At 24.3% G+C, this 57,671-nt stretch carries 45 protein-coding genes, 1 other RNA gene and 8 pseudogenes (2 of these 54 cut by a window edge); 19 read left to right on the top strand and 35 right to left on the bottom strand.

Annotation, left to right across the window (positions count from 1 at the left end; genetic code table 4):
* The 3 genes from SPIRDC1_RS08015 to SPIRDC1_RS08025 form a co-directional block, all read left to right on the top strand.
* On the top strand, nucleotides 1-1,182 hold the final stretch of the coding sequence (locus SPIRDC1_RS08015; protein WP_174481331.1) for an NHL repeat-containing protein. The gene continues 1,536 nt to the left of window position 1, outside the view; the window shows 1,182 of its 2,718 coding nt (coding positions 1,537-2,718); its start codon lies off the left edge, out of view; the stop codon is at nucleotides 1,180-1,182.
* 18 nt (nucleotides 1,183-1,200) lie between these two features.
* Nucleotides 1,201-1,983 carry a hypothetical protein gene (locus SPIRDC1_RS08020; RefSeq protein ID WP_174481332.1) on the top strand — a complete coding sequence of 261 codons (783 nt, stop codon included), beginning with the start codon at nucleotides 1,201-1,203 and terminating at the stop codon, nucleotides 1,981-1,983.
* Between the two features lie 81 nt (nucleotides 1,984-2,064).
* Complete coding sequence (locus SPIRDC1_RS08025; RefSeq protein WP_174481333.1) at nucleotides 2,065-2,259, top strand: hypothetical protein; 195 nt, start codon at nucleotides 2,065-2,067, stop codon at nucleotides 2,257-2,259.
* A gap of 111 nt (nucleotides 2,260-2,370) precedes the next feature.
* On the opposite strand, the gene SPIRDC1_RS08030 is transcribed toward SPIRDC1_RS08025, so the two are convergent.
* Both SPIRDC1_RS08030 and SPIRDC1_RS08035 read right to left on the bottom strand, forming a co-directional pair.
* A complete protein-coding gene (locus tag SPIRDC1_RS08030) occupies nucleotides 2,371-3,609 on the bottom strand; it encodes an IS256 family transposase (RefSeq protein ID WP_174480498.1) in 1,239 nt (412 codons plus the stop codon).
* A gap of 113 nt (nucleotides 3,610-3,722) precedes the next feature.
* Nucleotides 3,723-4,856, bottom strand: a complete 1,134-nt coding sequence (locus SPIRDC1_RS08035; protein ID WP_174481334.1) for a hypothetical protein — start codon at nucleotides 4,854-4,856, stop codon at nucleotides 3,723-3,725.
* A gap of 684 nt (nucleotides 4,857-5,540) precedes the next feature.
* Between SPIRDC1_RS08035 and SPIRDC1_RS08040 the strand changes: the two genes are divergently transcribed.
* The 6 genes and pseudogenes from SPIRDC1_RS08040 to SPIRDC1_RS10650 form a co-directional block, all read left to right on the top strand.
* Nucleotides 5,541-5,828, top strand: a complete 288-nt coding sequence (locus SPIRDC1_RS08040; RefSeq protein ID WP_174480277.1) for a hypothetical protein — start codon at nucleotides 5,541-5,543, stop codon at nucleotides 5,826-5,828.
* A gap of 251 nt (nucleotides 5,829-6,079) precedes the next feature.
* Nucleotides 6,080-7,285 (top strand): Mbov_0396 family ICE element transmembrane protein, encoded by a 1,206-nt coding sequence (locus tag SPIRDC1_RS08045; protein WP_174481335.1) that lies wholly within the window; start codon nucleotides 6,080-6,082, stop codon nucleotides 7,283-7,285.
* 1,470 nt (nucleotides 7,286-8,755) lie between these two features.
* Nucleotides 8,756-9,100 (top strand): annotated as a pseudogene (locus SPIRDC1_RS10555) (helicase HerA domain-containing protein); the annotation flags it as partial.
* A gap of 456 nt (nucleotides 9,101-9,556) precedes the next feature.
* A partial coding sequence (locus tag SPIRDC1_RS10080) for an IS256 family transposase (RefSeq protein ID WP_233215017.1) occupies nucleotides 9,557-10,188 on the top strand: 632 nt, incomplete at its 3' end.
* 1 nt (nucleotide 10,189) lies between these two features.
* A pseudogene (locus SPIRDC1_RS10560) lies at nucleotides 10,190-10,582 on the top strand (IS256 family transposase); the annotation flags it as partial.
* Between the two features lie 93 nt (nucleotides 10,583-10,675).
* A pseudogene (locus SPIRDC1_RS10650) lies at nucleotides 10,676-10,847 on the top strand (IS256 family transposase); the annotation flags it as partial.
* A 147-nt stretch (nucleotides 10,848-10,994) separates the two neighbouring features.
* On the opposite strand, the gene SPIRDC1_RS08060 reads toward SPIRDC1_RS10650, so the two are convergent.
* From SPIRDC1_RS08060 to SPIRDC1_RS08175, 24 genes and pseudogenes are all read right to left on the bottom strand, one after another.
* Nucleotides 10,995-11,180, bottom strand: a complete 186-nt coding sequence (locus tag SPIRDC1_RS08060; RefSeq protein WP_174481338.1) for a hypothetical protein — start codon at nucleotides 11,178-11,180, stop codon at nucleotides 10,995-10,997.
* Between the two features lie 70 nt (nucleotides 11,181-11,250).
* Nucleotides 11,251-11,412, bottom strand: coding sequence for an ankyrin repeat domain-containing protein (locus tag SPIRDC1_RS08065; RefSeq protein WP_174481339.1), 162 nt, complete (start codon nucleotides 11,410-11,412; stop codon nucleotides 11,251-11,253).
* 117 nt (nucleotides 11,413-11,529) lie between these two features.
* Nucleotides 11,530-13,764, bottom strand: coding sequence for a PolC-type DNA polymerase III family protein (locus SPIRDC1_RS08070; protein ID WP_174481340.1), 2,235 nt, complete (start codon nucleotides 13,762-13,764; stop codon nucleotides 11,530-11,532).
* Nucleotides 13,765-13,986: 222 nt separating this feature from the next.
* The gene (locus tag SPIRDC1_RS08075; RefSeq protein ID WP_174481341.1) at nucleotides 13,987-15,606 is read right to left on the bottom strand and encodes a lysine--tRNA ligase; all 1,620 of its coding nucleotides are present in this window, start codon (nucleotides 15,604-15,606) and stop codon (nucleotides 13,987-13,989) included.
* Between the two features lie 240 nt (nucleotides 15,607-15,846).
* Nucleotides 15,847-16,374 (bottom strand): annotated as a pseudogene (locus tag SPIRDC1_RS10085) (GNAT family N-acetyltransferase).
* A gap of 65 nt (nucleotides 16,375-16,439) precedes the next feature.
* On the bottom strand, nucleotides 16,440-17,453 hold the full coding sequence (locus tag SPIRDC1_RS08090; protein WP_199188877.1) for an ABC transporter ATP-binding protein: 1,014 nt from the start codon (nucleotides 17,451-17,453) through the stop codon (nucleotides 16,440-16,442).
* 96 nt (nucleotides 17,454-17,549) lie between these two features.
* Entirely contained in the window at nucleotides 17,550-20,777 is a 3,228-nt protein-coding gene (locus SPIRDC1_RS08095; protein WP_174481344.1) for an ABC transporter permease, read from the bottom strand.
* 133 nt (nucleotides 20,778-20,910) lie between these two features.
* Nucleotides 20,911-21,492, bottom strand: coding sequence for a hypoxanthine phosphoribosyltransferase (hpt, locus tag SPIRDC1_RS08100; protein WP_174481345.1), 582 nt, complete (start codon nucleotides 21,490-21,492; stop codon nucleotides 20,911-20,913).
* Nucleotides 21,493-21,615: 123 nt separating this feature from the next.
* Nucleotides 21,616-23,625: an ATP-dependent zinc metalloprotease FtsH gene (gene ftsH, locus SPIRDC1_RS08105; RefSeq protein ID WP_304625649.1), complete on the bottom strand. Its 2,010-nt coding sequence runs from the start codon at nucleotides 23,623-23,625 to the stop codon at nucleotides 21,616-21,618.
* A 37-nt stretch (nucleotides 23,626-23,662) separates the two neighbouring features.
* Complete coding sequence (tilS, locus tag SPIRDC1_RS08110; RefSeq protein WP_174481346.1) at nucleotides 23,663-24,952, bottom strand: tRNA lysidine(34) synthetase TilS; 1,290 nt, start codon at nucleotides 24,950-24,952, stop codon at nucleotides 23,663-23,665.
* A 32-nt stretch (nucleotides 24,953-24,984) separates the two neighbouring features.
* The gene (locus tag SPIRDC1_RS08115) at nucleotides 24,985-25,713 is read right to left on the bottom strand and encodes a tRNA1(Val) (adenine(37)-N6)-methyltransferase (protein WP_174481347.1); all 729 of its coding nucleotides are present in this window, start codon (nucleotides 25,711-25,713) and stop codon (nucleotides 24,985-24,987) included.
* 3 nt (nucleotides 25,714-25,716) lie between these two features.
* Complete coding sequence (locus SPIRDC1_RS08120; protein ID WP_174481348.1) at nucleotides 25,717-26,682, bottom strand: DNA polymerase III delta subunit-related protein; 966 nt, start codon at nucleotides 26,680-26,682, stop codon at nucleotides 25,717-25,719.
* Nucleotides 26,669-27,343 (bottom strand): dTMP kinase, encoded by a 675-nt coding sequence (gene tmk / locus SPIRDC1_RS08125; RefSeq protein ID WP_174481349.1) that lies wholly within the window; start codon nucleotides 27,341-27,343, stop codon nucleotides 26,669-26,671. The genes SPIRDC1_RS08120 and tmk overlap by 14 nt, the downstream gene beginning before the upstream one ends.
* A 38-nt stretch (nucleotides 27,344-27,381) precedes the next feature.
* On the bottom strand, nucleotides 27,382-27,645 hold the full coding sequence (locus SPIRDC1_RS08130; RefSeq protein WP_174481350.1) for a YbaB/EbfC family nucleoid-associated protein: 264 nt from the start codon (nucleotides 27,643-27,645) through the stop codon (nucleotides 27,382-27,384).
* Between the two features lie 24 nt (nucleotides 27,646-27,669).
* A complete protein-coding gene (gene dnaX / locus SPIRDC1_RS08135; protein ID WP_174481351.1) occupies nucleotides 27,670-29,436 on the bottom strand; it encodes a DNA polymerase III subunit gamma/tau in 1,767 nt (588 codons plus the stop codon).
* Nucleotides 29,437-29,494: 58 nt separating this feature from the next.
* The gene (locus SPIRDC1_RS08140) at nucleotides 29,495-29,947 is read right to left on the bottom strand and encodes a nucleoside deaminase (RefSeq protein ID WP_174481352.1); all 453 of its coding nucleotides are present in this window, start codon (nucleotides 29,945-29,947) and stop codon (nucleotides 29,495-29,497) included.
* A 24-nt stretch (nucleotides 29,948-29,971) separates the two neighbouring features.
* An RNA gene (gene ffs / locus SPIRDC1_RS08145) (signal recognition particle sRNA small type) lies at nucleotides 29,972-30,066 on the bottom strand.
* A gap of 15 nt (nucleotides 30,067-30,081) precedes the next feature.
* On the bottom strand, nucleotides 30,082-30,678 hold the full coding sequence (gene serS / locus SPIRDC1_RS10090; RefSeq protein WP_368668569.1) for a serine--tRNA ligase: 597 nt from the start codon (nucleotides 30,676-30,678) through the stop codon (nucleotides 30,082-30,084).
* Nucleotides 30,679-30,692: 14 nt separating this feature from the next.
* Nucleotides 30,693-31,370, bottom strand: a complete 678-nt coding sequence (locus tag SPIRDC1_RS10095; protein WP_233215015.1) for a serine--tRNA ligase — start codon at nucleotides 31,368-31,370, stop codon at nucleotides 30,693-30,695.
* Nucleotides 31,371-31,386: 16 nt separating this feature from the next.
* Entirely contained in the window at nucleotides 31,387-33,876 is a 2,490-nt protein-coding gene (gyrA, locus tag SPIRDC1_RS08155; protein WP_174481353.1) for a DNA gyrase subunit A, read from the bottom strand.
* Nucleotides 33,877-33,907: 31 nt separating this feature from the next.
* Nucleotides 33,908-34,239, bottom strand: a pseudogene (locus tag SPIRDC1_RS10100) (DNA topoisomerase IV subunit B); the annotation flags it as partial.
* Between the two features lies 1 nt (nucleotide 34,240).
* Nucleotides 34,241-34,893 (bottom strand): annotated as a pseudogene (locus tag SPIRDC1_RS08165) (toprim domain-containing protein); the annotation flags it as partial.
* A 2-nt stretch (nucleotides 34,894-34,895) separates the two neighbouring features.
* Nucleotides 34,896-35,153: pseudogene (locus tag SPIRDC1_RS08170) on the bottom strand (transposase); the annotation flags it as partial.
* A gap of 144 nt (nucleotides 35,154-35,297) precedes the next feature.
* Nucleotides 35,298-36,293, bottom strand: a complete 996-nt coding sequence (locus tag SPIRDC1_RS08175; RefSeq protein ID WP_174481354.1) for an IS3 family transposase — start codon at nucleotides 36,291-36,293, stop codon at nucleotides 35,298-35,300.
* A gap of 521 nt (nucleotides 36,294-36,814) precedes the next feature.
* Here SPIRDC1_RS08175 and SPIRDC1_RS08180 point away from each other — a divergent pair.
* Nucleotides 36,815-38,428 (top strand): MATE family efflux transporter, encoded by a 1,614-nt coding sequence (locus SPIRDC1_RS08180; protein WP_174481355.1) that lies wholly within the window; start codon nucleotides 36,815-36,817, stop codon nucleotides 38,426-38,428.
* A 181-nt stretch (nucleotides 38,429-38,609) separates the two neighbouring features.
* Here the strand turns inward: SPIRDC1_RS08180 and SPIRDC1_RS08185 are convergent, their stop codons facing one another.
* Entirely contained in the window at nucleotides 38,610-38,891 is a 282-nt protein-coding gene (locus SPIRDC1_RS08185; protein WP_174481356.1) for an HU family DNA-binding protein, read from the bottom strand.
* A gap of 255 nt (nucleotides 38,892-39,146) precedes the next feature.
* Between SPIRDC1_RS08185 and SPIRDC1_RS08190 the strand changes: the two genes are divergently transcribed.
* The 7 genes from SPIRDC1_RS08190 (at nucleotide 39,147) to SPIRDC1_RS08220 (ending at nucleotide 46,218) form a co-directional block, all read left to right on the top strand.
* Nucleotides 39,147-40,082, top strand: coding sequence for a spiralin repeat-containing protein (locus tag SPIRDC1_RS08190; protein WP_174481357.1), 936 nt, complete (start codon nucleotides 39,147-39,149; stop codon nucleotides 40,080-40,082).
* Between the two features lie 186 nt (nucleotides 40,083-40,268).
* Nucleotides 40,269-40,688, top strand: coding sequence for a 30S ribosomal protein S12 (gene rpsL, locus SPIRDC1_RS08195; protein WP_174481358.1), 420 nt, complete (start codon nucleotides 40,269-40,271; stop codon nucleotides 40,686-40,688).
* 14 nt (nucleotides 40,689-40,702) lie between these two features.
* The gene (gene rpsG, locus SPIRDC1_RS08200; protein ID WP_174481359.1) at nucleotides 40,703-41,170 is read left to right on the top strand and encodes a 30S ribosomal protein S7; all 468 of its coding nucleotides are present in this window, start codon (nucleotides 40,703-40,705) and stop codon (nucleotides 41,168-41,170) included.
* A gap of 15 nt (nucleotides 41,171-41,185) precedes the next feature.
* Nucleotides 41,186-43,288, top strand: a complete 2,103-nt coding sequence (fusA, locus tag SPIRDC1_RS08205) for an elongation factor G (RefSeq protein WP_174481360.1) — start codon at nucleotides 41,186-41,188, stop codon at nucleotides 43,286-43,288.
* A gap of 103 nt (nucleotides 43,289-43,391) precedes the next feature.
* Entirely contained in the window at nucleotides 43,392-44,648 is a 1,257-nt protein-coding gene (tuf, locus tag SPIRDC1_RS08210) for an elongation factor Tu (protein WP_174481361.1), read from the top strand.
* A gap of 102 nt (nucleotides 44,649-44,750) precedes the next feature.
* Nucleotides 44,751-45,398, top strand: coding sequence for a nitroreductase family protein (locus tag SPIRDC1_RS08215; RefSeq protein WP_174481362.1), 648 nt, complete (start codon nucleotides 44,751-44,753; stop codon nucleotides 45,396-45,398).
* A complete protein-coding gene (locus SPIRDC1_RS08220; protein ID WP_174481363.1) occupies nucleotides 45,373-46,218 on the top strand; it encodes a hypothetical protein in 846 nt (281 codons plus the stop codon). Before SPIRDC1_RS08215 ends, SPIRDC1_RS08220 begins: the two co-directional genes overlap by 26 nt.
* 56 nt (nucleotides 46,219-46,274) lie before the next feature.
* On the opposite strand, the gene SPIRDC1_RS08225 is transcribed toward SPIRDC1_RS08220, so the two are convergent.
* Nucleotides 46,275-46,916, bottom strand: coding sequence for a PGDYG domain-containing protein (locus SPIRDC1_RS08225; RefSeq protein WP_174481364.1), 642 nt, complete (start codon nucleotides 46,914-46,916; stop codon nucleotides 46,275-46,277).
* Nucleotides 46,917-47,387: 471 nt separating this feature from the next.
* Entirely contained in the window at nucleotides 47,388-48,548 is a 1,161-nt protein-coding gene (locus SPIRDC1_RS08230) for an Mbov_0401 family ICE element transposase-like protein (RefSeq protein WP_174481365.1), read from the bottom strand.
* Between the two features lie 63 nt (nucleotides 48,549-48,611).
* Here SPIRDC1_RS08230 and SPIRDC1_RS08235 point away from each other — a divergent pair, with 63 nt between their 5' ends.
* Nucleotides 48,612-50,318, top strand: a complete 1,707-nt coding sequence (locus SPIRDC1_RS08235) for a terminase large subunit domain-containing protein (protein ID WP_174481366.1) — start codon at nucleotides 48,612-48,614, stop codon at nucleotides 50,316-50,318.
* Nucleotides 50,319-50,468: 150 nt separating this feature from the next.
* Nucleotides 50,469-50,750: a hypothetical protein gene (locus tag SPIRDC1_RS08240; protein WP_174481367.1), complete on the top strand. Its 282-nt coding sequence runs from the start codon at nucleotides 50,469-50,471 to the stop codon at nucleotides 50,748-50,750.
* A gap of 91 nt (nucleotides 50,751-50,841) precedes the next feature.
* Here the strand turns inward: SPIRDC1_RS08240 and SPIRDC1_RS08245 are convergent.
* From SPIRDC1_RS08245 to SPIRDC1_RS08265, 6 genes and pseudogenes are all read right to left on the bottom strand, one after another.
* Nucleotides 50,842-52,080: pseudogene (locus SPIRDC1_RS08245) on the bottom strand (IS256 family transposase).
* An 83-nt stretch (nucleotides 52,081-52,163) separates the two neighbouring features.
* Nucleotides 52,164-54,170, bottom strand: a complete 2,007-nt coding sequence (locus SPIRDC1_RS08250) for a hypothetical protein (protein ID WP_174481368.1) — start codon at nucleotides 54,168-54,170, stop codon at nucleotides 52,164-52,166.
* A complete protein-coding gene (locus SPIRDC1_RS08255) occupies nucleotides 54,112-54,867 on the bottom strand; it encodes a hypothetical protein (protein ID WP_174481369.1) in 756 nt (251 codons plus the stop codon). Before SPIRDC1_RS08255 ends, SPIRDC1_RS08250 begins: the two co-directional genes overlap by 59 nt.
* A gap of 49 nt (nucleotides 54,868-54,916) precedes the next feature.
* Nucleotides 54,917-55,234 (bottom strand): hypothetical protein, encoded by a 318-nt coding sequence (locus tag SPIRDC1_RS08260; protein WP_174481370.1) that lies wholly within the window; start codon nucleotides 55,232-55,234, stop codon nucleotides 54,917-54,919.
* Between the two features lie 18 nt (nucleotides 55,235-55,252).
* Entirely contained in the window at nucleotides 55,253-55,375 is a 123-nt protein-coding gene (locus tag SPIRDC1_RS10370) for a hypothetical protein (protein ID WP_255495889.1), read from the bottom strand.
* A 4-nt stretch (nucleotides 55,376-55,379) separates the two neighbouring features.
* Nucleotides 55,380-57,671, bottom strand: the 3' portion of a protein-coding gene (locus SPIRDC1_RS08265) for a hypothetical protein (protein WP_174481371.1). The gene runs 48 nt beyond the window's last position; the window shows 2,292 of its 2,340 coding nt (coding positions 49-2,340); its start codon lies off the right edge, out of view; its stop codon occupies nucleotides 55,380-55,382.

Raw genomic sequence — 57,671 nt, forward strand, 5'->3', positions numbered from 1 at the left:
GGTTCTAAACAAGTTGTTTCTAAAAATTTATCAATAAAAACTGATGGTATATATCATTTACATTTAGAAGATACAGTAGGAAATATATACGATAGTTATTTAGAACTTGGTGAAAGTAATTGAAAATTAAAAGGTACTTTTAATGATAGTGAATTAGATAAACTTAAGGCAAAACTTAATGTTACTGTCAATTTAACTGACCCTAGTCAAAAATCAAAAGCATTGGGTTGATTACATCAATATGAAAATTTTGTAGAAAATAAATTTAATGAAACTATAAAAACTAATGGTAAGGGTTTTGATAGTGAAATTAAAAATCAAATTTCTTCTTATACATCATTTTTAAAATCTTTGACATATGATATTGCTAATGAACCAAAATTTGATGATGGTCTTGATAAAGATTTATTAGTAAAAACAATAACTGATAAAGCTAAGGAAATTTTAAATAAAGGTTTAGATGTATTACCTAAAAATTTAAATGTAAATACTTCAAACGTAGTAAATAAATCAACTTTGGAACACTATACAAATTGAATTAATAACTATCAATATTTTATTAACAAAAACAAAGATAAATGAATAAATGAAATTGAAAAAATAGCTTCTCGTGGTTTTGCAACTGATGAGCAAGAAAATAAAATCAAAGCACAAATTAGTCAATTTTTAAATAATGATAATATTAAAAATTACTTAAAAAATATTGTTTGAGAAGACAATAAATTATTAAAAGCTACAAGTAATGATTATAAACAATATATTGAAATAGAAAAATTGCAAAGTGATACTATCAATTGAGTAAATACCAATATGAAAGCCATAAACATAGCATATCAACAAGCTATTAAAAATGCTGAAAGTGGATTGAATTTACATGGATATAGTATTGATGAAATTTTAAATGGTAAGCAAAAACCTCAAACAAAAAATGAAATTGATAATTTTGCAGCTGGTCAAAGTTATCATGACTGATTACAAAGTCAAGCAAACATTAAATTTCATGGTTGACAATTAACTATTGGTCTTAGTATTGGTATATCATTAGCAGTAATTTTTGGTTTTGTTGGTCTTATTTGATATTGAAAAAGTGATAAAAAAAGAAAACCATATGAAGTAAAAGGTAAAAAATCAGATAAACAAGAAACTATGAAAAAAATAAAATCAGACAAAAAATCAAATTAAATAAAGGTTTTTGAATAAATGAATAAACAAGAATTAGGTAAACATATTGATAATTTTGTAAAGTTAAATCCTAAGAAAAATAAATATCTAAAAATTAATCAAGAATTAAATAAATCATTTTTTGTTATTAAAAGTAATTTTAAAGCAAATATAAAAAATATTTTTGCTTCAAATTATGATGATATTTTTTATAGTAAAAATTCAAAATTATTAGGTAAAAAATGAATAGAGATTCTTTTATCAAGTAAAAATATTACAGAATATAATAAATTAATTCGTGATGTTTTTTCTTATTGCAAAACATCAAAATTGGGTAAAAAAATTTTTAAAGATTTATTTTTTTGATTTGATAAAAATACTCAAAATTCAATTATTGAAGTTAGTGAAGTACATTTTGATGATCAAATCAAAAAGCAATTAGAAAAAATACGTAAATTTTTAGATGAAGAAGAATGAAGTATTTATTTTTTTGAAATACAGAAATTAATGCATGAACAAATAATTAAATTTTTATTGTGAGAAAACAAACCTTTGAAATTTAATCATTATGGTAATTTATTATTTAGAAAAATGATTTTTCATTTAACACAAGAAAGAGTTGATAAATATTTAAATTTTGTTCAAAAAGTAAATATTTATCGTAATACTATATCTAAAGCTTCTCCTATAAATAAAGTAACTAATGATAATTGAAATAAAATTAATAATTTTTCAAAACAAAGTTTAGCTAAAGAACTTTATTATGAACTAATTGAGTTTATAGATGTAATTAACTTGCTTTTGAATGAAAAAAGTAAATAAACATATTTTTACTTGTACTTTATTTTTAAAGTTTTAAAATATTACTAAACATTATATTAATGTTATTTAGGAGGAAATACTATGTATGCTGCTGGACAAGTTGTTGTTAATGCCAGTCAGGCTGGTTTTAGCAATGATAAAAATAAACAAAATAAAATAGTAAATGAACCAAATTTTCAAAAAGTTAATGAAGAATATGAAAAGATAAATATAAAAAATAAAAACAGTAAATCAGAAATAAGTGATAACAAAAGTAAAAAATGTAATATATTGTAAGTATTAATAAAAAGATGATTACCAAAAATAATCATCTTTTTATTAATTAAGAAGAAATTTTAAAAATTGCGAGGCTTTTTAGTAATCTGTGTTTCTTTGTTTTACAAAGTACTAGTTCAGATTAATTCTGTCTTCAAATTTTATCATAAAATGAGCAATTGCTGTATTTCAATTTTGAATAGGCAATGTTCATTTTTTTGTGATATTTTCAATTGCTAAGTAAAAAATTTTAAAAACTGCCATATCATTAGGAAAAACTTTTTTATTTCTAATAACTTTTCGTAATTGGCTATTAACAGATTCAATAGCATTTGTAGTATAAATTACCCTTTTAATTTCTGCTGGATAACTAATAAAAACCATTAAATTTTCTCAATTTTTATATCAAGATTTAGCAATTTGTGGATATTGTTTATTTCATTTACTTTCAAATGATTCTAAAGCTTGCATTGCTTGTTCTTCACTACATGCTGTATAAATTGGCTTTAAATCGATAACTAGAGACTTTCGATGTTTGTATGAAACATATTTTAAGCTATTTCTAATTTGATGAACTATGCATAATTGATGTTCAGTTTTAGGATAAACTGATTGTATTGCCTCTGACATGCCTGTTAAATTATCACTACAAGCAATAAGAATATCATTTAAGCCTCGATTTTTCATTTCTGTAAAATTATTTAATCAGAATTTAGCACCTTCATTTTCACTAATTCATAAACCTAAAACATCTTTTTTACCTTCTAAATCAACTCCTAAAGCTATATAAACTGATTTGTTAATAATACGTTTATCCTGACGTACTTTAACTACGATACAATCAAAATAAATGATTGGATAAACACTATCTAATGGACGATTTTGCCATGCTTTGACATCATCAATGACATCATCAGTAATTTGACTAATTACGCTTTCGCTAATATCTGCGCCATGATATAACTCTTGCAACTGCATTCTAATATCTGATAAAGTCATACCTTTTGCATATAGTGAAAGAACTTGTTGATCAAAACCATCAAATCTTCTCTGTCTTTTTGTGATTATTACTGGTTCAAAATTACTATTACGATCTCTTGGTACATCAATTTCAATTTTACCTTGTTGAGTTATTAATTTTTTTGATGTTGTACCATTACGAACATTGTCATTATTACTGCGTTGATTTCTTTCGTGTCCTAAATAATTTTGCATCTCAGAATTCAACATTTTTTCTACCAATCGTTTAGTTAATTCTTTATATAAGCCTCCCTCTTTAAAAACTGTTGTTAAATCCTCAGTATTTTCTAATAATAAATCTACTGCTTTTGATATTGGATCATTGTTATTAACATTATCTTTTTTAGCCATCTGTAACTCACTCTTTCTAGATATATAAATTATATTTACTAGAATTAATTAAACATAGTTATTTTTGTAAGTCACACAGATTACTAAACATTCCCAAAATTGCAGAAATTAATTTAAGAATTTTTTCAAATTTCTCAAGTATCATCATAATGATGATGAATTGGATCATATGGATCTTCCATAACTGTTGTGTTATATCCTCTTTTAGTTCTGATATCAATAGATCTAAAATTTGGATTATAAAAGATAAAATCTTTTAAATGAGAGTGATATATATTATTTGTTCAAAACGGATCATTTTGAATAAAAGAATGAGATCAATCTGTATAATCTTGATTAGTAATAGAACCACCTGCACCAGTATGATCAATTGGTGTTAATTGTTTTAAATACGGACTTATAACATTATCTGCAAAATTATCACTATTATTTTTATTATAATAATTTAATAAAAAATTAATCCCTTGTTCATCTATGCATGTAGTAATATAATCTGCTGCTAAAAATCTATAATCGACTTCAAAAGAATTTACTTTAGAAATATACTTATCTTGGCTACCTACTTCAAAGATTGTTGGAGCAGGTAATATTGATATTCCAAGATATACTCCATTACCATTATCATATGAAGGAACATTATCCATATATCAGCTAGCAGTGAATGTAAACAAACACGCATCAACTAATGTAATCAGTGGACCTCCAACACCACTAGCTAATAATATAGAGTTAACTGCAAGCACAAATCCTGCTTGTCCATATGCTAAATATTGTTGAACCTTTTTAACAGTATCTGATGACATATATCAGTAAAAATAATCACCAAACCCTCATCAAGGAAAGTATACGCCATCATAATTCATAGGAAATGATAATCCTAAGTTATTTTTTTGATAATAATTATTTTTACTTAAAAACTGCTCATATTGATTATTTGTTGTTAATAAATTTTCTTTATTACTAAAAACCTTCAATAATTCATTTTTATAATTATATTTTTTTCCATTAACAGTTCAGTTAATATCATTTTTACATTTTTTATTTATATTTTTTATTGTACTGTTTATGGCATTATTTAAACTTTTTTCATTGACAAGATTTAAACTATCATATCTTGTCATAGCTTGAGTATTGTTTTGTTGTGTAGTTGTTAAGATAGTTTTAGAATTGGAAGTATTATTTGTAAATAATTTAGTATTAACTAAATTTACACCACTAGTTCCAACTAAAACGCTTGCCGTAAGCAATGATAATATTTTTTTCATTTTAATACACCTTCTTTATGTACACCATAAATTGAAAAGAAAATTTTAGATTGATAAAAATAACTTTTATGAGCATATAGATATTAATCCAAAATTAGGAAATAATTTCTTATCTATTATAATTATAACACTTTTAATAATTGAATGAAGTATTTTTTAATTATGTAAAATAGTTATTAACTTGCTTTTGCATGAAAAAAGCATATAATAAAAATAACTTCATAAATAAAAATAATAAAAAATGCAGTTAGCGATACGCTAATATCCTAACTGCTGACAGGTTCACCAATGGAATAGCTCAACCTGCATTTAAATTATATATTTTATTATAATAATTTGCAAACGACATTCTAGTATTTTGAACCTAGATGTCGTTTTTTTTCTTTTATTATGATGGAGTTTCTAAAACTAAATACACTGTCGTAGAAGTCAAATGGTGAGTACTTTATGTAAATGCTTCTATATGAGAATAAAAGAGTTATTTAAGAATGTTAATGAAATTGTTGTTGTATGAAATTGAGATTAATTTTGCATAGAAATACACAACCACAAATCCTGTTTTATTTTCTATTTTCAAATAATTGCACCAAAAGGGGTTATGTATAACATACATACCTTATCAAATATATATTATCACAAACGAAAGTAAAACAAATAAAGAAAGGAATGATAGATATGATGTTTTCTATATTTAATTTATTATCAAGTGTTGACCCACAAACTCAACAGTTATTAAACAATTTAATGGAAGTATTGTTACCAATTTTGTATGCAATTGGTGGTTGTGGTTTAGCATTTAGTACTATCAAGTATGCTTTTAAAATTCATAGTGATCCCGAAAACAAAGGAGAGTATTTAAGACATATGGTTTGAAGTGTTTTAGGTTGTGCTTTGATTTTAATGTCATCAGGTATTGCTCATATTATTTTTGCAAGAATGCTAGGTTTATTGTAATTATGAGGTGCAATTATTGTTGACTAAGAGCAAGTTGAAGTNTAATTTTATCCATTATTAAAAATCCTTTCATGTCAAAATTAGTGTTAATTGTATAACACAATTGTTTTTCGAATACATTCAAGTTTTTTTTAAATTAATGGTCTAGTAAAAAGGGCTAAGTAGCCATAATTGTTATTTTGTTATTACTTTTAATTCCTTTATTTTTTTGGGTCATTAATTTTACAGTTATTTCAATAATTCACATTATTATGCCTGAATTTGTTTATGGAGAGAAATTAGCTAATATGGTTGGTGCATTAGGATTTACTGATGGATTAAATCATCAAGACTGACATTATGATGTAGGATATCCTGATATGGAAAACTACAATTTGTTTTTGGGTACACTTGGTAGTTTCTTTTGTATGATTATATTTTTCTATTTAGGTTTAAGTTTAATTCAACGAATTTTTGATTTGTTTTTATTGTATATAACTTCACCAATTATTTTTTCAACTGCAACAAGTGGTGTTAAATGACAAAAAATAAATTTGTGAAAAGATTTAGTTATTGGAAGATTTATTTCATCACTTGGAATTGTTTTGAGTTTAACTTTATTTATAAATTTAGAACCTTTAATGTTAAATGCTGGTAATGATGTAAGTGATAGTTGAATACGTCAGTCAACATTTAAATTGTTATTTATTACTGGTGGAGCTGTTGCTACATATAATTCGCAAATGTTGTTTGCTTCCATGGTTGGACAAACAGTTGGCATTATGGAGGGGATGCGTATGTTAACAACAATGAAATCTGCAAGTAGTGGTTTAAAAGCAGGAACGATTGGTATGTTTGGTCTGGGTAAAAGTTTACTTATAGGAAAAAGAAAAATGCTAGGCAAAAACAAAGATGGAGAAGGTAGTGGTGTTTTAAATAGATTACAAAGTGGTGGACTTGCAAAATTTGCAAGGTTTAGTACCAAAGCAACTGTTGGTTCAGTCTTAGCTACTGCTGGATTTATTGGTGGTTCTCTAGCTACATATAAAACATTTGGAGTAAAGGGTAGTTTAAAAAGAGCAGGTAAACACGCAATTGTAAATCCTACTAAAAAATTAGCCAATATAGTTAAATCAAAAAGTTCACAACAATATGCTAAAGGTACATCAAAACATGAATCACATAATTTAAAAAATGAACTTAAAAATCAATTTAAAAAGACTCCTTTTAAAAAAGAAGATATTGATTTATCAATAGTTGGCAGTGCAACAAATAAAAATGTTATTCATGGAACAACTGCACGATATACAAATAAACCTCGTAGTGAAGTTGACCAAAAAATTGTTGATAAGTATTTTGAAAATGGTCAACCAAATTGATATGACAATCAATCTAAAAATAATACTGAGAAAATAAAAAGTGATTGATTTGATACCAAAAACTTAGGTAAAAAAACCTATGAGAAAAACAAAAAATAATTTGTTAATTGGTATGAAAAAAGATAAAAAAGGAGAGTAAATATGGAAAAAGTAAATTTACCAAAAAGCACTAAAAAAATTCATTATCAAATTTTTCGAGGCGTAAATCTAACTGATTTGTTAGTATTATTGATTTTTATAAGCATAGCTATTTCAATAGCGTTTTTAATTTCAATTAATATTTATTTAAAATTTTCTTTAAGTTTAATAATAATGGCACTTGGTTTTATGTGTATTCAAAAATTTAAAAATGAAACAAGAGCGTATGAAATGATTGTTCGTGCTTTTAAATATTTAGCAATTATGGGTAAAAGTTCAACTGTAAATTTAAATCCTAATTTTCAATTAGAAAATGATAAAAACATTGTTAAATTTAAATATTTAAAAGACAATCTTTTTATGTCTGGTATTAAATTAGAAACAATAAATTTGACTTTATTAAATGAAGTACAACAGGAAACAGTGCTTGCTGATTTTGCTGATTTATTAAAAACAATTACAATGCCATGTAAAATCATAAAAACAAATCAAAATTATGATTTTGAAGAACAAATTAATAATTTAAAATGAAAAAAAACAAAAAAAAGTAATGATGAAAATAATTATTTAATTGATTTACAAATTGAACAATTACAATCAATTCAAAAAACAAAATTATTAACTACACCATCAGTTTATATTGTTTTTTGTAGTGAAAATAAAGAAAATACATTATCACAATTAAAATCATTAATTTCTAATAACTCATTTAGTAGTTTAAATATAAAAAAACTATTCCAAGAAGAAATCAATAATTTTTGAAATGATTTTACTTTTAATAACCAAAATATAAAAACAAATTATTCAAATTTTCAAGGAAGAAATGAAAAAGGATTTGTATGAACTATTAATGATTTACCAAATCAAATAAATTATTTTTGATTAAATAAATTGTTTGATTTATGTAATGTAAATATTTGTATTAATTTAAATCCTATTAATAAACAAAAAGCAAAAAAACAATTAGATAATGCTTTAAGTAAAATTAAAACCAATGAACAATATGCTTTAACTCCAAGTCAAAAAAGTGAATCAGAACAGTATTACAATGCTTTTTTAGATCAACAACAAGCAATTATTGATGATGTTGATTTTTTAAAAGATATGTCAATATTCATTATTGCTTATGGAAATAAAAAAACATTAAACAATACTAAAAGGCAATTAATTGATTTAGTAAATACTACTAATTGAAAATATGAAACTTTATTATTTTTACAACAAGATAGTCTTTTGGCAAGTTATACATGAATAAATCATATTGCCAAAATAACTGATATTGAAATGACTTGTGATACTTTTTCAACAAGTTTTCCAATTCCTGATATGCCTTTAACTGATGAAAAAGGATTTTTACTTGGTGAAACTAATTCTGGAAAACCAGTGATTTGAGATTTATTTAAAAAAAATTCTCAACGCATAAATCATAATATGGTTATTTTAGGAGAAAGTGGAAGCGGTAAATCATTTACTACTAAAAAAATTCTTTTAAATCAGGCATATCAAAATAATAGAAAAATATTTATTTTGGACCCTGAACGTGAATTTACTAATCTAACTAATTGTTTAAATGGACAAGTAGTTAATGGTTCAGGAGCCAAAGGTAATATTATAAATCCACTAGAAATTTATAAATTAGATGATAGTCATGATAATGCAGATACATTTAATAGTCAACTATCATTATTAGAAGCATTTTTTGTTATGTTATATCCAAATTTAAATGATGATGACATAACTACAAACTTATTAATAGAATTGATTAAAGAAGTATATTTTCAAAAAAATATTTTACCAAGTACTAATTTTGAAAAATTAAAAGCAACAGATTATCCAACATTTACTGATTTATATAATTTGATTTGTCAAAAAATTAAAGACGAAAAATTATCAGCAAATATTTTAAAGTTAGATAATTTAAAATCTAAGTTAACAGCTTTAACACAAGGTACCTATGCTAAATATTGAAATGGCCATACTAAATTTCAATGAAGCAAAGCAAATATAGTTTGTTTTGATTTAAGAGAACTTTTTGAAAATAGTAATAAAAAAATAATTAATTTACAAATGATGTTGATTTTACGAATGCTAGGAATTGAACTTTCAGCAGTTCAGTCATACAACGAAAATAAACAAGAAAAAGATTGAAAGAGAATTATTATTGCTGTTGATGAAGCACATTTACTAGCTAACGAAAATAATAGTGTTGCACTAGACTTTTTATTTCACACAATGAAAAGAATTAGAAAATGCAAAAGCTCATTAATTATTGCAACACAAAATATTGCGGATTTTACTGGCAGTGAAAATGTCAAAAAGAAATTTACTGGCATTATCAACAATGATGTCATTGATGATGTCAAAGCATGGCAAAATCGTCCATTAGATAGTGTTTATCCAATCATTTATTTTGATTGTATCGTAGTTAAAGTACGTCAGGATAAACGTATTATTAACAAATCAGTTTATAAAGCTTTAGGAGTTGATTTAGAAGGTAAAAAAGATGTTTTAGGTTTATGAATTAGTGAAAATGAAGGTGCTAAATTCTGATTAAATAATTTTACAGAAATGAAAAATCGAGGCTTAAATGATATTCTTATTGCTTGTAGTGATAATTTAACAGGCATGTCAGAGGCAATACAATCAGTTTATCCTAAAACTGAACATCAATTATGCATAGTTGATCAAATTAGAAATAGCTTAAAATATGTTTCATACAAACATCGAAAGTCTCTAGTTATCGATTTAAAGCCAATTTATACAGCATGTAGTGAAGAACAAGCAATTCAAGCTTTAGAATCGTTTGAAAATAAATGAAATAAACAATATCCACAAATTGCTAAATCTTGATATAAAAATTGAGANGATATTCTTATTGCTTGTAGTGATAATTTAACAGGCATGTCAGAGGCAATACAATCAGTTTATCCTAAAACTGAACATCAATTATGCATAGTTCATCAAATTAGAAATAGCTTAAAATATGTTTCATACAGACATCGAAAGTCTCTAGTTATCGATTTAAAGCCAATTTATACAGCATGTAGTGAAGAACAAGCAATTCAAGCTTTAGAATCGTTTGAAAGTAAATGAAATAAACAATATCCACAAATTGCTAAATCTTGATATAAAAATTGAGAAAATTTAATGGTTTTTATTAGTTATCCAGCAGAAATTAAAAGGGTAATTTATACTACAAATGCTATTGAATCTGTTAATAGCCAATTACGAAAAGTTATTAGAAATAAAAAAGTTTGGGAATGTTTAGTAATCTGTGTGACTTACAAAAATAACTATGTTTAATTAATTCTAGTAAATATAATTTATATATCTAGAAAGAGTGAGTTACAGATGGCTAAAAAAGATAAACTTAATAACAATGATCCAATATCAAAAGCAGTAGATTTATTATTAGAAAATACTGAGGATTTAACAACAGTTTTTAAAGAGGGAGGCTTATATAAAGAATTAACTAAACGATTGGTAGAAAAAATGTTGAATTCTGAGATGCAAAATTATTTAGNTTGAAATATCACAAAAAAATGAACATTGCCTATTCAAAATTGAAATACAGCAATTGCTCATTTTATGATAAAATTTGAAGACAGAATTAATCTGAACTAGTACTTTGTAAAACAAAGAAACATAGATTACTAAAAAGCCTCGATAATTACTTTTGCCAATCTATTTCATCTTTAAAATAATCAGACTTATTAATTTTTTGTTGAAATTTCATTGCTTCTTCATATGTTGGTAATTTGTCTTTATTTTCTTTTAATATACTTTCATATGTTGGTAATCTATCTTCATTTTGTTCTAAAATTTCTTCATCTAAAATATCGTTAGTATTTTGCATTAAAAAAAATTAAAGACTTCCAAATGATTATTTCAAACGACTAACATTAAAGCATTATGTCCATATTCATTTACTTGATAAAGATTTCATTATTATCTATTAAATACTTAACTATCTCTAAATCATTATCTTTGATAGCTAACATCAAAATAGTGAAACCATCTTTAATTACATAATTTATACTAACACCATTCCTAACTAATAATTTAACTTTTTCTAAGTTATTATTCATAATCACTTGTATTATTTTTTCATTTTTCTTATTAATAAATACTCTTTTTTTCTAATGTACTTTTTTTCTCTTTCTATAAATTAAACTTGATACAATAATAAATTTAATCTTATTAGTTTAAATTGTATTTAATATTTCTGCTTTTGTTTCCAAAGGTAATTGAGATTCTATTAAGCCCATATTCTCTCATTTTTGTTTGCTTGCATTTTTTGATTGTTCTGATAAAGGTTGCTGTAACTCTGGAATTTCAGTACTTATTAATTTTCATACTTCATTTAAAGATGTTAATTTTATTTCTTCTTCATTTAATTTATTTTTAATTTTTTCTTCTTCTTTTTTTGAATTTTTTTTACTTAAACTATTTTTTAAATTATCACAATTTTCAGTAGTTTTTTTAATTTCCATTGCAAAAAAATCTCTAATATTTTCCGATGTTGTAGATAAATCTTTTACTTCATCTTCATGTAATTCCTTTATTGAAATTAATTTTTTTTCTAAATAATTTATTTGAAATTGTAGTTTTTCAATGGTTTTATTTTGTTCTTCAATTTTTTGATCTTGTCAACTAGGTTTCTCATTTTCTTCATTTATTTCGGTTTGGATTTCAATACTTACTAATTTTGATTGATTAATTGTTCTTAAAGACTCCTGAATTTTTTCCTTTTTTTCTCTAATTGCGTTTTCTATTATTTCTTTTTCTTTTAATTTAAAATTAATTTCTAAAGTTGTGAAATCATCTTTAAATTCATTTTCTATTTTTTCATTTTCTTCTCTTATGTTTTCTAAATTATTTTGAATGTTAAAATTTTGATTAAATTTTTTAATACTATCAGCATTTTGTTCTCAATAATTTTCAATAATCTTAATAAATTCCATATTTTCTAATTTATTAACTTCTTTTAAGAAATTAATAAATATTTTTTGATCTTTACTAATATTTTTAATTCATTTTTCTTTTATTTTTTTAAGTTCAAACATCATCGTATGTTTATTTTGCTTAAAAAAATCCTCAATTTTATTAATTTTATCCTCAATTTTTTTTATTTTTTTATCATTAATACTTAACTCAGTATCATGTCTTGTAATATTATATTGTAATTCCGCAATATAATCATTCTTTTTCTTAATATCACTATTCTTTTTTTTAATCACTACATCTATTTCTTTTAAATATTGTTTTTTTCCTTTTTTATTATCTGAAATATTTGGAATAAATATTTGATTTTCAATATTATTTTTATTTTCTTCTAAATCTTGCAAGTAAGTAATTTTTTTAATTTTTATATTTTTCTTTCGTTTTTCTAAATTTTGAATTTGTTTTCTTTTTTCTGCTATCTCTTTCTCATGTATTCTAATTTGTTCTTTTTTTTCTTCTAATTCATTTTTAAATAATTCTATACTTTCTTTCACTTTATCTTTAGTTTTAATAATTTCTTCTTGTTCACTTATTAATTCTTTTTCTCGATCATTATATTTTTCAAATATATCATTGTATATTCTTTCTTCATTTTTAATAATTTTTTTAATATATCTGTTAAATATGTCATCTATTAATTCAAAGAAAAATACAAAATTTTTATCAAATTTACTTTTTAAATCTTTATCTTCATTTAAAATTAATTTATATTCATCTCCACTTTTCATTCTAAATGCTCAAAAAGATAAAATTAATTGAGTCATAACTTCTTCTTTAAAAAGGTTTTCAAAAATTTTCTCTTTTTTATTTTCTAATTCCTCATTTTTTTGATATAGCCTACGAATTTCTTTATCAATTTTTATTTTTAATTCTCGTGTTTTTTTTAAAAACTCTTTTTTATTTTCAAAAATGTTTAAATTTATTGTTTTTAAAAAAATAATATCATTACTTATTGTTTCACTTAAAAAATTAAAAAGATTAAAATAATCTGTGATTTCAGTAAACTCAGTACTATTTTGGCTAACTTTATTAATTTTATTTTGTTCAATTAATGTTTTATTTTTCTCCAAGGATAATAATTTTTCATTTTGTCCTTTAATTTTACTAGCAAGTTCTATTAAAAAATAATCTAATTGTCTAATTAATTTTAAATTTTCTTTTTTTTCTCAAAAATAAGAAAAGAAATTATATTTTAAATCATTTCTTAATTCTTTAATTAATTTATCTAAATCAGTTTTTTTATTTTCTTTTAATTGAGTTAATGGTGCTGATGTACTTGGGTTTTCAAAATCAGTATCTTCTGAATTAGAAAAAAAATTATCTTTTTCATTGTATTCTTTAAAAAAATTATTAAAAGTTTCAACAACTTCGTCTAAATTTTCATCAGTTAAAGGATAATTTCTAAATTTTTTTATTAATTCATTAAATCAAGGCATAAATCTTATTCTCCTAAATTTTATTTATAAAATAAAAAACCAATTGTTTTTAAATAAAACAATGGGTTTGAAAACTTATATTTTTCAATCTTTTGTGTTAATAACAATAAAACGCTCCTTATTCTAAAGAACTATCTTGATTATAACTAATTAATTTATCTTTTTTTTAAAAAAAGATAAATTACTATTATATGTTTATATAATAAAAATTTATCACAAAAATTATTTTTCAGTTCTGGGTTTCATATGTGGAAATAATAATACATCTTTAATACTATTTTGACCAGTTATTAACATAACCAAACGATCAATACCAATGCCCAATCCACCTGTTGGTGGCATACCATATTCCAATGCTTCAACAAAGTCTAAATCCATAGTTGCTGCTTGATCATTACCACTATTTTTTTCTTTTACTTGCTCTTCAAAACGATTATATTGTTGCAAAGAATCATTTAGTTCCGAATAAGCATTTGCATATTCTCTACCAGCAATAAATAATTCAAAACGATCAGTAAACTCTTTACTATTTTTATTTAATTTAGCAAGTGGTGAAATTTCAATTGGATAATCAAAAATAAAAGTAGGTTGAATTAAAGTTTCTTCAACAAAAGATTCAAAAAATAAATTAATAATATGACCAGTACTATTATAATGATCTGGAATATGAAGTTTATAATTTTTTGCAAGTTTTAATATAAGTTTAAATGTTTTATTTTTTTCAATATTTCTAATATTATCATCTTCAATATTATGATATTTTAAAATCATATCACTAATTTCTTGGAAAATTTTAGTAAACTCTTCATCTTTGATCATAGCTTTTTTAATTGAATCAATCATACTAATTTTTTTTCATGATTTTTCAAAATTTAATATATTTTCATCATATTCTAATGTTAATTTATTATGCACTGTATTAATTAAATGTTTTATACAAGACTCTGTTAAATCCATCATATATTTCATATCTTGATATGCAACATAAATTTCAATAGTTGTAAATTCTGGATTATGTTTTTTACTCATACCTTCATTACGAAATAATCTACCAATTTCATAAACTTTTTCAAAACCACCAACTATTAATCTTTTTAAATGTAATTCAGTAGCAATTCGTAGATATAAATCGGTTTTTAATGTATTATGATGAGTAATAAAAGGTTTAGCGGCAGCACCACCATATACTTCTTGTAAAATAGGTGTTTCAACTTCTAAATAACCTTTATTATTTAAAAAACTTCTTAATTCATTAATAATTTGTGTACGTTGTAAAAATGTTTTTTTAGTTTCTTGATTCATAATTAAATCTACATATCTTCGTCGATAACGTTCTTCAATATCTGTTAAACCATGAAATTTATCTGGTAAAGGTCTAAGTGCTTTTGATAACATTACAATATCATAGACTTGAACTGTTAGTTCTCCTTTATTGGTTTTCATAACCTTACCTTTAATACCAAAAAAATCGCCTAAATCTGCATATTCTGCAAATCATTCAAATTTTTTTTGATTAACATATTCTGGTTTTAAATAAATTTGAAATTTACCTGTTTGATCTTGCAAATGAGCAAAGATTGAACCCTTTCCCATTTCTCTTTTTGTCATTAATCTACCTGCCATTTTAATTTGATCATTAGGTAAATTAGCAACAAATTTTGCTAACTCTTCTTTATTTTTATTTCTAAATTCGCTATTTAAAGTTTCACAATTATAATTTCTTTCTCACTTACGCCCATAAATATCATAATTTTGCTTATATAAATCTTGTATTTTTTGATATCTTAATGCTTCTTGCTCTGTCAAAATACGTCCATTAATTTCAAGTTTAGTTTCTTTCATTGTTTTCATCCTTTGTATTTAAAATAAGTATTTAAAATAAAAAAATTAAATTAAATAAGATTGTTTAGGTTTATACATAATGATATCAATTTTCAATACCAAATTCTACTGTCAACAATTAATTTTAAATTTTATAATAAAACCCTTATATTTATAATAAGGATTAAAGTTTAATTTAAATATTTCTACTAATAGATATTTATAAAAATTAAAGATAATTTATTAAACATTTTTTACTTTCTAAATATTAATTTTGTATAAAATATGTTTTGCTAAAATATCACTTTTATTTATTTTTGGATGATAAAATTCTTTTATTTTTTTCATACCTATTCGTTTCATTACATTTTCTGATTTGATATTTAATATACTAGTAAAACTATAAATTTCAGTTAATTTTAAATTGTTTTTTGCATATTTTAAACATTCTTTAGCTGTTTCTGTTGCTATTCCTTGACCTCAAACACTTTTTTTAAAACGTTAACCAATTTCAATACATGGTCTAAAATCAACAATAAAATCAACTTCGCTAAAGCCAATAAAACCAATAAATTTATTGTCTTTTTTAAATTCAACAGCATAAAAATCAAATCCATTATTATTTAAATTATTTTTAATTTTCAAAAAATATTTTTCTGTATCATCTTTTGATAATGTACTAGAAAAATATTTCATGACATCTTTATCAGAATTTAATAAAACAAGTTCATCTAAATCATTATCTTTTCACTGTCTAATTTTTAATCTAGGGGTTTCAAAAAATATCATATTTTTACTCCTTTGTTATGATATTTTTTCTATTAACAATTTGTTAGTTTATTTAATTAATAATATTAACTTCAATTTATTTCACTTGGTTTCATTGGTTTTTCATTATTCTTTACACTAATAATTTTACCATTTTTAACGTTAATAACAGTATTTGCAACATATTGGAAGTTAGGATTATGAGTAACCATAATAATTGATGTTTTATATTCTCGATTAACATCCAATAAAATTTCTAATACCTTACGCCCCATTTCCTCATCAAGTGCTCCTGTTGGCTCATCACAAAATAAAATTGTCGGATTTTTTGCTAGTGCTCTACCAATCGATACTCTTTGTTGTTGTCCACCTGATAATTGACTTGGAAACTTATTCATATGTTCATCCATTTCAATAACTTGAAAAATATCATCAATACTCATATTTTTATTTTTAGCAAGATTTTCACCAACTTCAGCATTTTCACGAGCAGTTAAATTAGTTAATAAATTGTATTGTTGAAAAATAAAACCAACGTTATCTCGTCTAAATTTAGTTAAATGACTATCTTTTAATAAAGATAAATTGTATCCGGCCACAAAAACATCACCAGTATTAGGTTTATCCAATCCCGAAATAATATTTAATAATGTTGTCTTACCACTTCCCGATGGTCCTAAGATAACAACAAAATCACCTAATTTAATTTTTAAATTAACTCCTTTTAATACTTCATATTCTAAGTCTCCAGTTAAGTAAGATTTTTTAACATCAAATAATTCAATAACATTAATGTTAGTATCAGGAGTATTATTAGTCATTGATACAATTTTACCTGCTAAAATTTCTTTTGAATGAGTTTTTGTTAATTTTTTAATTGATTTTTGATTATCTTTAAAAACTTGCAATTTGGCTTTATTAGCTTCTATTTCTTCCTTTGATTCTGGTTTATCATGAGATTTATGAGTTACTGGTGGTATTGTACCTTCATTTTTAGATACTGACTTCTTTGTAAAACTAGATTCTAACTTATTTTTAGTTACTTGTTTACTTCCAATGTCTTTATCATCTTTTTTAATTTCCTTATTATCTTTTTTCATAATCATTTCTCCTTTTTAATTCCATGCTTTTATAAATAACACACTCATTTTATCAATTACTTTATCTTATTTATATAGAAATGCTTAAAAAATATTTTAACTTCCTTGTAATAAAGCTGTTACTGGTTTGTATTTAATTAAATATAACCCAACAGCATAGCCAATAACCATTATTAAAAATACCATTCCAAAGCAAGATAAAATTGTAACTAGATTAGCAGCCACATTAAAAACAACGCCTGATTTAGTTGCAATAATTAAAGTAATAATATTTCACACAACATAAGAAATAATAGTACCTAAAATAAAAGCAACCAATAAAGCAATAATATAGGAGCCAATAATCAATCTGTTAATTTCATTTACACGATAACCCAAAGATTTCATCATTGCAATAATTAATAAATTATTATCTAAAATCATATTAACGATAATTACCAATACAAAAGCTACAGCAAATAATGTTAAAATTTTTGTAATATTTATAATTGTTCTAATTCCATCAAATATTTCAACTAATAATCTTTTAACTAAATCATTAATAAAAGGTATTTTATTAATAGGTTCTAAATTTTTTGCTAATATTTGTTCTTTAGTATATTCTGCAGATGGTTGCAAAATATTTATATAATTTAATGGAAAAATATTGCTCTCTTTAGATAATCAATGATTAAAAGAATCTGATATTGGTTTTGGATCTTCTGACGGGGAAGGTTTTATTAATCCAATAGATGTTCGTAAATCATCAAGATTAATATAAACATTCGAATTGTCTAAATTATTTTCAATAATTCCTTTAACTTGATAAATTACTGGAATTGTATAATTATATCAACTTGCTAACATTAAAAAGTGTTCATCAATTTTATAATCATTTAAAATTGATAATGTTTTTGAAATAACTGCTGGTAAAATATAAGCTGTAGTTGTTATATTTTGTCCTTGATTATCAGTATAAGTAACTTTTTGTGCTTGTAAATTATGAGAATTATTAAAAATAGGATCAATATCACGATTTTTTGCTTCTTTAAAGTTAAATCAATTTTTTCAAACTAAATCTTGATATTGATCATTATAAAGTCCTGTTGCTTTAATTTTTTTTGCGAGCATGCGATCTTGATTATGTCCTTTTCATTCATTAGGAGGTCTTAAATTTATTTCAATAGTTGGATAATACTTATTATTATAAATATTTAAACCTAAACTAATACCAGGCAACGGGTTTATTTCTGGATTAATACCTGTATTTGTTGAAATATAATTAAATATTTGATGAATATTTTGACAAATAATTTCCATTAATGGTTCAGGTATTATCTTTTTTGGATTAATAAAATCTTCACAATCAGATTTGGTCTTAGTTTTTTGATAAAGGATATTAATTTCTTCGCTATTCATAAAATAATATTTAAAATTATTATTAATAATAACACTTTCAATTTTTTTAGCTTTACTATCATTATCAATATGAAAATCATCAGCTACTCATTGATGATATTTATTAGTACCGGTTTCTTTATCTTTCGCAATATCTTTTTCTGAAACTCAATCAAAAACCTGCTTATCAATACTTAAATTAGAATCATTAGTATATGTATACATTGATGAAGTTGATGTATTTCATTTAACATCTTTATTGTAATATCCATATAAATTATTTATTTTATTATCAAATAAATCAGTAGCTGAACTTTGAAATAGTAATAAAAAACTAACAAAAATAAAAGTAAAAAATACTAAAAATAGTTTTCCAACCGATTTTAGAGTGAAAGCAATTGCTAAACGTTGTTTAAATGGTCAATAACGAAAGGGGTATTTTAAAACTGAAATTAGTTTAGAACTTAAATTACTTGGTCTATCATAAATTAATAATAATGGACTAACGCGTAATTTTGTTTCCGATTGCATATAACTAATTACTATAAAAATAATAGGAATAATTATTAAACTTACAATAAATACTATCCAACTAAAAAATAGTATTGGTAATGGCATAAAAAACCCAATGTTATTTAACGAATTAAATCATATTTGTAATCCTAGACCAATACCTAAACCAATAATACTAGAAATGAATGTTATCAAAAATATTAAAATTACAAAACTAATAGCAATTTGAAAATTACTATAACCAAGAGCTTTTAATAATCCTATCTGTGATTTTTGTAAATCAATTTCTTTTCTAACATATGACATAATGATAAAAATAATAACTAATAATACTACAAGAGTAATTGCCATAAACATTATATTTTCCATTTTAAAACTCTCTAAAATTTGTCCTGAACGAATATCTTCACTATCACTGCTAATAATTGAACCAAAACTAAAACTAAAAGTTTTAATTAAAAGTTCTTCTAACTTATTAACAAAATAATTATCGTTATTGTTAACTTTTAATAAAAATATATTATTTAAATTAGTTCTAAATGTAGAATCTTTTATTAAATTATTAAACCATTGATTTGACATATAAACAGGACTTGTATTTTCAGATGTCGGATTAGGATTTGTTGCAGTACGACTACCAGTAATTCCCCAATAAGCATAGCCAAAACCAACAACTTTTAACTTTTCAACTTTATCAATAACTGTTATATAATCATTTATTTTAATATTATTAATACGTGCAAATTCAGGATTGATCACTACTTCTAATGGATTAATAGGTTTAATACCTTTGGAAATATAAACTTCATTAATATTATTTCTTTTTGGAGCAAAATCAAAAGATTCACTTTTTTCTGAAGTATAAAATCCATTTTCTAATGAATAATAAATTTTTTTAAGAGAAATAACGTTTTCATAATCAAAAGTTTTAAAAAATGATTTAGCAAGTTCATAATGTTGCAAATTATAAATTTCATCATTTTTAACTTCGTTTTCTAAAATATCATTAAATAATATTCCTTGATAACTTAATCCTCAGTTTAACAAATAATTTTCAAAATCTTTATTAATATCTACTGCCGAAGGAAGGGTAGGAAAACTATTATTTCTAAGATTATTTTCTTTAATTTCATCTATCTGTGCATAAATTTCTGGTTCATGTAGATGACCTTCAAATTGTTTTTTGATAATTGTTTGGATTCTTGATGTTGCAGTAGCAGTATCTTTATAATTATTTAATAATTGTAAATTAATACGATAGTCATATTTACCACTATTGTTTAATACTGTATAAAAACCTGATTCAGCTCTTGATGCTGTACTATAAAGCGCAGAAAGACTAGAAATTACAATAACTAATAGTATTATAATACCTAAATATTGTAATAATCTTTTCTTGATTCCTCTTAAAACATTAACAAAAAGATTGCTCATTATAACTCCAATATTCTTATACAACTTAAAAAATGCTAATAGTATAATTTTATTATGATAAAATTATACTAATTATATTTGAACTATATTAAAAAATAAAAATTTTAATATTATTATTAACTTCTAAACTTATTTACTTAACTACTTTTTTACATTTTTCTAAAATTGCAATTTTATTAAGGTCAACAATACCAACATAAGGTAAGTTTCTCAATTTTTCATCGTAATCAAGACCATATCCCACTAAAAAATGATCAGGAACTTCAAAACCATATCAATCAGCTTCAATTTTAGCAACTCTTTTAGATTTCTTATCTAATAGAGTAATTATTTTTACCGATTTTGCTCCAAGTTCTTGTAAATGATCACAAATTTTAAATAACGAATTACCTGAATCAATAATATCTTCAACAATTAATAAATCACGACCCTTAACATTATTAATAACATCCATTCTTATTTTTGGTTTATTTACCGCTTTTGTTTGTCCTAAATATGACTCTACATACATAAAATCAACCAAACAATCAATCTTAAGATTTAACATAAATTGTGATAAAAAAGGTAAACATCCTCTTAATATCCCTACTAAAATAATGGGCTCTTTATTATCTTTATAATAACTATTAACTGATTTTGCAAGTTCAATAATTTTATTATTAATTACATCAGTACTTAATAATATTTTTTCTACTAATTCATGTTTTTCCAACATTGTTTTTCTCCTTATTACTTTTTATATTATATTTACCAAATAAAAAAAGAAAATAAAACAAAACTTACACATTATTGAAAATATTAAAATAGTAAGTTTTGTTTTATTATTATAATAATTTAATTATTTCTTCTTTGGAACAACTGATACTGTATCATCAGCAGTCCCTGAATTATTATCTTCCTTTTTATCATTTGATTCATTATCCTCTTTGGAAGGATTTTTACTATTTTTTTGCATTTCTATTACTTCAATTGGTAATTTATTATATTTATCAATATATTCTATTTGTTCAGCAGTAATTGTTTCTAAAGTCATTAATGATTTAGCAATTAATTCTAATGTATCTTTATGTTTTTTAATTGTTACTACTGCTTCAATATAACAAATATCTAATAATTTTTTAATTTCTCCATCAATTTTAGATGCAATATCATCAGAAAACTTATTTGCTGCAAAAGGTGAATACTCATTACGTGGACTTTCAAATTGAACTAATCCTAATTCAGATGACATTCCATATTCAGTTATCATTTTTCTGGCAATATTTGTTGCTTTTTCTAAATCATCATGAGAACCAGTAGTAATATTTGCATTACCAAACATAATTTCTTCTGAAGCACGACCACCTAAATAACCAGTAATAGTTGCTCTTAAATGTACTTTTGAATAAAACATAGTATCTTCTTTAGGAGTCATAATAGTATATCCACCTGCTTGTCCACGTGGTATTATTGTAACTTTTTGAACTTTAGAAGCATATTGTAGTTTTAAACCAATAAGAGCATGTCCAGCTTCGTGATATGATACTATTTTTTTATCCATATCAGTAATTACTCTTGAAGTTTTAGCAGGTCCACCAACAACTCTATCAATAGCTTCATCAATTTCTATTAAACCAATAACTGTTTTATTATGACGAACAGCTAACAACGTTGCTTCATTTAATACATTTTCTAATTGTGCACCACTAAATCCTGGCGTTCTCTCTGCTATTCTTTGAAAATTAACTTTTGGCGAAATATTTTTATTACGAGCATGTAATCGTAAAATTGCTTCACGTTCTTTAATATCAGGTCAACTTAAAGAAATTTGACGATCAAATCTACCTGGACGCAATAACGCTTCATCAAGTACATCAGCACGGTTAGTGGCAGCCATAATAATAACTCCCAAGTTAGCTTCAAATCCATCCATTTCAACTAATAATTGGTTTAAAGTTTGTTCATTAGTTGCAGTTGAAGCTGAGGCACGTTTTCTTCCTACTGCATCAATTTCATCAATAAAAATAATACAAGGAGCACTTTTTTTAGCAGTAGTAAACATTTCTCTAATTCTTGAAGCTCCAACTCCAACAAAAACTTCTTCAAATTCAGAACCAGAAATTGAAAAGAAAGGAACACCTGCTTCACCAGCAACTGCTTTTGCTAATAAAGTCTTACCAGTACCAGGCGGTCCTACAAGAAGAACTCCTTTTGGCACTCTTGCACCCATTTGTGCATATTTTTGTGGAAACTTTAAAAAATGAACAACTTCTTCTAATTCCAATTTTTCTTCTTTAATACCAGCAACATCAGTAAATCTAGTATCTGATGTTCTAATCTTAGCACGACTTTTTCCCATTGAAAAAGGACTCATACCACCACCGGCACCCATTTTATTCATTTTAAAAAATAATCAAAATGAACCAACAACTAATACTAATACTGGAAACATACTAATTAAAAATGTTTTTCAAAACGGAACTAATTCACTAATAATTGTGGGGTTAATATCAAAGCCTTTACCCTCTTTATCTTTTCTGAATAATTTTTCAATAACATCATGATAAAAACCACCTGTAGCAGTTCCAGAAACTGTCGCTTCAAATCGTTTTACCTTACCATTAATTGCTAAAAAACCTGTAATATAAGTAGTATGATCAAAAAATTGAACTTGTACTCCATCAATTTTACTAACAGTGTCACTACTATTGCCAGGGAGTTTACCATCTCTAAGTAATGTTTCTAATTGAAATTGATCTAAAGTTAAAGCATTACCTCTTAAAAAATATCACAATAAAATTCCAACAAATACTAAAAAAGCAACGAATAGTGCAACAATCATTCAATTAATTTTAATTCGCGTTTGCATTATTTTTTCACCTACGTTTAATTTCTAATTTATTTTCTTAAATAATACCATAATATTTTAGCACATACAAATTAGGTTTCTCACTAATATTGTTTTTATTTACTAATAATTTTGGAATTGCCACTACTTTTCCGCTTGAATTTATGATTACTGGTCATATAAGACGTTCACGATATGGAATTTTATTATCAATAAATAAACGATTAATTTTTTTTGTACCAAATGGTGTTTCAATTTCTTCTTCACCATTATTAGTTCTAATTGTTAATGGAAAATCTGATTTATTAATATATAAAGCTTGAAATTCACCACCTGTTGGTTCAGTTTTAGAAATAGTAATTTCCTTAAAATTATAGTTATTTATTTTAGAAATTTTATAACTAAATTGTTTTGGTTCATTTTTTTCACTAATATATGCAAAATTATATTCTTTAATAACTCAAGTATTTTCAGAAATACAAATAGTAATATTTGGTTTACTAGATTTAGTTAAAACTCTAACTATTTCTTTAATTTTAGCCTTTTTTAAAGATAAAACTAATTCTTCATCATATTGGCTTAAAAATTCATAGATAATCATTTGTTGTAATTTAAATTCATATTTTTTAAATTCATTAATAGCAAGCACATCATCATTAATAATGGTATTATAAATTACTTTAAGTTCATCTTTCAGTAACTCTTGTTCACTATTTAATTCTTTAATTTCACTTAACATTAAATTAATATCAAAATCAGTAAGTTTATTAATTTGTTGTTGTCTAATTCGATTTCTTTCATAAATAATTAATTCATTTGTTTCATCAAATCCATATTTAATATGATATAAAGTTAAATAGTCAATAATATCTTCTTTTTTTAATTCTAACATTGGACGATAAACCGATAAAGATTTATATGTTGTTTTAAATTTTAATCCATAATAAGAAACTATTGCCTTGCGTTGTTTTTGAATAATATATGTTTCAAGTAAATCGTAAATATGATGTGCTACAACAAGATTATAAACTTGATATTTTTGAGCAATTTCATTAAAAAAATCATATCTAAGTACACGTGCTTGACTTTGAAAATTTTGTTTTTTTTGGTATTCCTCTTCTTTAATATTTTTTATTTCTAAAGTTATTTTATTATTTGTACAATATTCTCGAACAATTTGCTCATCAACATTACTACTTCAACGTTTATGATAATTAACATGACAAACAATAATTTTAAACTCATTACGTACTAAATTATCTAATAAAAACATACTATCTGGACCACCTGATACAGCTAATAAGTAAGTTATTTTTTTATTAAGTTTATTTAATCAATTAATATTCATTTTAAACACCTAACTTTACGCTTATATTAAGATTATTTATATCACTTTGCTATTTCATCAATATAAGTATTATTTTCATTATGACAAATCAATGGTGGCAAAACAATCATTCCTTCTTTCGCTAAAAATCCTGCTTCAATTAAAAAAACATTGGCAGCCTGATTAATTTTAGGATAAACTATTTGTAATTTTTTAGGTGTAATTTGATATTTTTTTAATAAAAGTAGTGTTTCGTTTATTCTTTCTACACTATTTATCATAACCAATCGCCCTTTGTCTTTTAATAATTTACTTGCGCTAGCAATAATCTCCTCTAAATTAATATATACTTCATGTCTTGCTGCAATTTTTAAAGGTTGTGCTTTTACTTTGCTTTTATCTCATAAAGGAAAAAAAGGTGGATTACATACAATTAAATCAACTTTTTCTTTTTCTCTTTGAGCATAAATTTTTATGTCTTCATGAAAAATGACAATTCTTTTTTCTAAATCATTAAGTTTTATATTTTCTAAAGCAAGTTCAACAGCTGGTTCTTGAATTTCAATACCAATTATTTTTCCTTGAAATTTTGCCGCTAAAATTATTGGAATAACAGCATTATTAGTTCCAAAATCAATTATTGTTTTAGTACTAGATTTTATTTTAATAAAATTACTTAATAAAATAGTATCCAAAGAAACACAAAACATATCTTTTCTTTGAATAAGTTTAATTTTTTTATCATCTTGATTTAAAATTAAAATTTTTTTTGTATTTTCCATAGTTTAATTATCACTTACCTTAATAAGAAAAGAATTTATTAATAAATTTAAGTTAATATTAAATTTTAATTTAGTAATTGTAAATGAAATTTGTTCTAAAATATAGGCTATGTTTTTTAAATTACTATTTTTTCATAAATTAACTAAACTTTCAATAAAAAAATTATTAAAATCATACTTTTTAAATAAAAGAAAAGTTAATTTATTAAAAACTACTAAATTAAAAAATCTAAAAAAGTAAATAATTTCTTCTTTTAAACTAACTATTTTTTTATTCAAAAGTTGATTGTTAATCTTTTTATCATTATCATTAATAATAAATTGTTTAATAATTTCAATATATTTTTTTAATTTAAGTTTACTGCTTTCATCTGTCAAAAAAGTAGTATTTGAAAATATTTTTAATATTAATAATTGTTCATCATCATAATCGTTACTAACAAATATATCATTTTCTTTTGAACAATTTATCAATTGACAACGAGATTTAATAGTAGGGAGTATTTGATTAATATTAGTGGTAGTGAAAATTACATAAATTTTTTTAGATAATTCTTCTAAAGTTTTAAGCATAACATTTGAGGATGAAGTTGAAGAAAATTCAATTTGATTTATTAAATAAATTTTATTAGCATCTTTTTCTAAATTAGTTTTAGAAAAATCATTAATAATTTCTAAAACAATACTTTTATTCATAATATTATTTTTACTAAAATCAAATTTTTTAAAATCAAAATAACTATTAGTTTTAATTTTAAAACAATTTTGACACATATTTTCTTCAGTACATTTTTTTAATTGATTATTATTTTTACAAACAATTTTTTTTATTAACTTATTACTAACATTTATATTTAATATTTTATTTTTCGAATACAATAAAATTACCTGTGGAATATTTTCCATTGCAAAAATAGAAAAATTTTCTGATTCTTCATTTTCAAATAAAATTACATTATTTTCCTTCATTAGATCCTCTAATTTTAATTTTTTTTTCTTTAAAACCTTTTTCTTCAACTAAATTTATGATTAGTTCATAAACACTATTAAAAACTTTTTTTTCTGATAAATTAGCATTTATTGTATGAACGCGATTTGGATTACTAATAGCAATTTTTTTATAACCATTATATACTTTTTGATGAAATTCTAATGTTTCTTCATCTAATCTATTTAATTTTTCACCTTTTCTTAATAAAATTCGTTGTAAACCTGTTTCTGGTTTAATATCAAATAAAACTGTCAAATCAGGTTGATAATCTTCAAAAATAAGCTTTTGAATAAGAATTATTTTATCAATATCTAAATTTCTAGCATAACCCTGATATGCTAAAGTTGAGTCAGAAAAACGATCAGAAATAATGATTTTATTACTGTTTTTATTTGGCAGAATTTTTTCAATTAAATGTTGTCTTCTAGCTGCAATATAAAGCAAAACTTCTGTTCATGGATCCATTAATGTATTTTCTTTATTTAAAATAACTTGTCTTATTTGTTCAGAAATTTCGCTACCACCTGGTTCTCTCGTAATAATAACATCAAAACCATCTTGTTTTAATTGTTCTTTAATCATTTTTAAAACTGTAGTTTTACCTGCACCTTCTGGCCCTTCAAAGGTAATAAATAACATTTTTCTACCTCTTTCTATGCTAAAATTACTAAACTTTTCTAAAACTTGCCAGCAATATTTTTTTCTTTTTCATCTATTTGTTTTAATGCTTTATTTAGTTCTGTTTGTAGCATATCATTAATACTTGAATAATCATTTTCTGCTTCTTTTAATAATCCTTCAATATTAATTGAAACTAGTTTACGTCCACCTGTTATAATAATTTTAACTAAACCATCAATATCAGAAAAAGTAAATTCTTCTTTTTTAAATTTTGTTAACTTTCCTTGAATTGCTTGTGCTTGTGCTAACATTCTTTTCATATCGATATTTTTCACCTCATATTTTTATATTTCTTCAATTTCAGTAAATATTTTTTTAATAAAATTTAAAGTCGGATCTCTATCTACATTGGTAAATGACTCAATTACAGGTTTTGATATTACAATATCTACTGGTTTTGGTAATATTTTTTTTGTTAGTAACTCTTGATATTTTTTTCTTGTTTCCTGTCATTGATTTTTATCAAGGGCATAAATCATGTATTCATTTTCTAATAAAATATTTAAAAATTCTCTATGTTCTTTACTTAAAAAACTTTGATTTATTAAATCAGATTGAATAATATTTTTGGTAATAATAATAATGCCATTAGTAGATGCTGCCGCAATAATAGTATTTATATAAACTTTAGTTATGTTTCTAAATTTATTATCATTAATAAATTTAGAAATATTTTTTCACTTTTCACTAACTTCTTTTCTAATATTTTTATCAGCTTGTAAAATTAAATTAATGGTTTTATCAATTATCTCATCATTTTTTAAATTTTTCACAGTTGGTACATTAAAAATTTCTTTTTCTTTAATACTAGTATTTTCTTCTTTTACTAAAATTGAAGTTAATTCTTCATTATTTTTATCTATTTCGCTTTTTTTTAAAATTTTTGTTATTTCATCTTTACTATTTAAATTTATACTTTTATTTTCTATATTCATAATAGATATTTTTGTTTTTTCTAAATAATTTAATGAATATTTATTCTCAAAATTTTTAATTAAATTTAATATTTTTAGTATTAATGTTGGTTTTAAATCATCAACATCTTCTTGAATTAAAATGTCATTAAATGAATTCAAAATTAAAAGTAAATCAGATTTTACTACTTCAGAAAAAATATTTACTTGTTGAATATTTATCATTTTAAGTAATTCTGTTTTTTTAGTAATAGCATAAATTAATATTTCTTCAAGAATGTAAATAAAATCAATAATATTTTTTTTATATTGAATAGTATATTCATCAAATAATGTTAATTGTTTTATTACTTGCTCAATATTACAATTAAATATATTAATTAAAAATAATATTTTATTTTTTGTTGATAAAACAGAAAATATTTTTTCAACATTTTTAAGTGTTATATTATTACCATAATTAAATGTTTTTTCTAAATAATTTAAACCATCACGTAAAGAGCCTTCGCTCAATATTGCTAATTCCTCTACTGCTTCAACCTCAAAATTAATTTTTTCTTTTGTTAAAACATCAATAAAATGTTTTTTAGTTTCATTTACATTAATTTTTTTAAATTCAAATCATAAACAACGAGAAATTATAGTTGGAATTACTTTATATGGTTCTGTTGTTGCTAAAATAAAAATAATATGTTGTGGTGGTTCTTCTAAGGTTTTTAATAATGCGTTAAAAGCAGAAGTTGTTAACATATGAACTTCATCAATAATATAAACTTTATATTTAAAATTCATCGGTAATAAGTTAATATTATCTCTAATACTTCTTATTTCATCAACACCATTATTGGAAGCACCATCAATTTCTAAAATATCAATACAATTATTTGAACTAATGTTTATACAATTTTCACAAGTATTACATGCATCTCCATCAATGTTATTTTGACAGTTAATTGCTTTAGCAAATATTTTAGCCGTTGATGTTTTTCCTGTACCTTTTGAGCCTGAAAATAAATAAGCATGATTAAAACTATTATTTAAAATAGAATTTTTTAATATTCTTACAATATTATCCTGACTAATTATTTCTGAAAAAGAATTTGGTCGATACTTTCTATAAAAAGATTTATGTTTCATTTAAATCACCTATATTTATCCTAACAATTTTTTATAAAATTTGTTATAAAAACAATTATTATAAATTACGAATTTTTCCAAAAAAACTTTGTAACATTTCTTTACTATCTAAGTTTAAAGAATAAGTATATTCACTACGATGATTAAATCTTTTATCTAATGTTAAATTATAGAGTGATTCAACGCATCCAAACTTACTATCTTTTAAAGCAAAAACAATATGTTTTATTCTTGTTTGTAACAAAGCCCCTACACACATTAAACATGGTTCTAATGTTGTATAAATAGTACAATTTAACAAACGTCAATTATTAATTTTTTTACATGCTTTTTTTATTGCAATAATTTCCGCATGTTGAGTTGGATCTTTATCTTTTTCCTTTTTGTTAAATCCTCTACCAATAATATTATCATTTTCATCAACAATAATTGCACCAATTGGAACATCACCATTAATAGCAGCTTTTTTAGCAAGCTTTAAGGCAATTTCCATGTAATTTTGTTTTTTCATTTAAAGAAACCTCTTTTTTATTTTTCAAAATAAAACCACCGCACACAATCCTAATCCTTATGGCTGCTACCTTTCGGTCCTGACCCGGTTCGAATGTAATTGTTGCAGTGGCATTATTAATTATAACAATTTTTTTATAAAAAATACATTTTTTTTAATTTATTCATATAAGGTTGTAAAACAATAGGTATATTTACAACATTATCTTCTTCAACATAAAAATTTTCTAAAATTGCTGCAACAACTCGATCAATAGCTAATCCCGATCCATTTAGTGTATGTGGAATTACTTTCTTATTATCTTGACTAACTCTAGTTTCCATTCTTCTTGCTTGAAAATCTTCACAATTACTACATGAAGAAACTTCACGATAACACATTTGAGAAGGTAATCATAATTCTAAATCATAAGTTTTAGCAGCACTAAAACCAATATCACCACTACATAAATTAATAACTCTATAAGGAATATCTAATTTTTGTAAAATTAATTCAGCATTATTAGTTAACTCTTCAAGGGCATCATAAGATTTTTCAGGCTCAACAATTTGAACTAATTCTACTTTATTAAATTGATGTAATCTAATTATTCCTCTTGTATCTCTACCAGCAGAACCCACTTCTGAACGAAAACATGGTGTATAAGCACACATTTTTATTGGTAATTCAGAAAAATTAATAATTTCATTACGATAAATATTTGTTAAAGGAACTTCTGCTGTTGGAATTAAATACTGTTCATTATTTACTGTTCATTATTTAATTGAAATAAATCATCTTTAAATTTAGGAAGTTGCCCTGTACCAAATAAGTTTTCTTTATTAATAATTAATGGTGGTAAAAATTCAGAATAACCATTTTTTAAATGAGAATCAATCATAAAATTCATTAATGCTCTAAGTAATAAAGCACCTTTATTTTTATACATAATAAATCTAGTACCACTTAATTTAGTTACTTTTGAAAAATCAATTATATTTAACTTTTCAGCAATTTCTCAGTGTGGTTTACTATTTTTTTTAATAATTTTCCCTCATTTTCTAACTTCTTGATTATTAGTTTCATCGTTTCCTTGTGGAACTGAAAAATGTGGTATATTAGGAATTACTAACTGTAATTCATATATTTTATCTTCTAAATCTACAATTTTTAAATTATTTTTTATAATTTTTTCTTTTAAAATAATCATATCATCTTTAATTTTTTTTATTTGATCATTTTTTTTATTTTTTAATAATTCACCAATTTGTTTAGATTGCTTATTTCTTGTTTCTTCTAATTTTTGATTTTTTGTTTTTAAAGTTCTTATTTCTAAATCTAAATTAAAAATTTTATTTATTTCATTTTTATAACTTTGGCCCCTTGTTTCTATTTTATTAATAGTTTTTTCCAAATTATTACGTATTTTTTCTATATCAATCATTTTAGCACCTCTTAAATTAATCAATAAAAATAGTTTTTTCTTTAGTGATTGGGATTGTTACAATTGAAGAAATTGCATCATCTTCTGTTTTAAATCTAATTAATTTAATACCTATAGTATTTCTGCTTGTAGTTCTTATATCTTCTAAAGAAAATCTAATAACTGTACCTTTTAAAGTAATAATTAATAAATCATTACTATTATTAGTGTTATTTATTGAATTTATACCAATTAATTTTCCTGTTTTTTGAGCTAATTTCATTGAAATTACACCCTTACCACCACGATTTGCTAAACGATATTCTTCAAATCGTGATATTTTTCCATAACCTTTGTCACTAATAGAGATAACTAAATCACCATCTTGATTAGAGCACATTCCAATTACATGAGTACCTTTTGTATCTATTCCTTTTACTCCGCTGGCTATTCTTGACATTACTCTAACTTGATTTTCATTGATTCTAACTGCTCGTCCATTAGCCACAGCAATAATTATTTCATTATTACCTGTAGTTTTCAGAACATCTACTAATTGATCATTTGAACGCAATTTAATAGCTATCTTACCATTTTGGTAAATAGATTTAAATTGATCTAAAGTTGAACGTTTAATAATTCCTTTTTTAGTAACAAAAAATAAATTAGCATTTATATCATAATCTTCTGATATAGCAATTATTGTTTTAATAGTCTCATTTTTTTCTGTTGCTATTAAATTAACAATTGGTGTTCCTTTAGCTGTTCTTGAATAATTTGGTACCTTATGAGCACGAATTCGATAAACTTTGCCTTTATTACTAAATATTAACAAATCAGAATGAGTTGAAGTAATTAAAACTTTATCAATATCATCAGTATTAATATCAGTGCCACCAGCACCTTTAACACCAACACCACCACGATGTTGAGTTCTATATGTATCTAAAGGTAAACGTTTAATATAACCACTTTTTGAAAGCGTTATAACCACCTGTTCTTCTTTAATTAAAGCTTCATCAATAATTTCACCTTCATAATTTTCAATAATTTCGGTTCTTCTATCATCACCATAATTTTCTTTAATTGTTGTTAACTGAGAAATCATTAATTCTATTTGCTTAGAAGGTTCATTAATTAAAGTTCTTAATCGAATAATTTCTTCATTAATAAATGATAATTCATTATTTAATTTTTCTTGTTCTAAATCTGTTAAACGTTGCAGTTTCATTTCTAAAATAGCTTTAGCTTGTTTTTCAGAAAATTCAAATTTATTCTGTAAATTAGTTAATGCTTCTTCTGTTTTCTTTGATTCCTTAATTATTTTAATAATTTCATCAATATTTTGTAATGCTTTAACAAGACCAAAAATAATATGATATTGATGTTCATATTTTTTTAATTCAAAATTAGATTTATTAAGAATAATTTCAATTTGATGTTCAATATAAATTTCAATCATTTCTTTTAAATTCATTACTTTAGGTTGTTTATTATGTAATGCTAATAAATTTATTGTGAATGTTGTTTGTAATGAAGTAAATTTATATAGTTGATTTAAAATAAGTTCAGCATAATCAATATTTTTAATTTCTAATACTAATCTTATTCCTTCACGATTAGATTCATCTCGCAAATCAGTTATATAATTTACTTTTTTTTCTTGAACTGCTTTAACTATATTATTTATTAAATTAGTTTTATTAGTTTGATAAGGTATTTCTTCAACAATAATTGCAGGTTTACCATTTGATAATTTTTCAACTTTAGTTTTACTACGAACTGTTATTGTTGATCTTCCATTTAAATAAGCACTTTTAAATGAATTTACGCCTAAAATCATTGCACCTGTAGGAAAATCAGGTCCTTTAACAATATCTAATATTTCCATAATATCACAATCAGGATTGTGAGCTACAAAAATAATTGCATCAACTATTTCTCTTAAGTTATGTGGTGGAATACTTGTTGCCATTCCAACAGCAATACCTGTTGTTCCATTAACTAATAAATTAGGAAAATAAGCTGGTAAAACACTAGGTTCTTTTTCAGCACCATCATAATTTTCAACAAAAGTAACTGTATTTTTATTTAAATCTTTAACCAACTCTCCTGCCATTTTACTCATTCTAACTTCAGTATATCTCATAGCAGCAGCACTATCACCATCAATTGAACCAAAATTACCTTGGCCATCAGCTAAAGGATAACGATAATTAAATTCTTGTGCCATTCTTACCATTGTTTCATAAACTGCAATATCACCATGAGGATGAAATTTTCCAATACATTCTCCAACAATACGTGCTGCTTTTTTATAAGGTTTATCATATGTCATACCTAAAATTGCTAAAGAATATAAAATTCGACGATGTACTGGTTTCAATCCATCTCTTGCATCTGGTAAAGCTCTTGAAACAATAACTGACATTGAATATTCTAAAAAACTAGTTCTCATTTCATCAGATATATTACGAACATATTTATTAGAAATAAATGTTTCATTTTTTTTAGTTATTTCGCTCATATATAAACTCCTAATTTTATTTTATTAACTTTTAAGCATCAATGTTTTTTACATATTTAGCATTTTCTTGAATAAATTCTTTTCGTGGAAATACATCTTTCCCCATCAATATTGAAAAAGTTTCATCTGCTTCTGAAGCATCATCAATACTTACTTGTAATAAAATTCTATGTTGTGGATCCATAGTTGTTTCTCATAATTGTGTGGCATTCATTTCTCCTAAACCTTTATAACGTTGAATGTTAAAATTAGTTCCATTAAAATTATCTTTAATTTCTTGCAATTCTTGATCATTATATGCATATTTAACAAATTTACCACTATAAAATTTATATAAAGGAGGCTGAGCTATATATATAACACNCATTCATTTCTCCTAAACCTTTATAACGTTGAATGTTAAAATTAGTTCCATTAAAATTATCTTTAATTTCTTGCAATTCTTGATCATTATATGCATATTTAACAAATTTACCACTATAAAATTTATATAAAGGAGGCTGAGCTATATATATATAACCAGCATCAATTAAGGGACGCATGTAACGATAAAAAAATGTTAATAATAATGTTTTAATATGTGAACCGTCAACATCAGCATCAGTCATAATAATAATTTTATGATAACGTAATTTAGTAATATTAAATTCTTTACCAACACCACAACCAAAGGAAATAATAAGATTATTTATTTCTTCGTCAGAAAAAACTTTTAAAAGTCGTGCTTTTTCAACATTAATTATTTTCCCTCTTAATGGTAAAATTGCTTGAATTTCTCTACTTCTTCCCAACTTTGCAGTGCCACCAGCTGACTCACCTTCGACAAGAAAAACTTCTGTTTTAGTTGGATCTTTAGAAGAACAATCTGCTAATTTACCAGGTAAATTAGAAAGTTACATTAGAAACAATTTTTCTAACTTCAGAATTACCAAGTTTTGTTTTAGTTTGCCCTTCATATTGTGGATTAGGATGTTGAACTGAAATAATTGCTAAAATTCCTTCTTTAACATCATCACCAAATATAACTCTTGCAACTGCATTCTAATATCTGATAAAGTCATACCTTTTGCATATAGTGAAAGAACTTGTTGATCAAAACCATCAAATCTTCTCTGTATTTTTGTGATTATTACTGGTTCAAAATTACTATTGCGATCTCTTGGTACATCAATTTCAATTTTACCTTGTTGAGTTATTAATTTTTTTGATGTTGTACCATTACGAACATTGTCATTATTACTGCGTTGATTTCTTTCGTGTCCTAAATTATTTTGCATATTTATTTCACCACCTGCGTTTAATACTAATTTTAATAATTCAACATTTTTTCTACCAATCGTTTAGTTAATTCTTTATATAAGCCTCCCTCTTTAAAAACGGTGGTTAGCCCTAAATACTGGACCACTTTTGGATAGACAGTTTTAAATTTTTATTTGTGAAATTGGTGGTTTTAGAAATTTAGAATGTATTCTTTCGTAATTATAAAACATAATATATTGGTTTACATCATTTATAGCTTCATTGAGAGAAAAATATTGATTTGAACCTTTAGGTAGTCATTCTTGAGATAAATGAGAAAATCAGTTTTCAGATATTACATTGCCACCAATATCATAAGGTTGTTTTTTGCTTAAAATTATTTGCTTATCAGCAGCTCAATTTGTGATGTCTTGACAATAAAATTCGTTGGCGTTATTTGAGTGTAAAATAACGTTTTTTACTTGGTTTCAAGAGAATTGTTGATTTATTTTTTCAAGTGCAGGAAGAATTAAATCTTGATAGGATTTGTTTGAACATGTATTATAGCTTACAATATTATTTGAATAAAAATCAATAATTACAAAAAGATATAATCAACCTTCTTTAGTATTTATTTGTTTAGTGTCCATTGATCAAATTTGATTTGAAGAGGTTGTACTTTTATAATCTTTGTTTACTTTATCCATTGTAGGTATTCACTTATTTGGATTTTTTTTGTTTTTAGGATAGTTATTTTTAGTTTGTTTTAATCCTTGAAGATTGTGATCTTTCATAATTTTTCGCATTTGTTTTGTTGATAATTCTAGATTTAAAATAATATGTTTGTATTGTTTTAATCATTCTTTAAATGCTGAAAAAATTCGTAAATAGCCATAAATTTGTCCTTTTCTTGTAAAATGAAATTCAAGTAAAAGTTGGCATAATTCTTGATATTTATGTGTACAATTACTAATTTGATTTTTTTCTTTTTTAATAGGGTTTTGTTTGTTTTTTACAAAATAATATGTTGATCGGTTTAGTTGAAGATGTTGGCAAAGATATCTAATTGAATATTGGTTTTTGCTATCATCAATAATTTGAATTTTTTGTTTGATATTTAACTTGTTAATTACTAATGCTATTTGTTTAATTTTATCCATTATTAAAAATCCTTTCATGTCAAAATTAGTGTTAATTGTATAACACAATTGTTTTTCGAATACATTCAAGTTTTTTTTAAATTAATGGTCTAGTAAAAAGGGCTAAGTAGCAAGTAGCAAGTAGCAAGAGTGATTCTTTAACTGGTAATTTCACAATTCAATATTTTAGTGATAAATTTGCTAAACATGTAATTAATAACTATTATCAACAAGTTGGTATGGTTTATGTTATTATTACTCCTGATTTTCATACAGGAACTAAGTGAAAAACTAATAAAATACCAATTGTTTTTTCAATTGGAAGTAATGATAGTTTTTAAATAAAAATAAATTAAAGAGATTATTTTTAAATATTTATTTATTATTAGTTTATAATGTAATTATATTTTTTATAAAAATTTATATTTTAATTTTTTTCTTTTAACATTTTTTAAAATACTAAACATGTTTTTTATTTGTGACAGCAATAGATATTTTAGTTATGAACTTTTATAAAATATAATATTAATTAGATTAATTTTGTTAGAAAGGATAATATTATGGAAAAAGAAAATCTTGTTAAAGTTACTTTCAATAAACGAACAGAAAGAAATTCAATAAACAAGTTGAAAAGACAAGCTATTTTTAGCACGGCAAATCCATGAAAAGCAATCTTTATTATGGTCACACCACCTTTAATTGCTGTAATTATTTTTTCTACTTATCAAATTTTTGATAAATGAATTGCTACACAATGAGGTGGACAAAGTATTATTGATCGTTATAATAATTATCAAAATTCAGGAATAATGATAACTGCTGAACAAGCATTAAAAATTATTAATATTGCTACTACTTATGCTGTTGTTCCTTCTTCAATGATGGTTTCCTTTGCTTTAATGGTTGCAACTGGAACAGGTATTAAGTTTTCAATTGCATATGGTCAAAATAAAAGAGAACAAATGTCAGAATATTTAGGAAATGGATTTTTATTATCTTTTTTAGTTTCTATTGTTCTTATGATCATTATGTATTTTAGTTGTCAGAGTATTATTGAATTTCAAGCCGGAAGTGATGCTGGAAGTAATCCAGTAATTAGGGAAATAATAATTAAAGAAGCAGTTAGATTTTCACAAATTTTAATTCTTGCTACACCATTACTTTTTTTTACTTATTTTTTAGTTTCATTGTTACGTAGTGAAGGAATGATGTTATGAACAATTTTAATTAATGTTGCAGCTTGTTTAGTAAATATATCTTTAGATTTTATTTTTGTTATTCCTGGTAAATTAGGAATGGAAGGCACTGCATATGCAACTATTATTGCTTGAGCAAGCATTAATTTATTTTCAATACGTATTATTTGATATAGTGCCGATAATTTAAGATTTAAAGTAGCACACTTAAAACTTAAATGAGTAATAGTAACGGGCATTTTATTAATTGGTGCAACTTCTTTATTACAAAATATTGCCCAAAGTATTTTGGCAATGGTTACTACTAAAATTTTAAATACATTGCCACCTCCAGACTATCATGGTGGAGGAAGTACTGGTATTCCGGTTTTTGTTCAATTATATGGTGGTATTATGCCTTGGTTAATTTTAATTAATGCACCTATTATTGGAATTACGCAGGGAGCAAGAGCATTAATTGGCTATGTTTATGGTTCAAAGGACTTTAGTCGTGTTTGACAATTGATGTGACGTTTAACTTTATTACTTTTATTGTTGCTAATTGGTTCAGTATTATTAGTAGTAATAGCAGGACAATATATGATGCATTTCTTTGGCGTAGATTTAGAAATGGCAAGATTCTTTAAAGTTTATATTATTATGCAGTTTGCTTTTTATCCATTAGCTACACTACATTATGTTGCTGTTATTTTCTATCAATCAATTAATCGTGGTAAATTGTCATTATTTGCTAGTTTACAACGAACAATTATAATGCCAATTGTTTGTTTAAGTTTAGGATATTATGTTGCACATGTTTCTCATAATGGTTTTTATTTTTATTTATTTCTTGGCTTTATTGATTTATTTGCTGCTTTTATATTACTACCATTATTAATTTATACATTTTTAAAATCTAAACCATTTATTCATACAACTAAAGATAAAAAAATGCAAATATCTAATTTATCAGAAAAAAAGTACTTAATAAAAATATAATAGATTAAGTAATTTATAAAAATATATCTTAATATTAATATATGAAGAAAATAAAAAATACTCATTTAAAACAGAGTATTTTTTTAATTATTTAAGATTAAAAAAGGTTGCTAATTTTACAAATTAAAAGGAATGAATATACAATCTATATTTGATTGAAGTCATTCCTAAAATAAAATATTTATTTACCTTCATTAACTCTCTTTTTTAATGCTTTACAAGAATTAAATTTAACTACTCGTTTTCTAGGAATAGCCATCGGTTCTGAATTTTGTGGATTTACTCCCGGTCGAGCTTTGCGGTATTTAATAGTAAAAGTTCCAAAGTTACGTAGTGTTACTTTTTCTCCTTTAATTAAAGCAGTAGCAATTTTATCTAAGATAAATTCTAACACTTCTTTGTATTCTTTTTCTGATAATTCTAATTTTTTTTGTACAGCTCGTGCTATCTGACTTTTTTGCATAAAATTTTCAACCCTTTCTTCACCAATTACCATAAGTATGCTATAAAAACATGTCTTAAATGATACTTATTATTATATAACATTTTTTAAAGAAACCTTATTTAATGAAAATCAAAGACTAGTAAAAAAATAAGATTTGAACATATAAATTTATATGTTAATTAACAAGTGCAAAGCAAAAAAATCTTTACATTCATTTTTTTGTATGTTAAAATTCAAAAAATAAGTAAATAACTATTTCGGAGGTACTAAGATATGCAAATGAAAAATTTATTAAGACTTATGGGTGCATTAACCCTAACAACAGTAGCTACTACTTCAGTTGTAGCTTGTGGTGATCAAACTGCTAAGCAAGATATTAAAGATGTTAAAGTTGATGATCTTAAAACAGCAGTAGATAGTGAAAAAACTTTTGGTGATTTAAATACTAATAAAGAAATTACTGATGCAGTTGCAGCAGCGATTAAAAAAACAACTAAATTAGATGTTAGTGTAGGTACTGATTTTACTTTAACTAATGATAAGAAAAAAGAAGATAAACAAGTTGCTGGTGAAGTTAAATTTACAGTTACAGCACAAGGTGATAAAATTTTAGGAACATTTACATTTACAGATACTTTAACTGTTGCTAAGCAAGATATTAAAGATGTTAAAGTTGATGATCTTAAAACAGCAGTAGATAGTGAAAAAACTTTTGGTGATTTAAATACTAATAAAGAAATTACTGATGCAGTTGCAGCAGCGATTAAAAAAACAACTAAATTAGATGTTAGTGTAGGTACTGATTTTACTTTAACTAATGATAAGAAAAAAGAAGATAAACAAGTTGCTGGTGAAGTTAAATTTACAGTTACAGCACAAGGTGATAAAATTTTAGGAACATTTACATTTACAGATACTTTAACTGTTGCTAAGCAAGATATTAAAGATGTTAAAGTTGATGATCTTAAAACAGCAGTAGATAGTGAAAAAACTTTTGGTGATTTAAATACTAATAAAGAAATTACTGATGCAGTTGCAGCAGCGATTAAAAAAACAACTAAATTAGATGTTAGTGTAGGTACTGATTTTACTTTAACTAATGATAAGAAAAAAGAAGATAAACAAGTTGCTGGTGAAGTTAAATTTACAGTTACAGCACAAGGTGATAAAATTTTAGGAACATTTACATTTACAGATACTATTGAATAAATAATTAATATATATTAATTTAAAATGACATAATTTAAATTGTGTCATTTTTTTCTAATTATTTTTCAAAATTTATTTGACTATTACTATTAAAAACTGCTATTATACTTATTGGACTAAATTTTGATACAGTAGGAATTGTGTATATAATTAATTCTTTAAAATCATAAAGGAGGCTAACGATTAATGCCAACAATGAACCAACTATTACGTAAAGGACGTACAGATAAAAAATACAAATCTAAATCACCAGCGTTAAATGTTTCATATAATTCATTAACAAAAACAACTTCTTCAATTAGCAGTCCGCAAAAAAAAGGTGTAGCGCTTGTAGTTACTACAAGAACACCAAAAAAGCCTAACTCAGCTTTAAGAAAAATTGTTCGTGCTCGTTTAACTAACGGTATGGAAGTTACTGCTTATATTTCTGGAGAAGGTCATAATTTGCAAGAACATGCTATTGTTGGAATCCGTGGTGGGAGAGTTAAAGACTTACCTGGAGTTAGATACCATGTTATTCGTGGGTATTCTGATACTGCCGGAGTAGTAAATCGTAATCAAGGTCGTTCTAAATACGGAACTAAAAAACCAAAATATAAGAAATAAGGAGGTAAAACTAAATGCGTAAAAATCAAGCTATTAAAAGAGAATTAGTTGCTGATCCAATTTATGATTCAAAAATTGTTACTCAATTAATTAACGCCATTATGATTGATGGTAAAAAAAGTGTAGCTCAAAAAATTGTTTATAATTCTTTTAAAATTGTTGGAGAAAAAACCCAACAAGTACCATTAGAAGTATTTGAAAAGGCAATTGCTAATATTACACCACAATTAGAAATTAAAACTCGAAGAATTGGTGGCGCAAACTATCAAGTTCCTATTGAAGTTAGTGCTACTCGTAAGATAACTTTAGCAATTCGTTGATTAGTTTCTTATTCACAAGCAAGATATGGTAATAGTATGCAAGATAAACTTGCAGCTGAGATTATGGATGCTGCTACTGGTAATGGTTCATCAATTAAAAAACGTGATGAAATTCATCGTATGGCTGAAGCTAATAAAGCCTTTGCTCACTATAAATGATAATAAAGGAGAGAGAAAATGGCAGAAAAATCAGGTCGAGAATATTCACTAGCAAATACTAGAAATATTGGAATTATGGCTCATATTGATGCTGGTAAAACTACAACAACAGAAAGAGTTTTATACCATACTGGTAAAATTCATAAAATTGGTGAGGTACATGAAGGTGCCGCAACTATGGACTGAATGGAACAAGAACAAGAACGTGGTATTACTATTACTTCAGCTGCAACAACTGCTGTTTGAAGAAATAATCGAATAAATATTATTGATACTCCGGGTCACGTTGATTTTACTGTTGAAGTTGAACGCTCATTAAGAGTTTTAGACGGAGCAGTTGCTGTATTAGATGCGCAAACCGGAGTTGAACCACAAACTGAAACTGTTTGAAATCAAGCAACTAGCTATAATGTACCAAGAATTGTTTTTGCAAATAAAATGGATAAAATTGGTGCTGACTTTGCTCATTCAATTCAAACATTAAAAGATCGTCTTGGTGCTAATGCTCATGCAATTCAATGACCAATTGGTGCAGAAGATGCTTTTGATGGAATTATTGATATAATTGAAATGAAAGCATACCATTTTGATGGTAAACCAAATGAGGATTATAAAGAAATTGCAATTCCTGAAGAACTTAAAGATATTATTGCAAGTAGACGTGAGGAATTATTAGAAGCACTTTCTCACTTTGATGATGATTTCTTTATGAAATATGCTGAAGGAGAAGTAACGGTTGCTGAAATTAAGACAGTAATTCGTAAAGCAACAATTGCTGCTGAGTTTTTCCCAGTATTATGTGGTAGTGCCTTTAAAAATAAAGGTGTTAAATTAATGTTAGATGCAGTTATTGATTACTTACCTTCACCATTAGATGTACCTGCAATTAAAGGAATATTACCTGTTTCATCAAAAGAAGTAGAACGTCATTCTAGTGATGAAGAACCTTTCTCAGCGTTGGCATTTAAAATCATGACTGACCCTTTTGTTGGAAGATTAACTTTTTTTAGAGTATATTCGGGAACATTAGAATCTGGTAGTTATGTATTAAACTCAACTAAAGAAAAAAAAGAGCGTGTTGGTCGAATTTTACAAATGCATGCCAATAGTCGTACCGAAATTAAAAAGGTTTATGCTGGTGACATTGCTGCAATTGTTGGCTTAAAAGATACAACTACTGGTGATACATTATGTGATGAAAAACATGAAGTTATTTTAGAAAAAATGGTGTTTCCAGAACCAGTTATTTCATTAGCGCTTGAACCTAAAACAAAAGCTGATCAAGAAAAAATGAGTTTAGGTTTACAAAAACTTGCAGAAGAAGATCCAACATTCCGTGTTTCATCAGACAAAGAAACAGGACAGACAATTATTTCAGGAATGGGAGAACTGCATTTAGACATCTTAACTGATCGTTTAAAACGTGAATTTAAAGTAGCAACTAACATTGGAAATCCACAAGTTGCTTATCGTGAAACAATTAAAGCAGTTTGTGAGCGCGCTGAGGGTAAATATATTCATCAATCAGGTGGTCGCGGCCAATATGGACATGTTATTATTAAATTTGAACCGAATCCAGATAAAGGATTTGAGTTTGTTGATAAAATTGTTGGTGGTAAAGTGCCACGTGAATACATTAAACCAGTACAAGAAGGATTAATTGAATCATTAGCTAATGGTTTAATTGCTGGATATCCAGTTATTGACGTTAAAGCAACATTATATGATGGTTCATTCCACCCTGTTGACTCTTCAGAACGTGCCTTTAATATTGCAGCTTCTAAATCTTTACAAGATAATAAAGATTTATTAAAACCAGTATTATTAGAACCAATTATGAATGTTGAAGTTATTATTCCAGATGAATATTATGGTTCTATTGTTGGTAAAATTTCTGGTAAAAGAGGTACTATTGAAGCAGATGAAATGCGTGGTAACAGTAAAGTTGTTAAAGCTAAAGTGCCTTTATCTGAAATGTTTGGTTATGCTACTGAATTACGTTCAATGACCCAAGGACGTGGAACATATACAATGTCTTTTTCACACTATGAAGAAGCACCAAAATCAGTTGCTGAAGCAGTTGCTGGTAAATATCAAAAAGGAAGAATTACTAAAAAATAAAATAATTTAATTGAAAGTATAATAACTTTACTTTAAAATTATCTTAGTGTTTAATTTAATTAAATAAAAATAAGTATTAATTATTTCCAAGGAGGAAACAAAAATGGCAGAAAAAGAAGTAAAAAAATCAAAGCCTGTATCAACAGGCCCAAAACAAAAATTTGAACGTACAAAACCGCACGTTAATGTTGGAACAATTGGTCACGTTGACCATGGAAAAACAACATTAACTGCTGCAATTACTAGTTATTGTTCAAAACATGAAGCAGATGGATATAAAGGTATGTTTAAGGACTATGCTTCTATCGATGCTGCTCCAGAAGAAAAAGCACGTGGTATTACTATTAATACAGCTCACGTTGAATATGAAACACCAACTCGTCACTATGCACACGTTGATTGTCCAGGTCATGCTGACTACATTAAAAATATGATTACAGGTGCAGCTCAAATGGATGGTTCGATGTTAGTTGTTTCTGCAACTGATGGTCCAATGCCACAAACACGTGAACACATTCTATTGGCACGTCAAGTTGGAGTTAAAAAAATTGTTGTATTCTTAAATAAGTGTGATATGGAAAGTGTAGACGATGACGTATTAGAACTTGTTGAAATGGAAATTCGTGAATTACTAACTAAGTATGAATTTGAAGGTGATGATACACCAATTATTCGTGGTTCTGCAAGAGGAGCATTAGATGGTAAAAAAGAATGAGAAGAAAAAATTAAAGAATTATTAACAGCAATGGATGAATGAATTCCAACACCAAAAAGAGAAGTTGATAAACCAGTATTATTAGCTGTTGAAGATGTTTTCACTATTACTGGACGTGGAACAGTAGCTACTGGAAGAATTGAACGCGGAACTTTAAAAGTTAATGATGAAATTGATATTATTGGTATTAACAAAGGTCTTAAAAAAGTTGTTGTTACTGGTATTGAAATGTTCAGAAAATTATTAGATGAAGCACAAGCTGGTGATAACGTTGGAGTATTATTACGTGGAGTTAAACGTGAAGATATTCAACGTGGACAAGTTATTGCTAAACCAGGATCAGTTACTCCACATACTAAATTTAAAGGTGAAGTTTATATTCTAACTAAAGAAGAAGGTGGACGTCATACTTCATTTAATCCAGGATATCGACCACAATTTTATTTCCGTACAACTGATGTTACAGGAAGTATGGGAGACTTTATTAATAAAGGTGAAAAATCAGAATTAATTATGCCAGGTGATAACGTTACTATTACTGTTGAATTAATTCACCCAGTTGCCCTTGAGAAAGGTACTCAATTCTCAATCCGTGAAGGTGGAAGAACTGTTGGTGCTGGACAAGTTACTGAAGTTATTAAATAATCACATTAAATTAAAAATCTTTATTCTCTTTTGAGAATAAAGATTTTTAATTAAAAATATTTTAGTAGTAAAATTAATTTATAGAAAAGAGATGACAAATCAATGGCTTATGTTAAAGAACTGGAAAGTCTAATTTTAAATCGTAAATCAATTCGTAATTATGATCCTAGTAAAATTATTAGTGATAGTAAAATTAACGATATTCTTAACTATGTGCGTCATACCCCATCTTCATATGGTTTAGAACCATGAAAAATTTTAGTTATTAGTAATTCTAAAATTAAAGCACAATTGCAACCAATCATAAATAATCAACAACAAGTTAGTACTTGTTCACATTTATTTATTTTATTAAGTTATAGTGGTGAAAATTTCAATACTAGTAATCAATGATTTGTTGATACTGTTATGAAAAGACGTAATTTAACAAAACCACAATACGAAATTTATAAATCAACATTTAATAATTTCTTTGATCATGACAAAAAAACACAAATAAATCATTGGGCACAATGTCAAACTTTTATTTTATTACAAAATCTTTTATTATTATTAACTGCTCATGAAATTGATAATGTTGTATTAGGTGGTTTTAATGAACAACAATTATTAACTTACTTAGAATCAAATAAGATTATTGAACCTAATAAGTATCATGTTACAATTTTAGTGTCTGCTGGTTATGGTTATCCATCAAAAACTAAAATTATTAAAAACGAAGTTAGTGAAATCAGTACGCTTATCAAATAAATGTATTAGAAAAGGTATTGCAATGGAAAAATTAAAAATAAATAACTTAGATATTGAATTAAATATTAATGTTATTGGTAAATTTTTAGATAAGATTGAATATCCAATTCTTATTTTTGATTTTGAGACTTTTCGTAATTTATTACATAAAAAAAAGAACAATTCGTATGCTCATGATTTTGAAAAAATTTTTTCAATTGCATTATTAATTATTAATAAAAAAGAAGATTTAAGTGTTAGTAATTTACAAAATAAAAAGTTACATTTGTTCGTTAAAACTGTTATTCCACAACCAAATATTTTAAATGAAGATTTAAAACTTGTTAAACATCAGCAACAGTTTTTTAAATTTTTAACTAATAAGTTATTAAAATATAACATTAAATCTTTGATTTTACTTGGTGCTAGAACTGAGATATTAATGCTAAAAAACTATTTGAGTTATCATAATGATGAAAGTAAATTTAAAAATAAAGTTAGTTATTTTTTTCAAAAACATAAAATTTTTGATTTATATGACATTTGAAATAATGATCAAGTTTTAAATTTACCTTTATATAAAAAAGGTTTACATCTTGATGTTGGTGCTACTAAAAAAACTTCAATACTAATTAAAAATAATAATGATTATTGTAAAATATTAAAAGAACAATTTTCATTAACAAATAATAATATTGGAAGAATTATTGATCAATATTTTTTTAATAATATTTGTTTATTACCTAGTTTTACTACGCAAGTAGCAAATCATAATCAAAATGATGTTCTAATTGGCGCTGCAATCTTATCATTATTTTATACTTTTTGTGATAAATATTAAGAAAAATAAAAAATATTAATTATTTAAATTAATATTTTTTATTACATTTTATTTTTTTAGTTCAAATTTTTTGGTGTTTGTGAATTATATATTGTTGTATTTGTTGATAAAGGCATTAAATTATTAATTTCATTAACATTCAATCTTGTTTCACTATTTGAACTTACATCTTGAGTTTCTAAATTATCATCATTATTTGTTAATTTAAGTAAATTTTGAAATTGTTCTTCAAGTTCTGTTTTAGATTGACTAATTAAATAAGTATTTTCAAACACTGATTTTTTGCAAGGATATCAATATCCATCTTCATCTCAAATTAAAACATCTTCTTTAGTATATTGTACTTCTTTTTTAGTACCATTTGGACCCCAAGGTAGTGATAATTCTCCACTTTTATTATCTTTATTAAGATTAACTATTTTTATTTTAGAATCGGGATTTGCTCAAGGTTCCCCCTTACTTATATTATTAATAACTGGAATATAAGTAGTTTTAATTTTTTTTTGGTTAACAACTCAATGTTCACCAATAACTGCTGTAATAATATAATCACCGCGATGACAAGTTACTGTTACTTTTTCTAGTGTTTCAATTTCTAATGGATTATTATCTTGATGTAATTGAAATTCATATTTTACAGTAGGGTTTTTAATACAAAATGTAACATTTGAATTTTCTGTATTTTCTTTAAATAACATATTTTCTCCTTCATTTTTTTGTTTTTTTGAATAAAGACTTTATTTTAAAAATAAACATATAGTAAATTTTAAATTTCAATATTTATCTTTATTTTTTTAAAATAATTTAATAAAATTAAAAAAACTAATATAGATAAAAATATCTATATTAGTAATGAACATTTAATGAACATTTAATAAATTATTATTAATAATATCATTTTTTTATCTTTTTTAAAAATATTTTTGTAATTAAATTATTATATATAATTTGGGAGCGTATCGATGTTGTCAATAATATTCAAATTTGTCTTAAAATTATAAAGTTAGACGAGAATAATTTTGACTTCAATATGCAATTCTATGTTAATCTTAACACTTGAAAAATATTAGTCAACAATAATACTTACTTTTATAAATCAAAAATTCTTATTAAAGCATCTTTAATAAGTTTTGTTTTTATTTTTAGTTTTTTTGAATTTAAGTTTTAACTTATAATAACTGGATGGCTGTATTTATTTGATAGCATTTAAAATTAACCATTTTTGTATACATATCAATGTTATAAGTTCTATCACCAATCATATGCTTTAAAATTTGTTTAATATTAGTTTCAGTAAAACAACCAATATTTTCAACTAATGCTTGGTTTAATACACCATCTTTGGCATTAATAAAATAACCAACTTTTAATTTTTTATATTTTAAAGTTAATGATTGTAAAAAATCAATTAATTCATAATATTCACCTTTTTCAAATAAATTTATTGCATTTTGATAGTGTAATTTAGCAATTTGATTTTTTCTTCTTCCAGCCATTATACCAAGAAATAAAACATGAAAAGCATGAAATTTATCTAAAATAAATTTTGCATTTAAAATTGTAGCAGTTTTTCTAATTCATTTTGCACTATCTCCACAAACTATTAAATTTGCTTGGTCAAAATTTTCAAAAAATAAATTACCATATTTTTCAATTAATTTTGCAGTTTTTTCAGCACCAATTTCTGTTTTTGATACTCTTATTTGACATGCAGCTCTTTTATTAATTAATTTTCCATTTTTCTTTTTACCAGTACAAAATACTATTAATCTCATAGAACATTTTTTACAATTTTTAGTATTGTGTTTTTCATTAAATTTAAATTTTCTATGTCCATCATCAATATTTATATATAATGTTTGATTTGGTTGTAATACAATTTTAGGAATATTAACTTTTGGTAATTCAAATTTTTGATATGTTCTACAAACTGTACTATTACTTATTAAATCTTCAATAAAAGTATCACAAACATCACGATACTTTTTATCATCAGCAAAATATTTTAAAATTTGTTTAATAACATTTGGTGCAAGTTTACTATATTTTTTAACACCAAGATAATTATCTAACAATGAAACAAATTCCTTTTTTTGTGTTTTTGGGTTATAATGTGTACAAATACGTCGTTTATAAGTTAATAAACCTTTTTTTGCTTTTAATTTTCTTTTTCTAAATCTATATGATTTATATTCAAATTTATCACATATACTTCATAAATAATCATCTATTTTTGCAAATAATTCTTCTGTTTGTTTTAAACTTAATTCATCTTGATTAAAATCGTGTTTGTCTCAATCAAAATGATTAGGAAATGGTAATTTTATCATTTTTAATTTTCCTTTCTTTTAAATAATTTAATTTTAACTTATATATGTTAATAAGGAGTAAATATGGCTTTTATCACTAGTTATGCACAATTAAATAAAAAATATAATCTTAATTTTAGTGATAATAATTATGGTTTTAGTTGAGATATTTTTAAACAATTTGTTGGTGATGAATGAGCAGAATTTTTTACTACCAATTGTTTTTATCGTTTTGTACCAACTGCACGTGGAACAAGAAAAACTTGAAACTGTTTAGCATTTGATTTATTTATATGTTGTAATTTTAGAGATAGTAGTGTTCAAGAAGTAAGAAGATATGAAAATACTCATAGTGAAACTACAATTGGTGCTTTAATGAATGTTTGTCAAGTTTTATTAGATACATATAATATTAATTTATTACCTAATAATCCACATGGCATTAAATGAAAAATTACTAAGGATGGGGGATGTATTATCTTTCCAAGTAATCAACAAATTGATTTTATTGGTTATGCTAATGGTAATAAGATTTTTGGAAAAGAAGCAGGTGGTTCAAGTTTTTTAGGTTCAAGAACAGATGAAATTATTATGGCAGAAGAAAAAGAAACATTAACTGAAAAGCAATTAACATATCGATATGAACGTTTACAAAACTCTATGTTTAGAAGTAATCGTATTAAAGTATCAAATGAACCTATTAAAAAGTGAAGTTGAACATTTATTGATAAAAATATATATAGTACTACTTTTGGACAAAAGATTACTCGTTATTTTTATAAAAGTTTTTTCATTACTTTTACATGTAATCCATATGATAAATACCATCCATTTTATTTAAAGTATTGCACGCCATTTTTACCATTAAATGATAAAATTATGGAAAATCTTAAAAAAGTTGGTAAAGTTTATTATGAAAATAAAGAAATGTTTAGTGGTTTAGGTTTATTTATATTAAGATTTACTATTCAACCATTTTGAAATAAATTACCAGACATTCAAAAAAGAACATTATTAGAAATGAAAAAAAGTAATCCCGATGAATTTAATACTGTTTTTTATGGTTTTGAATTTTTAGATAGTGATGCAACAATTTTTCCATTTCAAAAAACTGTAAAATATTGACAATTATACGATTTAAAACAATTTTATAATCAAGAAAAAGAAATGTATAAATTTGATTTTTATAGTGTTGGTATTGATTGAGCTACGGGACCAAAAGACCATACTGTATTTATGGTAGTTGGTTTTAAAGAATATAATAATACTGGTTATTATGATGCTTATATTATTTGTGAATTAGTAGTTACACCAAATGACTTTATAAATGAAAATGAAAAAATTAATGCTTATGTAAATGAAATTTTAGGATTAATGGATAATTTTGAAAATTTTGAACAAGCAATTTATTTTTATGATGATAAAGCAAGAACAGCAATGGATTGATTAAATCAAAAATTAATAGATGAACATAATACTATTTTAATAACACAAACTGCTATTAAACATGCTTCAAATTTAAATCAAGAAGCTGGATTAACTAATAGAGTAGTTTGAATGAGAAATATTATGAGTTATGGAAATTTTTATGCAAATAAAGATGATTTACCAAAAACAACTCAATGTTTAGAAGAATTACGTTATGATGAAACAAAAACTAATATTCCTGACAAAAATATGTATCAAGACCCTTATGATGCTTTGTTTTATGCACTATATCCATACAAAAATGTAATTAGGGGTAAAAATAATGCTACTGTGAAAAAAAGCATCTTCACATTTGCAATATAACAAACAAGTATAATACAATTAATAGTATAGGTATCATAAAATAAACGCCTTTAATTTATGCGTTATTTTGCATTTAAAAGCATACTTGTAAAAATAATCAAAAATAGTACAATTTATAAGTAAAATCAAGGAAAAAAGGAGAAATTTATTATGAAAACATGAATAAAAACAAATTTAAATAAAATAACATTAGCATTAGCATTAACTGGTGCTACAACTGGAACAATAGGATTAATCATGGGGGGGATGCTTACCCATAATATGGAAAATTCATTTTTAAAACCAAATGGTGAAAGAGTATATGGTGATACAACTATTTGATGAAATAAATGATATAGCCCTGATAAAACTAGATTGTATTTTTCTAAAATTAAACATCATGATGAAGATGTGAAATGGGATGGTACTTATACAGATAATTATTTTGAATAATTATATTTCTAAATTTATATAAGAAATATTCTCATTGTATTTATCAAATAGAGGCTTTTTAGTAATCTGTGTTTCTTTGTTTTACAAAGTACTAGTTCAGATTAATTCTGTCTTCAAATTTTATCATAAAATGAGCAATTGCTGTATTTCAATTTTGAATAGGCAATGTTCATTTTTTTGTGATATTTTCAATTGCTAAGTAAAAAATTTTAAAAACTGCCATATCATTAGGAAAAACTTTTTTATTTCTAATAACTTTTCGTAATTGGATATTAACAGATTCAATAGCATTTGTAGTATAAATTACCCTTTTAATTTCTGCTGGATAACTAATAAAAACCATTAAATTTTCTCAATTTTTATATCAAGATTTAGCAATTTGTGGATATTGTTTATTTCATTTACTTTCAAATTATTCTAAAGCTTGCATTGCTTGTTCTTCACTACATGCTGTATAAATTGGCTTTAAATCGATAACTAGAGACTTTCGATGTTTGTATGAAACATATTTTAAGCTATTTCTAATTTGATGAACTATGCATAATTGATGTTCAGTTTTAGGATAAACTGATTGTATTGCCTCTGACATGCCTGTTAAATTATCACTACAAGCAATAAGAATATCATTTAAGCCTCGATTTTTCATTTCTGTAAAATTATTTAATCAGAATTTAGCACCTTCATTTTCACTAATTCATAAACCTAAAACATCTTTTTTACCTTCTAAATCAACTCCTAAAGCTATATAAACTGATTTGTTAATAATACGTTTATCCTGACGTACTTTAACTACGATACAATCAAAATAAATGATTGGATAAACACTATCTAATGGACGATTTTGCCATGCTTTGACATCATCAATGACATCATCAGTAATTTGACTAATTACGCTTTCGCTAATATCTGCGCCATGATATAACTCTTGCAACTGCATTCTAATATCTGATAAAGTCATACCTTTTGCATATAGTGAAAGAACTTGTTGATCAAAACCATCAAATCTTCTCTGTCTTTTTGTGATTATTACTGGTTCAAAATTACTATTGCGATCTCTTGGTACATCAATTTCAATTTTACCTTGTTGAGTTATTAATTTTTTTGATGTTGTACCATTACGAACATTGTCATTATTACTGCGTTGATTTCTTTCGTGTCCTAAATAATTTTGCATCTCAGAATTCAACATTTTTTCTACCAATCGTTTAGTTAATTCTTTATATAAGCCTCCCTCTTTAAAAACTGTTGTTAAATCCTCAGTATTTTCTAATAATAAATCTACTGCTTTTGATATTGGATCATTGTTATTAAGATTATCTTTTTTAGCCATCTGTAACTCACTCTTTCTAGATATATAAATTATATTTACTAGAATTAATTAAACATAGTTATTTTTGTAAGTCACACAGATTACTAAACATTCCCATCAAATAAAGTAATATTAGTTAAATTAATTTCTTGTTTATCAGTTATTAAAACTAAATTATAATTTTCAGCACCAAATATACCACTAATTTCAATCCGATTTAAATTATTAATCGGATTTTCAATTTGTAATTCAAATTCACTACTATTATCAATTTGTGATATTTCTTTATAAAATTGTAATTTAGAAAATAATTGAGATTTATTTGAACCATATAAATTTAAAGCGTTTTCAATTTTGTTTTTTTCAATAATTGTTCTTGTAAAATACTTTCCATATTCGCCATTTGCTAATGTTCAATCTGCTGGAATTAATGAAGGTATGTTATTGCTTTCCAATTCATTGGTTATAGATAATCAGTTAAATTGGTTATCATCTAACTTAAATAATTCATTTTGACTAATATCATTATTTTTCAGTTTAATATTATTTATATCTGTAAAATCAAAATACTCAGATTTTAATATAACTTTGGTATCTTTAAATCTTCAAATATCTTTACCAGTAGGTTTTATTGGACTTGATTTTAATTCAAAATAATAAGGTAATAATATTTTATTATCATCATTTAAACCTTTATTAATTGACATAATTGAATAAATATTATTTGATAACATAATTACTAGTTTCTTAAAAATATGAACTTGTGATAAATTTATATAATTTCGATAATCCAATTTTCATTGTTTAAATAAGTTAGTTATTACTTCTTCGGGTTTTTGTCCTTCAAATTTTGCTCTTAACTTTGCAATTTCATTGTCTGGAACACCTTTATCATCATATGTAGCACCTTCAAAATTTCTATTGTAGTTATATGTATAACTTAGCATATCTAATAATAGTTGTTGTAAACTATCATTAGTTGGTGCATCTTTTATTTCAATTTCAATATCATCAAATCTATTATTAGTTGCAACATATTGATAAAATTTACTTTCACCTACAAAATCTCAAACTTCTTTATCTTTTAATTCTTTTTGACTTTTTAGTGGTCATTTACCACCTAAAACATTACTAAATTCATATCCTAATCAAGCATGTGTAACTCTTGCATTTTTAATAACTTCTCTTCTTGTTTCAGTTCCAGTACTAATTTTAATCAAATCTAAAACTGATTTTTCTTGTCCAATAAATTGTTTTGCTAAATTTCAAGGTAATATTTGTTCACTAAATCATTGTTGTAATATTCTAACTTTTGGTTGGGTTTCAATAGGCATTGATAATAGCGGAAATGCTATCTTATCTTTAACAAATAACTTTGGGTATACTTCCATATTGTCAACTTCACCAAGTACCTTTATATTGCCAAAAATCATGCTTCTAGGAGCTTTAATTTTTAAACCGATAACTTTTGTATCTTTATCTAATGGTTTTTGTAATTTAATAATGATTGGATAACCATCTCTTGTTTTAAAATCTTTAATTTTAATAATAGTTATACTTTTAGTACTTCTTGTTTTTGGATTTTGATAAGGTTGTGAATAATTATTAATAATATATAAATTATCAATATTATTTTCAGTTAATGGTTCATTAATAGATACTGCATATAACTTAAATTGATTTAATAAATTTATTTCTTGAAAAGTTAAATTTTTAATATCAGTCATACTATATTCAATAGTATTATCATTAATATTAGTACTTGCTCTTTGATTTAATTGCATAGTAAAGTCTGATGTTTCAACAGCAGTAGTTTTTAATACTTTATCAATATCAATAAAACCTATTTTAATAGTATTTGCTGAAAATTTTAAACTATTATTTTCATTATTTTTAAATAAACGTTCAATTTCATAAATATAAATTGTTCTTTTTTTAAATTCATCGTATGCTCTATTAATATCTGGGTCACTAGTAGCTCTCATCATATTAGTAAAGTCATAAGGAATATTATCAATTAAGTAATCATTTTCTACTTCTGCTTGATTAAGTTTAGTTTGCTTCTGTTTCTGTGGAAACTTCGTTTGTGGTTTGTTGTTGTTGTTTTCCATTGTTTTCTCCTATTAATTGGTTATTTTCGGGATTAAATAATTTTAGTTTAACTGTTAAATTATTAATTTCTTGTTCATCATTAATATTAAATGTTTTACTATTTAATAAATCTTTATCAATTCTCACTAATATTTGAATAAATTTAAGAATATCAATATTAAATTGTCATAATTTTTGTTCAATATAATTAATAGTTGAAATATTTACTGCTGTACTTTCGGGAACTGATTGTTGTGCAGATTTCTTTTGACTTGGTATATGAATACCACAACGTTTAAATATTTCATTAACATTTCAATCGTATATATCAGTTAAATTTTTACCTTTAAAATTACTATTTGTCATATTGATATTTTCATTTTGTTCATTATTATCTCCGCCACTTTTAAATATGTAGTTTTTAGTAACCAAAGTTCTTACTGCTTCTTCTAATGCTGATTGAACATTACCATAAGTTTGACTAAATATAAATTTAGGTGAATTTAAAATGGTATCTAAAACAATTTGTTCATAAATAACATCTAATGCTTTAATTTTATCCATTACTTTATCACAATCTGCTAATTCATTTGCTTTATTTCGCATAATTGCTATTGGTATATAATTAATATTTAGTGTTTGTTCTTGTAATAGATTAGGATTATTAATAAATGAGTTAAAATCTAATGGAAATTGGTTTTTACATTGCCTATTCAAAATTGAAATACAGCAATTGCTCATTTTATGATAAAATTTGAAGACAGAATTAATCTGAACTAGTACTTTGTAAAACAAAGAAACACAGATTACTAAAAAGCCTCTTTCAATTTTTTCTATAAAATTCTTGTTGAATTAAATATTGTTTAATAGTTTCATTATTAATTTCTAATGGAGCATTATATAAATTAGCATTATTTTCTGCTACAAAATCAGTAAAATAAGTTTCATGATTAAAATCATTAAAACCAAAATAATTTAAAATTGAAGCATGTGTACTTTTATTTTTATTAGTTAAAAATTTTACTTTTTCATTTTGATTATCACTAATATTACTTTTTTCTTTTCTTTTAAATAGACTTAACATAATATTCACCACCTTTTTTTAAAATATTTGATTAATTTTTAATACAATTTTTACTATAATAAATATAATTAAACCAGCAACAGCAGAAGATAATAATACTCCAATTAAACCTAAAATAATTTTTATAATTTTAAAAAACATAATATTATTCCTGTAATTCTTCTAATTTTCATACATTACCTTTTAAATTACCTTTTCCTGTATAAATAGTAATCAATTTAGCATGTTGAACTGATAAAATTACTATATTAGCACTATCATTAAAGGTTTGTATTTGTACACCAGCAATTTTTTTATCAGTTATAATAAATTCTTGAATAGTATAAACTGGATTATACATACTTCAAGAATAATAAACTCTATAATGTTTATTCTCTTTAAAATCATAAGTAATTTGTCAATTATCTCATTTATTTTTTTCTCTTGTTCCTACTTCTTTTCATTTTGGAATACTTGGAATTGGATTATTTTTTAATTCAATATCTCAACAATTTTCTTCAATTTCATTTGTTTCTAAATTATTAGAAATAATTTTTATTGGTTTATTCATATTAATTTTATTTGGTGAAATAATATTTAATGTATTACTAGTAATTTTATAAATATTTTCATTATTTTCTTCTAATTCTTCTAATTTTCATAAATTACCGTTTCTTGTATTTCCAGCTAATCAAGTAAATATTGGAGTATTTGTTCCATTAGAAATTAAATAAGGTTGAGAATGATTTATTTCAAATGTTAATTCAGTATTACTTCCTTTTGAATAAATAAATTCTTCATAAATATAAATATCAGATAATATTAATGTTTGTCTTCTAATACCATAATTAAATCATATACGATATCTTTTATTTTCTTTACAATCATATGTAATAGTTTGATTAACTCCATTTATAACACTTGTAGCAACTATTAATCACTTTTCTTTATCTTGCTTTTTATCTAATAAATTATCAACATATTGTTTTGTAGTTGCATCTTTTTCTTGTTCTGGTTCACCTATATCAACAATTCTAGTATTATTTGAAGTAATAATTCTTTTTTCTTTAGGTTGAATAATATTTGGACTATTAGGGTCTACTTCTCATAATGATTCACTACTACCACCAGTAGTACTAATAGTATTAGTTTCTTTATCAATAGTAATATTTTCACCAGCAATTAATTTATTTTGTTTTTTATCTAATAAATTATTAGTTTCTATTTTTGTATAATAATCACGTTCAGTACTTTCTTCTGCTATAAATTCAGTTGGCGTATCTATTCCTTGATATTGATATATTTCTTTTATATCACCAATTAAATTAATTTTTCCACGTTCAGGATAAGAATTACCACCACCACTAAATTCTTTCTTTTTATTGTTATAGTAAATCGTTCCGGTATTTAAAATTCTTTTATTTTGGATTTGTTCACTATACGTCATGGAATCAACATTTAACAATTCAAATTCATTAAAAACATTATTTAAATAAATTTTAATTACTTTATAAAATTTCATAAAGTTATTTTCTGTTGAATATTGATAACTGATTTTAATAAAATATCATTTAAATGTTTCTATATTATTATTTTCAACTTTCTTTCATAAAGGACTAGTTTCAATATTAAATCAATTATTTTTGATATCATCAATGTTTTCATTTGTTTTAGTTAATTCACTATTTAATTTGGTAATTTCATTTTCATTTGTAGTAATTCGTTTTTGCTGTTTAGCAGAAAAATCACAAGTTGGTGCATGTGTATAATCACCAATTTGTGGATTATTTTGTAATGCTTCTGGTGGTAATGTTCCAATTTCATCTGGTCAATCTAAAATCATTGTTTCAGTTTCTTTATCATAATCAGTTGCAACATAACCTTTATTAATAAATTTACTAACAGGACCTCTATATATTTCATTTTCATTATCATCAACTAAATCATCATATAATTTAATTTGTTTTAATAATGTAAATTCTTTTTGTTCTTTTATTAATTCATCAACTTGATTTCTAGTATAAAATGCTTTTAAGTCAATTTTTTCAACATCTATTTCATCATTATTATAACTTGAAAATATTTGTTTTAATTCTGTTAATCTTGCTCATATTTTCATTCTACTAGGTGCTAAATCTCAAACATTAATTGTAGGAGTACTATTTGCACTAAATTGATTACCATTATTAAATTGAATAGTAGCATCAACATTAAATTCAATTGGTGTACGATTAAATACTCAATGTTCAACCATAACATAAACCATATCTCTTAATGTTTCTTTAATTAATTCATCTTTAAAACTATCAAAAGGAAATTTAGATAAAATAAAATCAAGATAAGCATTAATATCATTTTGAGCACGAATAGCAAAAGTTTTAAATCAATCATTAACAATTGGTCATGTTTGTATATATTGCTGTGGCGTTTCTGTAATTTTTCCAGTTAATGGATATCA

Origin of the sequence: Spiroplasma endosymbiont of Danaus chrysippus (genome assembly GCF_902809815.1) — a bacterium.
GTDB lineage: Bacteria > Bacillota_I > Bacilli_A > Mycoplasmatales > VBWQ01 > Spiroplasma_E.